This is a genomic window from Microcoleus sp. BR0-C5 (genome assembly GCF_036705045.1).
In the GTDB taxonomy this organism is placed as follows: Bacteria; Cyanobacteriota; Cyanobacteriia; order Cyanobacteriales; family Microcoleaceae; genus Microcoleus.
In genome coordinates this window covers 100,447-147,916 of the sequence record NZ_JAUBTR010000007.1, presented here as the reverse complement: position 1 = coordinate 147,916, position 47,470 = coordinate 100,447, and the positions used below count along the sequence as shown (strand labels likewise).

Annotated in this window: 31 protein-coding genes and 1 tRNA gene; 18 read left to right on the top strand and 14 right to left on the bottom strand. The window is 45.1% G+C overall.

The genetic code is table 11. The features are described 5' to 3' along the window. Nucleotides 1–74: 74 nt before the first annotated feature. Together QUB08_RS05585 and QUB08_RS05580 are read right to left on the bottom strand one after the other, a co-directional pair. Nucleotides 75–3,806, bottom strand: coding sequence for a chemotaxis protein CheB (locus QUB08_RS05585; protein WP_333223831.1), 3,732 nt, complete (start codon nucleotides 3,804–3,806; stop codon nucleotides 75–77). A 183-nt stretch (nucleotides 3,807–3,989) separates the two neighbouring features. Further along, nucleotides 3,990–4,184 carry a hypothetical protein gene (locus QUB08_RS05580; RefSeq protein WP_333223830.1) on the bottom strand — a complete coding sequence of 65 codons (195 nt, stop codon included), beginning with the start codon at nucleotides 4,182–4,184 and terminating at the stop codon, nucleotides 3,990–3,992. Between the two features lie 479 nt (nucleotides 4,185–4,663). Between QUB08_RS05580 and QUB08_RS05575 the strand changes: the two genes are divergently transcribed. The 3 genes from QUB08_RS05575 to QUB08_RS05565 all read left to right on the top strand — a co-directional run bounded on the left by QUB08_RS05575 (nucleotide 4,664) and on the right by QUB08_RS05565 (nucleotide 5,200). Then, nucleotides 4,664–4,804, top strand: coding sequence for a hypothetical protein (locus tag QUB08_RS05575; RefSeq protein ID WP_333223829.1), 141 nt, complete (start codon nucleotides 4,664–4,666; stop codon nucleotides 4,802–4,804). A gap of 63 nt (nucleotides 4,805–4,867) precedes the next feature. After that, nucleotides 4,868–5,047 carry a hypothetical protein gene (locus QUB08_RS05570; protein WP_333223828.1) on the top strand — a complete coding sequence of 60 codons (180 nt, stop codon included), beginning with the start codon at nucleotides 4,868–4,870 and terminating at the stop codon, nucleotides 5,045–5,047. An 81-nt stretch (nucleotides 5,048–5,128) separates the two neighbouring features. Further along, nucleotides 5,129–5,200 (top strand) — tRNA-Gly (locus QUB08_RS05565). Between the two features lie 89 nt (nucleotides 5,201–5,289). Here QUB08_RS05565 and QUB08_RS05560 read toward each other — a convergent pair. Then, on the bottom strand, nucleotides 5,290–6,504 hold the full coding sequence (locus QUB08_RS05560; RefSeq protein WP_333223827.1) for a tyrosine-type recombinase/integrase: 1,215 nt from the start codon (nucleotides 6,502–6,504) through the stop codon (nucleotides 5,290–5,292). Between the two features lie 227 nt (nucleotides 6,505–6,731). Between QUB08_RS05560 and trhO the strand changes: the two genes are divergently transcribed. The 8 genes from trhO (at nucleotide 6,732) to QUB08_RS05520 (ending at nucleotide 19,713) form a co-directional block, all read left to right on the top strand. After that, nucleotides 6,732–7,679, top strand: a complete 948-nt coding sequence (gene trhO, locus QUB08_RS05555) for an oxygen-dependent tRNA uridine(34) hydroxylase TrhO (RefSeq protein WP_333223826.1) — start codon at nucleotides 6,732–6,734, stop codon at nucleotides 7,677–7,679. Nucleotides 7,680–7,730: 51 nt separating this feature from the next. Then, a complete protein-coding gene (locus QUB08_RS05550; protein ID WP_333223825.1) occupies nucleotides 7,731–8,459 on the top strand; it encodes a glutathione S-transferase in 729 nt (242 codons plus the stop codon). A 575-nt stretch (nucleotides 8,460–9,034) separates the two neighbouring features. Continuing rightward, on the top strand, nucleotides 9,035–12,403 hold the full coding sequence (gene dpdE, locus QUB08_RS05545; protein WP_333223824.1) for a protein DpdE: 3,369 nt from the start codon (nucleotides 9,035–9,037) through the stop codon (nucleotides 12,401–12,403). A gap of 303 nt (nucleotides 12,404–12,706) precedes the next feature. Continuing rightward, nucleotides 12,707–14,635, top strand: coding sequence for a response regulator (locus QUB08_RS05540; protein ID WP_333223823.1), 1,929 nt, complete (start codon nucleotides 12,707–12,709; stop codon nucleotides 14,633–14,635). A gap of 148 nt (nucleotides 14,636–14,783) precedes the next feature. Continuing rightward, nucleotides 14,784–18,218 (top strand): PAS domain S-box protein, encoded by a 3,435-nt coding sequence (locus QUB08_RS05535; protein WP_333223822.1) that lies wholly within the window; start codon nucleotides 14,784–14,786, stop codon nucleotides 18,216–18,218. A 57-nt stretch (nucleotides 18,219–18,275) separates the two neighbouring features. Further along, nucleotides 18,276–18,656: a response regulator gene (locus QUB08_RS05530; protein ID WP_333223821.1), complete on the top strand. Its 381-nt coding sequence runs from the start codon at nucleotides 18,276–18,278 to the stop codon at nucleotides 18,654–18,656. A 116-nt stretch (nucleotides 18,657–18,772) separates the two neighbouring features. Continuing rightward, entirely contained in the window at nucleotides 18,773–18,913 is a 141-nt protein-coding gene (locus QUB08_RS05525) for a hypothetical protein (protein ID WP_333223820.1), read from the top strand. Nucleotides 18,914–19,332: 419 nt separating this feature from the next. After that, nucleotides 19,333–19,713: a response regulator gene (locus QUB08_RS05520; RefSeq protein ID WP_333223833.1), complete on the top strand. Its 381-nt coding sequence runs from the start codon at nucleotides 19,333–19,335 to the stop codon at nucleotides 19,711–19,713. A 633-nt stretch (nucleotides 19,714–20,346) separates the two neighbouring features. Here QUB08_RS05520 and QUB08_RS05515 read toward each other — a convergent pair. The 5 genes from QUB08_RS05515 to gatB all read right to left on the bottom strand — a co-directional run bounded on the left by QUB08_RS05515 (nucleotide 20,347) and on the right by gatB (nucleotide 26,252). Continuing rightward, entirely contained in the window at nucleotides 20,347–21,579 is a 1,233-nt protein-coding gene (locus QUB08_RS05515; protein WP_333223819.1) for a pentapeptide repeat-containing protein, read from the bottom strand. A gap of 105 nt (nucleotides 21,580–21,684) precedes the next feature. Further along, the gene (locus QUB08_RS05510) at nucleotides 21,685–22,323 is read right to left on the bottom strand and encodes a Uma2 family endonuclease (protein ID WP_333223818.1); all 639 of its coding nucleotides are present in this window, start codon (nucleotides 22,321–22,323) and stop codon (nucleotides 21,685–21,687) included. Between the two features lie 273 nt (nucleotides 22,324–22,596). After that, nucleotides 22,597–23,184 carry a Uma2 family endonuclease gene (locus QUB08_RS05505; protein ID WP_333223817.1) on the bottom strand — a complete coding sequence of 196 codons (588 nt, stop codon included), beginning with the start codon at nucleotides 23,182–23,184 and terminating at the stop codon, nucleotides 22,597–22,599. A gap of 39 nt (nucleotides 23,185–23,223) precedes the next feature. Then, nucleotides 23,224–24,390: a pentapeptide repeat-containing protein gene (locus tag QUB08_RS05500; RefSeq protein ID WP_445300890.1), complete on the bottom strand. Its 1,167-nt coding sequence runs from the start codon at nucleotides 24,388–24,390 to the stop codon at nucleotides 23,224–23,226. A gap of 359 nt (nucleotides 24,391–24,749) precedes the next feature. After that, nucleotides 24,750–26,252 carry an Asp-tRNA(Asn)/Glu-tRNA(Gln) amidotransferase subunit GatB gene (gene gatB, locus QUB08_RS05495; RefSeq protein ID WP_333223815.1) on the bottom strand — a complete coding sequence of 501 codons (1,503 nt, stop codon included), beginning with the start codon at nucleotides 26,250–26,252 and terminating at the stop codon, nucleotides 24,750–24,752. A 543-nt stretch (nucleotides 26,253–26,795) separates the two neighbouring features. On the opposite strand from gatB, the gene QUB08_RS05490 reads away from it, so the two are divergent. The 3 genes from QUB08_RS05490 (at nucleotide 26,796) to QUB08_RS05480 (ending at nucleotide 35,344) form a co-directional block, all read left to right on the top strand. Continuing rightward, nucleotides 26,796–30,071: a PAS domain S-box protein gene (locus QUB08_RS05490; protein WP_333223814.1), complete on the top strand. Its 3,276-nt coding sequence runs from the start codon at nucleotides 26,796–26,798 to the stop codon at nucleotides 30,069–30,071. Between the two features lie 367 nt (nucleotides 30,072–30,438). Further along, nucleotides 30,439–33,651, top strand: a complete 3,213-nt coding sequence (locus QUB08_RS05485) for an EAL domain-containing protein (protein ID WP_333223813.1) — start codon at nucleotides 30,439–30,441, stop codon at nucleotides 33,649–33,651. Between the two features lie 103 nt (nucleotides 33,652–33,754). Then, a complete protein-coding gene (locus tag QUB08_RS05480; RefSeq protein ID WP_333223832.1) occupies nucleotides 33,755–35,344 on the top strand; it encodes a glycoside hydrolase family 57 protein in 1,590 nt (529 codons plus the stop codon). Between the two features lie 867 nt (nucleotides 35,345–36,211). Here QUB08_RS05480 and QUB08_RS05475 read toward each other — a convergent pair. Then, nucleotides 36,212–37,285 (bottom strand): radical SAM protein, encoded by a 1,074-nt coding sequence (locus tag QUB08_RS05475; protein WP_333223812.1) that lies wholly within the window; start codon nucleotides 37,283–37,285, stop codon nucleotides 36,212–36,214. A 447-nt stretch (nucleotides 37,286–37,732) separates the two neighbouring features. On the opposite strand from QUB08_RS05475, the gene QUB08_RS05470 reads away from it, so the two are divergent. The 3 genes from QUB08_RS05470 (at nucleotide 37,733) to QUB08_RS05460 (ending at nucleotide 40,444) form a co-directional block, all read left to right on the top strand. Further along, a complete protein-coding gene (locus QUB08_RS05470) occupies nucleotides 37,733–38,527 on the top strand; it encodes an ABC transporter permease (protein ID WP_333223811.1) in 795 nt (264 codons plus the stop codon). 225 nt (nucleotides 38,528–38,752) lie between these two features. Further along, nucleotides 38,753–39,616 carry an aldo/keto reductase gene (locus tag QUB08_RS05465; RefSeq protein WP_333223810.1) on the top strand — a complete coding sequence of 288 codons (864 nt, stop codon included), beginning with the start codon at nucleotides 38,753–38,755 and terminating at the stop codon, nucleotides 39,614–39,616. Between the two features lie 150 nt (nucleotides 39,617–39,766). Continuing rightward, on the top strand, nucleotides 39,767–40,444 hold the full coding sequence (locus tag QUB08_RS05460; protein WP_333223809.1) for a GIY-YIG nuclease family protein: 678 nt from the start codon (nucleotides 39,767–39,769) through the stop codon (nucleotides 40,442–40,444). 154 nt (nucleotides 40,445–40,598) lie between these two features. Here the strand turns inward: QUB08_RS05460 and QUB08_RS05455 are convergent, their stop codons facing one another. Continuing rightward, nucleotides 40,599–41,447, bottom strand: coding sequence for a DUF3598 family protein (locus tag QUB08_RS05455; RefSeq protein ID WP_333223808.1), 849 nt, complete (start codon nucleotides 41,445–41,447; stop codon nucleotides 40,599–40,601). Nucleotides 41,448–41,465: 18 nt separating this feature from the next. On the opposite strand from QUB08_RS05455, the gene QUB08_RS05450 reads away from it, so the two are divergent. After that, nucleotides 41,466–42,266: an SAM-dependent chlorinase/fluorinase gene (locus tag QUB08_RS05450; RefSeq protein ID WP_333223807.1), complete on the top strand. Its 801-nt coding sequence runs from the start codon at nucleotides 41,466–41,468 to the stop codon at nucleotides 42,264–42,266. A gap of 16 nt (nucleotides 42,267–42,282) precedes the next feature. On the opposite strand, the gene QUB08_RS05445 is transcribed toward QUB08_RS05450, so the two are convergent. The 4 genes from QUB08_RS05445 to QUB08_RS05430 all read right to left on the bottom strand — a co-directional run. Continuing rightward, complete coding sequence (locus tag QUB08_RS05445; RefSeq protein ID WP_333223806.1) at nucleotides 42,283–43,170, bottom strand: alpha/beta fold hydrolase; 888 nt, start codon at nucleotides 43,168–43,170, stop codon at nucleotides 42,283–42,285. A gap of 71 nt (nucleotides 43,171–43,241) precedes the next feature. Then, a complete protein-coding gene (gene leuS, locus QUB08_RS05440; protein WP_333223805.1) occupies nucleotides 43,242–45,800 on the bottom strand; it encodes a leucine--tRNA ligase in 2,559 nt (852 codons plus the stop codon). A 249-nt stretch (nucleotides 45,801–46,049) separates the two neighbouring features. After that, nucleotides 46,050–46,772, bottom strand: a complete 723-nt coding sequence (locus QUB08_RS05435) for a Uma2 family endonuclease (protein WP_333223804.1) — start codon at nucleotides 46,770–46,772, stop codon at nucleotides 46,050–46,052. A gap of 279 nt (nucleotides 46,773–47,051) precedes the next feature. Continuing rightward, nucleotides 47,052–47,470 (bottom strand): HEAT repeat domain-containing protein (locus QUB08_RS05430; protein WP_333223803.1); only part of this gene is annotated, 419 nt, incomplete at its 5' end.

Genomic DNA, 47,470 nt, shown 5'->3' with positions numbered 1-47,470 from the left:
ACAGTCAACAGTCAACAGTCAACAGTCAACAGTCAACAGTCAACAGTCAACAGTCAACAGTCAACAGTCAACAGTCATGGGATATCGGTTCGTAGCGGCAACCTCACGCTAAACGTTGCCCCTTGTCCCTCACCTGAACTTTCTGCACCAACAGTACCGCCGTGGAGTTCTACTAAATGACGGACGATCGAGAGTCCTAGCCCCAATCCAGCGTCTCTGCGAGAGTAGCTACTATCGGCCTGACGGAAGCGATCGAACACATAGGGGAGAAAATTAGGGAGAATGCCTTTACCAGTATCGCTAACTTGGATTTGAGCCATGCCATCAATGTAGTCTAATGCGATTTCTATTTTTCCTCCGGCTGGGGTGAATTTAATCGCGTTTGAAAGTAAATTCCACACTACCTGTTGTAAACGGTTTGGATCGCCCAATACGTTTAGTGTTAAAGGAGTTAGCCTGGATTCAATTTGAAGATTTTTGGCTTCTGCTGCCAAACGAACCACCTCCATCGCATTTTCAACCAGTGGATTCAGCTCAATTTCCAAAGCATTGAGCCGAAACTGGCCTGTGGTAATTCGCGAAACGTCTAAGATGTCATCGATGAGCTGGTTTTGTGCTTTGGCGGCGCGCTCGATCGTTTTTAGCGCCTCGTCGGTTTTAGCCTGGTCAAATTTTTTCAGGCGCAGCAACTGTGCCCAGCCAATCATCGCATTGAGCGGCGTCCGCAGTTCGTGAGAGAGGACGGACAAAAACTCATCTTTGACGCGGTTTGCCTCCTCAGCAGTCGCACGAGCCGATTGTTCTTGAATCCGAAGGCTGCGTTCTGTCTCAAACTGTTTTTGCTCCGTGATATCCTCGATCGCCAACAGAATCATCTGTGTATCGCCGATGGGAGGCATTTTGCGGGCATTGAGCAGCATTATTTTATGCCCAATATGCTCAAAGTCATGCTCGACCTCAAAATCCTGAAACTCGGCATTTCCTGCCAGAATTTCTTCGAGGAGCGATCGCAACTTGGGAATATTCCACTGTCTGTTACCAAGATCGAAGATCGAGTGTTGCTCAGTGTGGATCGGCATCACCCGAAACGTCTCGTAGAAAGAACGGTTGGCGGTGATCGCCCGCAGGTTGAGATCTAACACTAGCAACGGTTCCCGCACGGTTTCTACGATCGTTTCGGCGTAGTTTTTCGCTTCCATCAAATGCTGGGCACTGGCTTTGAGCTCGTGGATATCCACCAACATCACCACAGCCCCATCAATTTTGTGGTCGATCGTCCGATACGGTCGAATATGCAGATCATACCAATGACCCTCTCGATCTTGAACCTCCTGAACTTTCAAATTGAGGGTGCGGATCACCTCTACAATCATTGGCTCTAACTCCGGCATTATCAACTTGTGAGTGATGTCGCTCAAACAGCGCCCGACATCGCTAGAAATCAAGTTGAAGATGCTTTCGATTGCGGGAGTAAACCGGCGGATTCGCAGGTCGCCTCCCACCATCAGAATCGGAATATTGATGGTGCTGAGCAGATTCTGTAAATCGTTACTCACCTGAGTTGATTCAACATTGCGCCGCTGCAATTCGTCATTAATCGTGTTCAGTTCTTCATTGGTTGCCTGAATCTCTTCTTTTGCGGTTTCGAGTTCCTCATTTGTACTTTGCAACTCTTCGTTGTTCGACAAAATCTCCTCGTTGGCCGCTCTCAAATCTTGGTTAGCTGCTTGATGTTCTTGGACGATCGATTGCAGGTGGTCTTTTGTAATTTTGAGTTCTTCTACTAGCCTCGCAATCTCCAAACTTTCACCTTCTAAAGCATCGGAGTTGACTCTACGATGCTTTACAGCAGGCATTGCAGGGATCGGCGGCTCGTCTTGAAACAACACTAAAAAATAGTTTTTTGCTACAGCGCCTGTTGGGAATGGAATCACATTAATTCTGACGAGGCGGGTGCGATCGCTTTCTTTAATTTGCAAGCCTTCGCGCGTGATCGGCAACTGCAGTTGGGAGGCCTGTTCAATTGCAGTGCGGAGTTCGAGGCGCAATCCTTCTTTTGCCATTCTCAGCAAATTTAAGCTAGCCCTACCGGGAGACGGTTCTAGGTAGGCATTCGTCTGTCCTCGGAATTGCAGAATCTCCCTGGCTGTGTTAATTACGACGCCGACAGGCGCATAGTTATTCAAAACAATGCGATCGGCCTGTTTCTCGATTTCGATTTCGTTTAAGCTTTCCGTCACCAGCGGTGGGTTGAGGAGTGTCGCAGGATAGTTGCTGGCAGTTAAATCCATGCTTAGCCAATGCGACAGCAGTTTTTTAGTATAAATTTTGTTCTTTTTGTCTAATAGCGCAAACAATTCTGAAAAGTCACCAACCGTTTCCGAAGTGCCTAACAGCAAAAAGCCGGCGGGCCGAAGCCCATAGTGGAAAATTGGCAGCAGCTTTTTCTGCAAAGGCGGGCCCAGATAGATCAGCACGTTCCGACAGGAGATCAAATCCATCCGGGAAAAGGGCGGATCGCTGATCAGGTTTTGTTTAGCAAAGACGCAGAGTTCGCGCACCGACTGAGCTATTTGGTATCCGCCCTCGACTTCCACAAAGAACCGATGCAGGCGTTGGGGTGAAATATCGGCGACTTGGGCTTGCTTATAAATGCCTCGGCGCGCCTGGGCGATCGCATTTTCGCTGATGTCTGTCGCATAAATCTGAATCGGCAGATCCGTAGCTCTATCTGCTAAAAACTCTAACAAGCAGATGGCGATCGAGTAAGCTTCTTCACCGGTTGAACAGCCTGTTACCCAAATTCTGATCGGTACTTTCGACGATTTATCTTTAACGATTTCGGGAAAAACTTTGCTGCTTAAAGCCTCAAAGCTTTCGGGATCGCGGAAAAAGCTGGTGACATGAATGAAGACATCGTGATAAAGCGCCGTTACTTCTGTAGGACTGTTTTGGAGATATTCGGCATAATCCTCGATCCGTTCCAGCTTGTACAGCACCATCCGTCGCTGCATCCGCCGCTTCAAGGTGGTTTGTTTGTAGTGAGTAAAGTCAACTCCTGTAGCGGCGCGCAGCAAAGAGTATATTTTGGCGATCGCATCTTTACTTTGGATCGCATCTTCGCTGGTGGTCAATTCTGCCGCAGGCCGATCGGCAATGTAGGGATGACGGCTGATCTCTGCTATTTTCAGGGCAATTTTTTCCGGTGTCAAAATAAAGTCTACCTGACCCGTAGCCGCCGCAGTGTTCGGCATACTGCTGACTTGTGCCGATCCTTCACATTGGGCAAAAGTTATACCGCCTGCAGCCTTAATCGCTTTTAATCCTTGGGCACCATCGCCGTCGCCCCCGGACAAAACGACGCCGATGGCTTGGTTCCCCCTTTCTGCGGCGAGGGAAACCAGAAAAATATCGACGGACATAAATATCCCGTGTGTTTGGCCGCGAGGGGTTAGCTTGAGCACCGCTTGATCGATGGTCATGCTGAAACTCGGGGGGATGACGTATACCTGATTCGGTTCTATGGGCATCTCCTCTTTTACCTCATGCACGGGCATCTGGGTCGATCGAGCCAGAATTTCCCTCAACACGCTTTCCTGAGTCGGCAACATATGCTGAATTATTACAAACGCCATGCCGGTATCGATCGGCAAATGGCTGAGTAATTTGGTAAAAGCTTCCAATCCACCTGCAGAGGCTCCTATTCCGACGACTGGAAATAACTCGTTTTGATTGTTTGGTTGCTTTACTTCAGCATCCATATCAGCTTGAGGTTTAGATTTTTTGGAAAACTTATTCTGACTCATTTTTTATACCCCTATCTTGCTGTTTTAATAAATATTATGATGATAATTTTTTATTTTTATTATATCTATAACATATATAAGAAAATGAAGGAGCAGGCATCTACCTGGGGATATATTGATGATCAGGCTGCTTCGGCGCGAGCGATTTTCAAATTATTATTATTATTATTATTATTATTATTATTATTGAGAGCCATACTGCCTTGATAAATGGGGACAATCGTCAGGGTTGAACTCCGTCATAAATTCTACTAATTGTAATGTTGAAAGTAGAGGCAGAGTAATTTTACCACATTCTGCGATCGTAACACTTCTATGAATGTTTGCCGCCACAGAGTCCATTTCTCCTAAATCCGCCCACTCATCAAGGAAGTTCAAACCCGAATCTTGTCCGCCCTTATCAAGCAGTGGGGCTAGGCAGAAGCTGGGGGGAAAGAAAACAGTACAATTAAGTACATAAACTCAAAAAAACAGCATACTCTACAGAACCGCAATTAATCTCATTTTGAGGAAAATTGTTGCGAGCGCAAATTGGCTACCACCCGCCGATGTAAACTATATCGGGATAATTTTAGAAGTGTTTCATCACTGCTTGTTGGGTCATTTGTACCTTGTTAGTTATTTTCAAGGTATCGTCGATCGACCCTTGCCAATATTACTCAAACTCAGCAATTACTTCCTGAACTTCTTCTGGTGTTGAAGTTTGAGGCTGTTAATTGGCCGACACAATCTCATAACTGAATTTTTTTTAATGTTCCCAAAATCCGGCAATCCTCGCTAAAGTCGTAAAGAAAAGTAACAAAAATATATTTTAATTGGCTTAGGGAAATTAGCGAAATCCAGCAGCGCTGCCAAGTTTGGATTCTCAAGACAGTCGGCGGGGGGTAACGGTTCAGAGAAAGTGCGATTCTGCGGTGGCGCTACCGATGTTGCTGAACAAAGTGAACGATACCGAGTTGATGGTGTGGTGCGATCGTGGCGATGGGATGGCGGCATAGTCAAACTGCGGACTCAATGGCTGCGCTGTTAAAAATGATGAAGTTCGATCGCGCGATCCGAATGTGCGATCCGAAGCCACTAACTCTTTGTCAAGGTTGGGAACCGAGGCGATGGCTCATTTAGTGGCAGCTTTTGGCCGCGATGACAATTGGCTCGTCTGCTACTGTATCATGGCTCGGCTGTGCGATCGGCTGCCGCCCAAAATTGATTATCAAAATGCTCTACTCAAAATCAGAAAATAGTTGTACAATGTTTTTCTAGTCGTTTTTTACCGCTCCGCCTCCACAGCGAAAGAAGGTGAAAACAGGTAAAAAACACTAAGCGCGGGCGTAATTCAGTGGTAGAATGTCAACTTCCCATGTTGAACGTCGTGGGTTCGAGTCCCACCGTCCGCTTTGATAGAAGGCGCACCAAACTATTGATAAATCAAGGGTTTTAGCGCTGATCGGACAGGTAGCTAGGGTGTTTATGAATTTTTTTGCAGCTAACTATCGATCGGTCTTATGTGTTCTAAGATTTTTTCATCAAAGTATCTTTTGCGAATTTCTCCTTCTGAAGTATCGCACCAACCAGCGATTACAGCTAAGCTAATACCTTTAACTGCTTGCTCTGTAATAAAAGTATCGCGACAGGAATAAGGCGTGCTATTGCGTTTGACAATCGGCTTGACCACTTTTTCCCAAGCGCGTTTTCGGAAATTATTCTGATTAACTGCTTTGCCTTCGGGAGACGGAAAAACCAGCGCTTTTGGGTCGGGATTTTCCGGGCGAATTGACAGCAGCAACTGGCGTAATTTTTCACCGCATGGCAAGGTACGGGGTTTGCGGAAATGGTGATTTTTAGAACCCTGTACTGCAATTGTTTTGCCGTAGTTCGTGACAATAGCTTGATTGAAAATAACTTTTCCACAGTCGGGAGTTATCTGTCCCCAAGTTAGTCCAATTCCTTCACTAGGTCGGCAGCCGGTATAAAGCCAAAATTTCACTAAAGGAGCATAGTGAGAATAAGCTATCCCCGAAAATCCTCTGCCGTTCCAGTTGCCTTGATGTTCTTCAAAAGCCTTGATAATCCTTTCTTTTTCGTCAGGCGTGAAAGCATTGGGCTGGGGGTCAATTTCCCAGTTGTGTTTGGGTAACTCTTGTGCCATCCCTTCAAGCGGGGAAGTTTTGAGGCTAATCAGATTGAATTTAATTCCCCACTTGATAGCTGCGTTCAAATGAGTAAGTACCCGCTTGGTCATACTGTTTGTCGTATTTTCCAGCAACCATTGACGTATTTCTAAAGCATTTTCCTCCGAAATAATTGTAGGAGGACAGCGGTCAATATAGACCTGAATGCTTTTAATTAAGTAGTTAAAAGTGGTTTCTTTTAAAGTAGGTTCTTTGAATGTCAAGTACCGATTAAACAATTCAGAAAATGTTAGTTCCGCTTTAGGTTTAATAGACTCTACAACGGTTAAGTAAGTTTGGGGCTTGTATTTTTTGAGAGTGCTGTCAAACTCTTCAAACTTAATGTCTGCCTCAATTGTTTGTGCTTTAGCTCGAGCAAGTTCTCGGTTTTCGACCGTATCAGCCATATTCAGATAAAGAAATTTTTGCTGACCGTCAAACAGATGTGTCGGCAGTTGCAGTCTCAGCCTTCCCTCGTTGGACTGCACCACTACAGTCCCCTTTTGAGCTTTTTTGAGAAAATTTGCCATAAACTTTACCAGTTCAATGCTCCTAGTGTAACCATTTTAAACACCAGATAAATACAATATTTGTGTAAGTGAATGTTACAGATTGTCACAAACTAGACTATTAGCAGGATTCCGTGGTATTATAAATAACCTTCCCATGCTAAACGTCGTAAGCTCGAGTCCCACCGTCCGCTTTGACTGAATTTTCATAGAAGTATGAAAATTAATTAGTGCTATAAATTCGATCTATGGCTTATTTCTTAACCGCTGCTTTATATAAGTTCGTTGAACTACCTGATTTTGCTGAGCTGAAAGCACCGCTACTCGATTGTTGCAACAACAACAACGTCAAAGGCACTATTTTGTTAGCAGCCGAAGGCATCAATGGCACGATCGCAGGCTCATCGGAAGGCGTACACGCAGTGCTGGCATTCTTGCGTAGTGACCCACGTTTTGCGGATCTGGTACACAAGGAATCTTTCTCGGAAAAAGCACCTTTTTACCGCTTGAAAATACGCTTGAAGCGCGAAATAGTCACGATGGGAATACCGGACATTAATCCCCGCCTCATGGCTGGCAAATATGTCAAGGCTGATGAGTGGAATAAGCTGCTTGATGACCCGGATGTTGTCGTGGTTGATGTGCGTAACGACTTTGAGGTATCTATGGGTACTTTTGAAGGCGCTATTAATCCCAAAACAAAAAGCTTTTCTGAGTTACCTGAATGGGCGCTGCAAGAAGCTGCTTTACGCGATAAACCCAAAATAGCAATGTTTTGCACCGGTGGTATTCGGTGCGAAAAATCTACTGCTTTTTTGCGTACTCAAGGTTTTGATGAAGTCTATCATCTTGAAGGCGGAATTTTAAAATATTTGGAAACGGTGCCGGAAGCCGAAAGTCGTTGGGAAGGTGAATGCTTTGTCTTTGATGAACGGGTTTCTGTTGGTCAGGACTTAAAGCCGGGTAACTATGAACTTTGTCGCGGTTGTCGTCACCCAATTAGTCAGGAAGATAAGGCTTCTGAATTATTTGTACTTGGTGTGAGTTGTCCTCATTGTCATGACTCAAAAACTGAAACCAAAAAACAAGCCTTATCTGAACGTCAACGTCAGATTGAGCTTGCTAAGCGTCGCAACCAAGTACATATAGGCGCGCGCTACGATGCGAAGGAAAAAGTAGATGGTGCGATCGACTAATATTATTATTGACTAAACTCAAAGAAACCCGGTTACTACGAAAAATCTTGTTTGGCGACGAGAAATCTACGAATAAACCGGGTTTCTGACCCGAAAAACCCGATCGCGCGATCGACTAATTATATGTCAGCAAGATACCCGATTTTGTATTCCTTTCGCCGCTGTCCCTATGCTATGCGGGCACGCTTGGCCTTGATGGTTAGCAATCGGGTGTGTGAGTTGCGGGAAGTTGTTTTGCGAGACAAACCACCAGAGATGTTGCAGGTATCTGCCAAAGGTACGGTACCAATATTGATTGATGTTGACGGGCGCGTACTCGATCAAAGTATCGATATCATGTTGTGGGCATTGAGACAACACGATCCTGAAAAATGGTTGATGCCACAGCAAGGTTCTGTTACAGAAATGCTGCAACTAATCGCTCTATTTGATGATAGGTTTAAATATCATCTTGACCGTTATAAGTACCCCGATCGTTATCCCGGTGTTGATGCCCAAGTACATCGTTATGAAGGTTCTTTATTCCTGGACAAACTAAATGCACAGTTAAGCGCGACTAAATATTTGTTTGGTAACAATGTAGCATTGGCTGATATGGCGATCGCACCTTTTGTTCGTCAATTTGCTCATACAGATCAAACTTGGTTCAACGAACAGCCTTGGCCGCCGCTACAAGCTTGGTTAGCAGGGTTTACAGACTCGGAAATTTATAGCAGTGTGATGCAGAAATATCCGAAATGGGAATCCGGTAATCTAGGCGTTATTTTTCCTTCCTCGTAATTAGTTATTCAGGACTTAGGCACTAAAGGGTGTTGAATAAAGGGTTTGAGATTGTTTCACTACGTTTTCTTAGGACAGAAAATGGTAGCCTTTTAGGAACAGGCTTTTCGGCCTGTTCCACAAGAAAATTTATCTTTTGTGGAACGGGCCGGAGAGCCCGTTCTTGAGAATGGTGCAAAATGTTAGTTTTAACTTATATGTTGAACAATTCTCAATTAGCCTTTTAGGAACAGGCTTTTCGGCCTGTTCCACAAGAAAATTTATCTTTTGTGGAACGGGCCGGAGAGCCCGTTCTTGAGAATGGTGCAAAATGTTAGTTTTAACTTATATGTTGAACAATTCTCAATTAGCCTTTTAGGAACAGACAAGATGCCTGTTCCACAAGAAAATTTATCTTTAAGAAAATTTATCTTTTGTGGAACGGGCCGGAGAGCCCGTTCTTGAGAATGGTGCAAAATGTTAGTTACCATGCTAAACTTATTTTTTTCAGAATACAAGATTTACTGTCATTTGACTAGAAAAGTGACGGCGGCAAAAATCGCATTTTGCTAAAATTTTTAACGTGAAAGGCGTTAGTGTATTCTAGTAAGTATTGTCAGGCTGAAACTATGATTGATGTTGGTTCGTTAGTTCGATCGCCCAGAAACGATTTGGGAGTCGGAAAAGTTGTCGAGGTATCGCGTACCGAGGCGGTAGTTGAATATTTTTGCTCAGTTAAAAACCGCATCCGCAAAACTGTGCCATTAAGTCTACTGCAAGAAGCTAGACTTCAGCGCCAAACCCGCTGCTACCTCTGGAGCACAACTCAGGAAAGATGGATAATTGGGCGAGTTTATGACTGGGATGAAGATAAATTAGAGTATGAAATTGACCTCCCCGACAGCCAAAGTTTGCAAGCTGTTGAAACCGAACTTTACGTTCGCTGCAATATCCCGATCGCCGATCCGATCGACATTTTAGCAGTCAAAGGCCAAGAAACGCCCTATTTTCACGATCGCCGATTGGCATTCGTTCAATCTGCGATCGAACAGCGGGCCGTCAGCCGCGGCATGACCGGTTTAATTTCTGCTAACATAGACCTCTACCCGCACCAAGTTGAAGTCGTCCGGCGCGTCCTAGAAGACCCAATCGTGCGCTATTTATTGGCAGACGAACCAGGACTCGGAAAAACAGTAGAAGCCGGGACAATTCTCCGCCAATTTCTGCTAGATGAACCCAACGGACGCGCTGTGGTTCTGGTTCCGAAATACTTGCTCGAACAGTGGCGGCAGGAGTTGGAAAATAAATTCTATTTGTCTCATTTTGCTGACCGAGTGCAGCTTGTTGCTGTTAGCGAAATCAATCAAGTTAGCCGCAATGCTAACCTAGATTTTCTGATTGTGGATGAAGCGCATGATGTGGCAGCAATGGCAAATTCGAGCGATCGCGCTCAGCAGCAGTCCTTTGAACTTTGTCAGAAACTAGCTCAGAAAAGCAAAAATGTATTGTTATTATCTGCAACGCCAGTTCTCGGCCACGAGCAAGATTTTCTAACGATGCTGCACTTGCTAGATCCCACAACTTACCGTCTTGATGACCTGGAAAGCTTCAAAGAACAGGTGCAAAACCGTCAAGAAATCGGCCGCGCTTTGCTGGATTTTAGAGAAAATGCTAAGCCTGCATTTTTGCAAACAAAACTCGCTCAACTTCGCACTATTTTTGCCAAAGATGATTATTTAATCGGATTAGCAACCGAGTTAGAAAGTTGTTTGAGAACTAAAGAAACCGCAGAACAGGCTCGCCTTGTCCAAACTATTCGTACTCACGTTAGAGATACTTACCGCCTTCATCGTCGCATCCTTCGCAACCGCCGGGATGCGGTTGAAGATGTGATTTTCGATCGAGATGCTGTCCCCAAAACTGAGTATGATCTGAATGATGAACAGTGGTCGGAAATTCAAACCGTACTCGATAAATGGCGCACAGTCGCTCCCAAGTCGAGCGAATATCAGAGAATTTTTCTGCTGTTTTTCCGCGCTTCTGGTACTTGGCTGAATGTTTTAGAACGGGTTGTCAAAGCTCGTTTGCAGAAAAAATCGACTCCAGAACTCGATCGCGAATTTGGACAAAATGACACGGCAATTTTGACCAAAACTGAGCTGTTTCCCGAAGAAAGGGAAATGCTGGAAACCTTGCTCAATACCCTGGACAAGCCCCAGGAAGGGCTCGATCGACTGAGTTTGTTACGAATCGCCATTCTCCGATTTCTCGCAGTTGCTTTGAAGGTTCCGCGCGAGTATCACAGCAAACCTCGCGATTTACTGTCGAGAATTCAACAGCAAATTAAACGACCGATTCCGGGCGAGCGTTTCCCGAAAATTGTAATTTTTACCAGTTTTACTGCAACTTGTAAAGAGATTGCGGAAAATTTAGCGAAAATCTTTGGTAAAAATGCGATCGCCAGCCATGACACGAGCAAATCGGCTGATGATGTTGAGGCTAGTCTCAAGCGGTTTAAGACTGAACCCCATTGTTTTATCTTAGTGTGCGATCGATCGGCGGAAGCAGGGGTAAATCTGCAATTGACAGATTGGTTAATTCACTTCGATTTGCCGTGGTTTCCCCATCAGTTAGAACAAAGACTCGGCAGAGTTGATCGCATTGGCAGCAAAATGGGAGTGCAATTTTGTTTGTTTGCAGGCCCGGATTTGCCAGAGAGTCCCCACGAAGCTTGGTTTCAAGTTTTAAAAGATGGGTTTGATATCTTCAACAAATCTATTGCCAGCCTTCAGTTTTATGCTGAGGAAAAAATTCTCAAACTGGAAGAAAAGTTGTTTGCTGAGGGAGGCAAGGGCTTATCCAGCGAAATTGAAGCGATTAAAACTGAAATCGAACAAGAGAAAATCAAAATTGACGAACAGTACGTTCTCGATGAAATTGATACTCTTGATGACAGCGCCTCTGTGTATTTTGAATCTCTCGATAACTGCGATGCTAAGCATAAAGAAATGCAGCGGGCTACTGAAGGTTGGTTGTGCCAAGCTCTTCACTTCAAACAAATCGAACATCCGAGTGTATCGGGGTTGCTGCGCTATCAACCTACTCAAAAAACTTTGATTCCCTCGAACGATTTGAGAACCAGATTGATTCCTTATTGCCAGCAATATGGCAGTTACAATCGCCGTATTGCTTATCAGAATGCGGATGTCGCTCTTTACCGCATTGGTGAGGGATTGATCGATGCACTTGGCTCTTATATTCGCTGGGACGATCGCGGTCAAGCTTTTGCCATGTGGCGGCATGATGAAAGTTGGGATGCGGAGCCCGGGAAGGAGTGGTTTGGCTTTCAGTTTAATTATTCAATCCAGACTGATGTGCAGCCTGCTGAGCAAGTTTTGCAAGCACAAAATATCGAAAATTACAACTTGAAAGCTTTGCAGCGCCGCGCTGATGCTCTGTTTCTCCCTATTTTTGAAACTGTGTTTGTAGATGCTCGCAGCGAAGAAATGGCTCTGGTGGAAGATGCGGAAATTCTAGCGATTTTGCAGCGGGCTTATAAGGGAAAAGGCGGGCCGAATCGGGATTATAATTTGTCAAAAAATCGCACGTCGCTGATTGACAGTTTTGTCGATCCGTTAGAATGGGATGATTTTTGTCAAAAGGGACGGGTGGTATCTGAGGAGTTGCTGCGCGGGCGATCGGCTTTTGTGGAAATGTGCAATAGTTTTGCTGTCAGTGCTGCAATCCAACTCGAAAACCGGGTGAATCAATTGCAGTTACGCTTGAATCGACTTTCTAAATCCGAACAAGTTTTAGAATCGGTTTTGGCTGATGAAATCAGTACGGAAAGTTTGTTGAGTCAAGCTGTTTTAGCTGGTATTCGCCGCCCGCACATGACTCTTGAGTCTGTGGGATTTATTGTGATTTCTGGGCGTGCTCCTGTAAAGTCGGAGGATGAAGGATAATTTGTTTGGCAGGGCGATCGCTCTTTTTGAGGGCGATTCCCTACGGGATAGCTTCGCTTCACGCTCTTTTTGACCCGATTCGGAAGCACAGGCGAGACGCCCGTGCCACGATGGACGGATATGGATAAAAGGGCGCTCGGTTTTATGTAAACTGCGGAAGTGACAGCAATTTTTAGGTGATTTGACTGCAAAAATGGTAAGATAAAAGGAGTAGTAATGAGTAGCAGTGATTTAGTTAAAAGCCACGCTTCGGCCTGACATTAAAGCGCGTCGATCGCATGGGAATTGAACCGCACAGCCAAAATGAAGAAGTCTCCGATAAAAATTCTGCTCGTAGAGGACGATGGAGGGCTGAGTGCAACCCTGGCAAAGGTGTTGGAAGCAAATCATTACGGGTTCGATCGGGCAAATGATGCACAAGTGAGCCTAGACTTGGCAGCAGCAATTGAGTATGACCTGATTTTGTTAGATGTGCAGGTTCCTAAACTAGATGGAATTAGTCTATGTCGGCAATTGCGATCGCAAGGCTACTGCAAACCGATCCTGTTAATGACTACAAATGATTCAGATGCGGAGGTGGTGGCTCTTTTCGATGCTGGAGCCGATGATTACATCAGCAAGCCTTGTGCTACGGAAATATTACTGGCAAGGATACGAACTTTATTGCGACGCAGTAAAGCACTTTCCCCAGGAGGTTCTACTCAGAAGTTAGCGGCTAATACATTGACTTGGGGAGATCTTTGTTTAGATTTAGAGTCTGGTAGAGTGAGATTTTGCGAACAAATAATTTCACTGACACCGACAGAATATAATCTGCTGGAATTATTGCTGCGAAATCCCGATCACATCTTTAGTCGCAATGCTATTTTGGATCGTCTGTGGGGATTTGATGACGCACCAACCGATCGCGCCATTATCACTCATATTAAGGATGTCAGAAAGAAACTGAAGGCCGGCGGCTTAACTGAAGAAATCATTGAAACAGTTTATGGCATGGGCTATCGACTGAAACCGTACCCCCAATCTGGGCCCTTTAACTTCAACAAGTTGGTCACAAAGAGTACCGAAAAAAATCAATCTCGCGGGATAGATAAGTCTGAGAGCGACAAAGTGTTAGAGCGGTTTCGGGGAGACCTCAAACAACAAATGGCTGTATTGGAGCAAACAAAAACTGCTCTATTAGCAGGAAAGTTAGAAACAGAATTACAGCAAGCGGCAAAAAATGAAGCTCATAAATTGGCCGGCTCTCTGGGCTCTTTTGGTTATCCAGAAGGCTCGAACTTGGCATGCTCTGCAGAGAATTTGCTAATAAACGATCGCTCTTTGACTGCTGAGGAAATTACCGAATTCTCGGAATTGGTGACAGGATTACAGCAGGAATTAGCCAAAACATCGATTACATCAACGGCTGCATCAGTTTCTACTATTTCAACTTTCAACTATCGGGTTTTGGTAGTTGATGATGATTCTGCATTAACGGAGCGATTGAAAGTAGAATCCGAAGCTTGGGGATTGCGGATGAAAATTGCGCCGAATATTACTGATGCCCGATCGCGTCTTGCTCTGTCAATGCCCGATGTGATGTTACTAGATTTAAGCTTTGCAGAGACAGAGGAAGATGGATTGACGCTACTGCGAGAACTGACCGAGCGATCGCCTAACCTGCCTATAATTGTCTTTACCGGACGAGATAGTCTTGCCGATCGCTTGGCTGTATCGCGCTTAGGTGCTAAGCAATTTCTCCACAAACCTGCAACCACCGAGCAAATTTTTCGAGCGATTACCCGTGTTCTACCCAGTCCCAAAACTTCTGAAGCCAAAGTCTTAATCGTAGATGATGACCCTGTGATCCTGGTTAAATTATCAGCGTTACTGACTCCTTGGGGAATTGAGGTGACAACCCTCAAAGAACCACAGCAATTTTGGGATGTGTTAATTAGCACAGAACCCGATTTAGTAGTGCTTGATCTAGAAATGCCGATCGTCAGCGGCTTAGAATTGTGTCAAGTCGTCCGACAAGATATCCAATGGGAAAATTTACCGATTTTGGTGGTGACAGCCCATACCGAGCCAGAATCTCTGCAACAAGCCTTTGCAGCGGGAGCCGATGATTTTATTACCAAGCCGGTACTAGAGCCTGAATTAGTCACGCGGGTACTCAGCCGAATCAGGCGCGCTCGTCCTTTACTTAAGCCGAGAAATATAGGACTTACGCATAGCCTGAATATATAGTGTTTTGTAGGGGCTCTCCCCACGCCCGGTTGCCCCCATACCTGGGATGATTGCGTAAGTCCTCAAATACTTAAATAGAACTTACGCACGAGGGCTAAAAACCCGGTTTCTGCCTCAATCAAAAAAATGTAATTAATTAAGTAGATCAATGATAGAACATACTGATGAAAATTATGGGAAATGGCAAGAACAGCCACAGCAAATCCTTGCTAAAACAGCACTTTCTCTCTCCGAATCCCTCAAACTAGAAGATATTCTCAACACTACGGTAACGGAACTCAGAAACATTCTGCAATGCGATCGCGTAATTATCTTCCAATTTGCTCCCGACTGGAGCGGAAAGGTGGTGGTAGAGTCCGTTGGTTCAGAATGGAGAGCAATCTTATCCACTCAGATACACGAGCCTTGCTTTGCTGAAAGCTATATCGAACCCTTCAAACAAGGCTTATTCACCTCTAAATCTGATATTTATACTGCCGAAATTGATACTTATCACCGGGAATTCCGGCCAAATTTTCACGTTACAGCTAGCCTGGTTATTCCTATCCTTAAGGGAGAAGAACTTTGGGGATTATTGATTGCCCATCAGTGTACAGAACCTCGCGAATGGCAACCATCAGAAATTGAACTCATGCGACAGCTAGCAACTCAAGCTGGAATTGCCATTCAGCAAGCTGATTTATTTGAGCAAGTACAAACGGAACTGAGGGAGCGGCAACAAGCAGAAATTGCGCTCCAACAACTCAATACTGAACTCGAACAACGAGTCATAGAACGGACGGCAGAACTCACTGAAGTCAACCATAGCTTGCAACAATATATCAATCAAGTTGAAGACCTCTATAATAATGCTCCCTGTGGCTATCATTCCGTAGATGCAGCAGGAACCATAATTATGATTAATGATACGGAACTGAAGTGGTTAGGCTATACCCGTGATGAAATTGTGCATAAAAAGAAATTTGTTGATTTGATGACAGTTGCAACTCAAAATATTTATTATCAAAACTTTCTCTTATTAAAAAAGCAAGGCTACATCAATAATTTAGAGTTTCAGCTCTTGAATAAAAACGGAAAACCCATTTGGATAAACTTAAATTCTACAGCAATTTATGATGAAGCAGGTAACTTCATGATGAGTCGTTCTAGCGTATTTGAGATCACCGATCGCAAACGTACTGAAGAAGCATTCCGCCAATATGAACGCATCGTATTCAATACAACAGATCCGATTGTACTGATGAATAGCAACTATATTTATCAAATAGCCAATCAAGCTTATTTGACTTGGTGCAACAAATCTGAAAGCGAAGTTATAGGAAATTCTGTTAGAAATATCTTGGATGCAGACGTATTCGATCGCTTGATTAAACCTAGGTTAGAGAGATGTTTGGCTGGCGAAAAAATTCAGCATGAAAACTGGTTTGACTCTCCCAATTTAGTCAGGCAATTTTTGAGCGTTACCTATACGCCTTTACGTGATATAGGCGAAAAAATTGTAGGGATAATCGTCATTCTGCGCGATCTGACTAAACTTAAACAAGCCGAACAAATGCTTGAGCTTCAGGCTGTCATTACCCGCAACATGGCGGAAGGCATTTGTTTAGTAAGAGCAGATAATGCAGCCATTGTCTATGCCAATCCTAAATTTGAGCAGATGTTTGGTTATGACTTTGGCGAACTCAACGGTCAGCACGTTTCGATTCTCAACTATGGCAGCGAATCGGCTAATCCTGAAGATGTAAATCAAGCCATTCGGTCTGCTGTCTTCCAAAATAAGGAATTCAGCTATGAAGTTCATAATGTCAAGAAAGATGGGACTCCATTTTGGTGTAGTGCAACTTGCTCTGTATTCAATCATTCCGAGTATGGCGATGTTCTGGTGGCCGTTCATCAAGATATCACAGTAGCGAAGCACCTCGAAGAAGTTCGACAAAAGGCGGAAGCAGCTTTACTACAGAAATCTAGAAAGGAAAATTTGCTTTGGAGGATTACTCAAGGGATTCGCCAATCTTTGGATCTGAATGCCGTTCTAAATACTGCTGTTACTGAAATCAGGCAGACATTACAAACCGATCGCACTGCCATTTACCGCTTTAATCCTGATTGGAGTGGTGATTTTGTTGTGGAGTCAGTTGGTGAGGATTGGGTACAACTGATAGGGAGCGATCTTCAAAAAAATTGTGCAGATACCTATCTGCAAGAAACTCACGGCGGTCGATTCCGCAATCACGAAAAGTTGGTTATTAATAATATTTACAGCGCTGAACTTCAACCCTGTCATATCGAGCTAATGGAAAAATTCCAAGCAAAAAGTTATGCAGTTTTCCCGATATTTTTGAGAGAAAATCTCTGGGGTTTGTTAGCTATCTACCAAAATACGGCACCTCGTCAATGGCAATCGTGGGAAATAGAATTACTTGAACAGATTGCCAGCCAATTGTCGATCGCCATTCAGCAATCCAAGCTCTACCGACAACTTCAGCTAGAACTGCAAGAACGCAAGCAAGCCGAAGCCACGATCCGAGAAGCCGAACGACGCTGGCGATCGCTCTTGGATAACGTGCAGTTGATTGTTGTCGGACTTGATATAGGGGGAAATGTCAATTACGTTAATCCTTTCTTCTTAAAAATTACGGGATATACTCACCTAGAAGTTATCGAAAAAAAATGGTTTGAAAACTTTTTACCTGCTTCTATTCAACAATCGATTAAAGTTATTTTTTCGGAAGTATTAGCCCATAACTATCATCCCTATTATCAAAATTTTATCTTAACCAAATCGGGTGAGGAACGATTGATTGCCTGGAACAATACCATGCTGCAAGATTCAGAGGGAAACATCATTGGAACTATCAGCATTGGGGAAGATGTTACCGAACGACAAAAGCTAGAACACATTAAAAATGAGTTCATTGGCATTGTCAGCCATGAACTTCGCACTCCTTTGACAGGAATTCAAATGTCATTGGGACTAATAAAAAGTGGGGTTTATGATAAAAAGCCCGAAAAATCGAGACGCATGATTGAAATTGCCCACCTCGATACCAATCGATTAGTGAACCTGGTTAATGATATTTTAGATTTGGAGCGCCTAGACTCTGGGCGGGCAATTGTCGAGAAAACCGTTTGCAAAGCTGCCGATTTGATGCAGCAAGCAGTAGATAGTATGCAGGCGATCGCTACTCAACAGCAGATCTCATTAATCGTTAACCCCACAGATGCAGAAGTCTGGGCAACAGGAGATGCGATCGTCCAAACCTTAACAAATTTGCTCAGTAATGCGATTAAATTCTCACCTGCCGATTCCACAATTCATCTGAGTGCCGAAAACCAGACAGACTTTGTGCTGTTCCAAGTTAGCGATCGCGGACGAGGCATTCCTGCCGATAAACTAGAACTGATTTTTGGGCGATTTCAGCAAGTCGATGCCTCCGACTCCCGTGAAAAAGGAGGCACCGGTTTAGGTTTAGCAATCTGTCGCAGTATAGTTGAGCGGCATGGCGGCAAAATCTGGGCGGAAAGTATCTTAGGTGAAGGCAGCACATTTTGCTTCACCCTACCCTTAACAATCATTGAATAACCCTTAAATTAATCTGTAGCATCAATCCAAAATCCCAAATCTCCCATCCAAAATGCCATGACAGACAGACAAATTCTAGTTGTTGATGATGAAGAACACCTTCGGGAACTTGTGCAAGCCTGCTTAGAAGATTTAGGCGGATGGAAAACAGTGGGGGCACGATCGGGAGAGGAATGTTTACAAATAGTGCAAATAGAACAACTCAACGCTATTTTGCTAGATGTATCTATGCCGGGAATGGATGGGTTTGCCGTGTACGAGCTCCTCCAGTCCGATCCGATTACCCGATCGATTCCAGTGATTCTGCTGACAGCGAAAGTGTTGCCGAGCGATCGGGCTAAATTTGCCCAGATGGCGGTAGCTGGGGTAATTGCTAAACCGATCGAACCCATCACCCTGACGGAAGAAATAGCAGAGATTTTGGGATGGGTGGAATAACTTTCACCATTTTTGTGAATTTTTGTAACAATAACGGCATCTTTACCAAATCCTTACCGTTGCTATTTAGTCTCCTGTTATGCAGCTAAAAGTTCTTTGCATTAGGAGGAGACTCGATGAATGCTTTTCAGGCTTTGAATGATGTAAATCAGGATCTCGCAGATTCATTTTCCGGTTTGCCCACTGGTTGTCAGCAATCCACACTTTGGATTGCTCATACAGAGGAAACACCGATCGCAGGTATAAAAATTCAATAAAAGGATGCGACACTTATCGTTAAAGTTCAGATTTCTGACATTCATCTTGTCAAATTGAATCTCCAAATCACTCCAGAAACTGTTTTAATCCAAGGTCAACCTACCGAAGCGACTGTTGTAGAAGGTTATTTCTTTCCTAGTGGATTTCAAAGTCTCATCCCGTTGCCGCACGGCGTACATCCTGAAATCTATGAAACTGAAATACATTCGGATCGTTTAACAATTCAGCTTGCTAAAGAATTGAGTGTTCCGCCATCCCAAGTTTGGATTCCACTCTTAACTGCAAATTTGAGCTATTCCTCAAAGATGTATATTTGAGACTCAATTGGCAACCGAAAAGTTGATTTCTAATCAACCCAAATAAAATGAACGCTTTGCAAGTACCTAATTATGAGGGCAGTCTCCTGCCCGAAAACAAGATGATAGGGAAACAAATTCTTATCGTTGATGACCAAGAACACCTCCGCGAACTGATACAGTTGTGCCTGGAAGACCTCGCGGGATGGAACACCTTGGTGGCCGAATCAGGACAAGAATGTTTACAAATCCTACAAACAGAACGACCTAATGCTATTTTGCTGGATATATCAATGCCGGGAATGGATGGGTTTGCTGTGTACGCTCGTCTCCGATCCGATCCTATAACTCGATCGATTCCAGTGATTCTGCTGACAGCAAGAGTTATGCCAAGCGATATGGCCAACTTCGCCGAAATGGGTGTTGCTGGGGTAATTCGCAAACCATTTGAACCCACCACCCTGCCGGGAAAAGTGGCAGAGATGTTGGGATGGGATGATTGACACTCCCCGGTATGGCAGACACAGGATTCTTAAGACTTGACAATCTTAATATGGGAGCATCTCAGTTTGGCAAAAAGCATTTTTTTTATTATAGTGCGAGCGTCCCCGCTCGCACTATAAATGCAAAACTGAGATGCTCCCCTTAATATCCTCTCTGGGAATCTGGGGATTGTTGAATACAATTTCTCTCAGTTATTGCTATTTTTACGAAAGATTTCGATTTGCATCAATTCCTTAACAAGCTTGTATTCTTTATCAAATCTTTATTTCTTACCTCTACATTCAGAGAGTTGCTGCTTCAAGCCAGCTTACAGCCCTTGGCAACAAGAGACAAATACACTTTCGATAAAAAAGAGGTTTTTATGACAAGCTGTCCTTGCTGCACGAATCAAATGCTGCGTCACCTTCGCCACAGTCAAGTATACTGGTTTTGCCGTCAGTGTTGGCAAGAAATGCCTGTTTACAGTCTTAACAACTACGGTTCATCGCCCTCTATAAATTTAGTTACAGAGTTAAGGATTAAGAAGCAACTTTTTTAAGAGGCGATAGTTTAAAGGTTAAATTCCATCGCACAGGCGTGAGGCCCGTGCCGCAATGGAGGCGGATGAATAAAAGGGATCTCGCACTTACGGACTAAACCTCTTCAAAAATCGCTCCCCGCTGCTGTAGATTCACCTGCATTTCCTCATCGATTCCTGAATTATTCCCGAATCGGGATGACTCGACATTCGCACCGCTGAAATTAGTATTTGTTAAGTTCACTTCCAACAGATTTGCGCCGCTCAAATTGGCACCGCTGAGGTTAGCTAAAGCTAGACTTGCTTTGTGCAAATCTGCACCGCTTAAATCAGCATTTCCTAAGAAAGCACCACTCAAATCTGCACCACCGAATTTGGCATTTTGCAGGTTGGCGTCGCTGAAATCGGCATCGTTTAAGGTTGCACCCCGGAAATTTGCCCGATCGAGATTTGCGCTGCTAAAATCCACTGCACTTAAAGTCGTTCCGCGCAAGCTGCTACCCGCGAAATCTAGTGCGGGATTGAGATTGGCGATTTTTGCCAACTCTGCAAAGTTGTCGGTTTCAGCGGAAATAATGCGATCGACCATTTCCTGCAATTGGGATTCAGCTTCCGGGACAATTTCCTCTTCGCGCGGTTCAACCGGAGGCAAATTGTAGGATAATAGCGCCCAACTGAGGGCTGGTTGGAGTTTATTTGCTTGCAGGTATACAGTCAGGATTCTTTCTAAAACCGAATGTTGATTTGGCGTGATATCGTGCGGCCACAAACCCTCAGCATCAGTGAGATAAATATCTTCTTTAGCCACTTCAAAAGCCGCCGCTAGCCGAAATTCTTTGGCAGTAATTTCTCCCAGCTTAGCACTTTTTAGCAAACCTTTTAATACTGATTTGCCCTGTTCTACTGCAAAAATCCAAGCTGGCGTTGTATCATCGCTGATTGTGGAAACGTGACAAAATATGCTCTCTGTTTCCTTAGTTTTTTCCGCTGTCTCCCCGCCCGGAACTCCCCGCTGACTTTCGGTTACTAAATTTTCTGTACTGCTTTGAATGGGCAGGGTTTCTCCTATTGGCAAAAGCTTGAAAGAACCGACTAACTGACGTGATGCTACGGGTATTTCGCAGTTTTCTAGATATAGTTTGAGCGTCCCGCCTTGCAGACCAAATTTGACGCGACCACCTAGCAGGGGTTCCCAATGCTCGTTAAAATTCAGGCTCAAGTGAATGTCGAGCTGCTGGGTTTGGGGTGCAACCGATGGAACGGGAATTGCTTCTAATTGCATCCACAAGCAATCTGGGTATTTGTTGTGAGACTCTAGCGATCGCATATCGGGTAGAATTGCTGGCACTACCAGCCTGTAATTGATATTTAAATTAGTTTATCATCTCTATTTTATCACAACACCGCTTTTTTTTTTGTAAAATTGTAAATTTTGTTTAACTTCCTCCGCAAGTCATTGATTTTGCTTAATTTGGCTTTTTACCCAATTCCGAAATGCTTTTACTAATTCCAAATAGTCCATTGTTTCTGCTTGTTCCAAAAATCTGACAATCTCTAATATCGGTAAGCTGGGAAATGCTAAACTAATCTCGCCCTCAACGTATTCTCCATTTTCTAATCTGTTGATTCTGAGTCGCGATCCATTATAAATCCAAACTTCCGGCACTCCCAGATCCGCATAAACCTGCAAGCTATTTTCCGAACGGCTGGTAATATCAATTTCCACCACTAAATCCGGCGGTGGATCTTGATTCAGGTCGATTCTTTTTTTGCCTTTAACTGCACTAAGATTTTGGATGTAAAAACATTCATCTGGTTCGACACCGCTAAGTTCAGGACGTTTGAAAGTTGTGGAGCCAAGAGGCTCAATTCTCACCTCTAATTCTTCCGCTAAGGTTTCAACAAATCGACCCATTATTGTTTTGAAGCGTTCGTGTTCTGGAGAAGGTACCATAATTTCGAGATTGCCGCGATTATATGTCAGTCGAATTTGCCGATCGCCGATTTCGGCAAGCAAAGTTTCGTAGGTTTGCCAACTGATACCTGATAGCTGGACAATTTGTTCCGGGGGAGCGAGAGTTTGAGCAGTCATCTGATTTTAGATTTTAGATTTTAGATTTTAGATTTTTCCCGCGAATAAATCCGGGGTCAGAAACCAAATTGTTTTGGATGATAGCGATTAAAAGGGCGGGTTTTTGAGATTGTCAATTATTGGCAGATATTTTTCGTGAACCCGCCCCTACCGTATTAGGGGTAATCGACCGGACATAATATCATTTCTTTGCACTTTTACATTATATCATCGAAAAAAGCTCGATCGCTCTTTAATTACTGAGTTAAAATATCTGCTATCGAGCCAGATTTTTTACTCACCACTCTGCGCGGGAAATACCGAAGACAAATCTAGAGACAACTCGGTCAAACCCGGAATTACCACCGTCTGATTTGGCAAAACAACTCGTTGCAATTGATAACTATAACTCCCGTTTTGTTTCTGATAAGGTTCGCTGTGCATTTCCAGTTGATTATCAACCAAATTAAATATCCAATAATCAGAAATTCCCGATTCAGCATAGAGAGATAACTTGGTTCTCCTGTCGTATTTCAAAGTAGAATCGGAAACCTCAATTACCAGCAAAATATCAGGAGGCTCCGGGTGAGAAGATAAATAATTATCAGAACGATTGCGAGCAATAACAACATCAGGCTCTGGTTCGCTATCAGCCGACAAAATAATCGGCTCTTGACCGCGCACGATCGCTCGTTCTTCCAGCAGTGGGTACATTTTTTTAAGCAATAGCGAATTACAAACAGAGTGAAACGTACCTTTAGCAGCCATGATAATAATTTCTCCGCGAATCAATTCAACTCGGTCATCGGGGGCGAAAAATCCCAGTTCTCCCAAACGGTGATATTCGGCGATCGAGAATCGTTTTACAGTTACGGCAGTCATAGCTTTTCTTACCCTCTACAATTACCAACATTTCCCATTCTACTCAAAAATCCCGCCCCGTGCCCTTAATTCAACCTTCAGGGCTTCCGAAATTCCCACACAACCAAAAAACTTCGCATTTTCCACCACCGTATTTTTCAAATCAGCGCGGCTCAAATCAGCACCGTTTAAATTCGCACCACTCAAATTTACACCGCTTAAATCAGCATTCTTGAAATCAGTATTTGTCAAATTTGCATTTACTAAAATCGCATTCGGTAAATAAGCACTGCTCAAATTAGCGCCGGTTAAATTTGCACCGCTCAAATTCGCACGGGGCAGCTTTGTCCGCAAATCAGCACCGCTCAAATTGGCGCTGCTGAGTTCAGCATCCCGCAAATTAGCATTGCACAAATTAGCATCAATTAAAATAGCAGCGCTCAGCAAAGCACCGCTGAGATCGGCCAAAGTCAAATCGGCGCATTGGAGGTTAGTTTCGCGCAAATCTGCACCGTTAAAATCAGCGTAGTGCAAGTCAAAACCGCTTAAATTAGCCCCAGCAAAATCCTCAATCGGATTCAAACCCACTGTTTCTGCAAGTTGTACAAAACTCTTATTTTTATCAGTTAAAAACAGTTCGCGGACGATCGCCAATTGCTGCTGTCGGTACTCGTCGGCCTTCTCGTAATCTGCTAAATACTTGTAACCGAGCTTCAAATTCTTGAGAGCATTGCGCTCAATGCGATCGTCCTTGCTGGTGCGCGCGATCGACAACTGCTGGTGATAACATTCGATCGCACCAGGCAAATCTCCATTAGCATCGTAAGCTAGCGCCAAATTGCCCAAAGTTTCCAACTCAGAACGCCCGTCGCCAGTGTCCCGCGCGATCGCCAAACGCTGTTGCTGGTAATCAATAGCACCAGAAAAATCCTCAAGAGCACAACAAGCATTGCCCAGATTTCCCAAAGCATTTGCCTCGCCCCGGCGATCCCCAATTTCCTGCGCTAACACCAAATGCTGCTGGTAGCAGTCGATCGCCTGAGCATAATTTCCCAGCGCTTCGTAAGCTACGCCCATATTACCCAGCGCCGCACCCGATCGGCGCTTATCGTCCATTGAGCGATACAGCGTCAGCGCTTCCTGCCAAGAACCCAGCGCCGCCTCAAATTGTCGCGCCTGATATTGCGAAATCCCCTGCTTGATTAGCTCGCTAGCTTGTTCGCTCATACTGTCAAAATTAGTAATAACTAAAGTTGATATTAATCGACTCAAAGCGCTAATTGCTAATCGGTAATCAGTAATCGGGAATCGGTATGGCCAATCCCCCTCTCCCATCCGTATTTTCACGTCCGTGGGAAAAAAAAGACAAAAAAAGAGAGAGCTACCTAAGTAACTCTCTCTGCCATCAGGGTGCATCTACATAACACAATATAACACGGTCGGCGTGAGGGGTGTCACCCCCAAACGTGAAGATGTTGTAAAGAAATGTAGATTAATTATAAAGTTACGATCCCGCGAGAATGGCGAGCTCAGGAAAAACCGATCGCCCGCCACTGTATCCGCTACACGATCCCCTTAACGACTGCTTAACCTGGGCTGTTAAGCTTCGCCGCCAGCAGCTCATTGGTCAGTTTGGGATCAGCCCGGCCGCCCGTTTCCTTCATCACCTTGCCGACAAAAAAGCCCAGCAGCTTAGTTTTACCGGCTCGGTACTGTTCGAGCTCCTTGGGATTGGCGGCTAACACGGCATCGATCGCTCGATCGATCGCCCCAGTATCCGAAATTTGAATCAAACCCTTACTCTCAACGAACTTCTGAGGCGAACCACCGTTTGCCAGCAACTCCGGCAAAATATCCTTAGCGATTTTGCCGCTGATCGTACCGGCCTCAATTAGCCCCAGCAGTTCGGCTAAATCCTGCGGTTGGAAAGGAATTTCTGCGATCGCCAGTTTTTCATTTTTCAGATAAGCAGTAATATCGCCCATCACCCAATTCGCTGCTTGTTTAGCCACAGCGCCGGCGGCGATCGACTTTTCAAAATACTCCGCCACCGCTTTGTCGTCAGTCAGCACCCGCGCGTCGTAGGGAGAAAGACCGAGCTCAGTTTCGTAGCGATGGCGCTTCATTGCCGGCAATTCCGGCAGTTGAGCTTGCCAATCCTGTAATTGCTCTGCCGAAACTTTGATCGGAGGCAAATCCGGTTCCGGGAAATACCGATAATCGCTTGCACCTTCTTTAATCCGCATACTGAAAGTACACTGCTTGTTTTCATCCCAAAGCCGCGTTTCTTGGACGATGGTTTCGCCATTTTCCACCGCTTGAATTTGCCGCTCGATCTCGTAATCGATCGCCCGTTCGATCGCATTAAAAGAGTTCATATTTTTAATTTCCACCTTCGTGCCGAACTCTTTTCTGCCAACGGGGCGCACCGAAATATTCACGTCGCACCGGAGCGAACCTTCTTGCATATTCCCGTCGCCAACACCGATGTAGCGGACGATCCGGCGCAATTCTTGACCGTATTCAGCAGCTTCCGCGCCCGATCGCAAATCCGGTTCCGAAACAATTTCGATTAGAGGCACACCTGCGCGGTTGTAATCCACCATTGAATAAGTAGAACCGCTCAGCCGATCGCTGCCCCCGTGAACCAATTTTCCGGCATCTTCCTCCATGTGCAAGCGAGTGATCCCGATTTTTTTTCTAGTAGAATTTCCCGTCTCATCCACGAGTTCAATTTCTAGCCAACCGTTAGTAGCGATCGGCAAATCGAACTGAGAAATTTGATAATTTTTCGGCAAATCGGGATAGAAATATTGCTTGCGGTCAAACTTACTGTAAGGTGCGATTTCGCAGTTGAGAGCCAGCCCTGCTTTCACCGCATACTCCAGCACTTTTTGATTTAATACTGGCAATACTCCAGGCATTCCCATACAAATTGGGTCAATGTTAGTATTTGGGGCATTGCCAAATTCGGTAGAAGAACTGGAGAAAATTTTAGTATTCGTACTCAATTGACAATGAGTTTCGAGACCGATAATGGCTTCGTACTGAGTTTGGTTTTTTATCGAAGAGGGTACAGCAGCAGTCATAAGCAATTTAAAAGACTGAAATAACTTTAGATTTTATTTTAGCTTTTTATTGACCAAAGTGATTGGAGGGTATTTGTAGGTAGGGGCGGTTTCATTGGTGTCAACAAGCGCCTCAAACCCTTAGTTCGGGAGGTTTAAACCCCTGCCCGACTTTGAGAAAGCGTGTTTAGTTGAGACTAATGGGGATCTGCATACGCAACGCCCTGCTACAGATTGGCGATCGACCCACGCCCGCAGCCACGCCGATCTCCTTTCGATCGCCCCCAAACAACAAGTCTGTGCAAAAATATACTTAGGGTCAGCTCCTGCCCGCACCCTTCCCTTACCCAGGAGAGTTTTAGATCTATCCACCACAATTGCCGATCGATCTGCACCCCAAATCCTTTGATTGGCTGTATTTAATAACGCCCGCCGCCTCCAACGATCTGCTCCACGCACAGACTAAAAATTAAAAATGTATAATTTAACAGGAAATTACATATTTTTAATTTTTAAGCTTTAATTTTGAATTCTAAAAGTAACACTGGCCTAAGTGTCAAAACTATGCGTGAAATTCCAGTAAAAAGTGCCACACTGTTTCAGAACAGCATCACTGAGCTAGAAGAGGCGGAATCAGCCCTCGAACTCGCTTGGAACGAACTCGAAAAACAAACAGCAGAAACCATTGCTCACATTGCCAACGCGGGCTCAGCAAATACACAGGAACTCAGCGACCGCTTGGCCGAGGCAAAGCAACTCCGGCAGCAACTTCAAACTCAAATAAAAAAAGCCAACTCGCGGCGGGAATTTCATCTAGAAAACTCACCAATGGCAGTGGTAGAGTGGGACAGCGAATTTCGGGTAGTGCGGTGGTCGCCAATGGCCGAACAAATATTTGGCTGGAGTGCAGCAGAAGTAATCGGAAAATACTGGCACGAATGGTCAATAGTTTATCAAGAAGACTTCGAGCAAGTGTGCGCCGTCACACATCAACTGTTATACAACAGAGAACCCCGTAACGTTTGCCACAACCGCAACTATACCAAAGATGGCTCGGTAATTTACTGCGAATGGTACAATTCTGCACTAATCGATGAATCGGGAAGAGTAGTTTCAATTCTATCTTTTGCCAGAGACATAACCGATTGCCACCGCGCTCAAGAAGAACTGCATCGGCGCGAACAAGCTTTCAGCGCCATCGCCGAAAATGCAACCGATATTATCGCCCGGTTCGATCGCAAACTACGCATTCTTTACATCAACCACGCAGTAGAATCAGCAACCGGAAAAGCCCCCGCAAAATTGATTGGCAAAACCAACCAAGAATCAGGAATGCCGCCGCACTTGTGCGACCTGTGGGATGAGGCTTTTATGAAAGTTTTGGGTACCGGCAAACAAGAAACCATAGAATTTGAGTTTCTCACTCCCGATGGCATAAAACATTACCACTGTCGAGTCATTCCCGAATTTGCTGAAGACAATTCAGTAGAAACAGTTTTATCCATCTCCCGCGACATTACAGAACTAAAACAAGTCGAAGATCAGTTGCGGCAAAGCGAATCCAAATTTAAAGCCATAGTTGATTCTAACATGATCGGCCTAATTTTTTGGGATCTTAACGGCAGCATTACAGATGCCAACGCCGCTTTTTTAAACACGGTAAATTATACGCGGGACGAGCTGCTTGCCGGAAGAGTTAACTGGCAAGAAATGACACCACCAGAATACGTGCGTTTAGATACAGAAAAAGTTGCCGAACTGAAGGCTAGAAATACGGTTGTTCCCTTTGAAAAAGAATTTATATGCTCCGATGGTAGCCGCGTTCCTGTGCTGCTGGGTAGCACATTTTTAGAAGGAACAAAGCAGTTAGGCGTCAGTTTTGTGCTGGACTTGAGCGAGCGCAAGCAGGCAGAATTGGAACTGCAAAAACATCAGCAACTTTTAGAGAGTATTGTTACAACTATACCTAACTTTCTCTACATTTACGATGCAGTTGAAAACATAAATATTTATGCAAATGAATCTGTCACAGCCATGCTGGGATACACTCCCCAAGAATTGCAAGATTTGGGTAAAGACGCTGTAGCCAACTTAGTTCATCCCGATGATATGTTAAAGCTAATTACAGGTATCGAGCGACTAAAACACAGCAGGAATCCCGATGAAACGGATGACAGAGACTACAGAATCAAACACAAAAATGGGGAATGGCGCTGGGTGCACGATCGCTCTAAAATTTTCAAAAGAACCCCAGACGGACAAATTTTACAATTTATCGGTTCCGTACTCGATATCAGCGATCGCAAACAAGCCGAAGAATCATTAAAACAGCAAAAAGAACTGCTGCAAACTATATTCGACAACGTGCCAGTCATGCTGGCATTCTTAGACAAAAACAGTCAAATAAACTGGGTAAACCGTCACTGGGAAGAAGTGCTAGGCTGGAGTTTGGCAGAAATCAAAAACCGGGATATCTTGGCAAAATTTTATCTGCAGCCAGAATACCGTCAATATGTTTGGGATGAAATTGAAGAAGCAAATCCGAACTGGAGCGACTTCAAGACAAAAGTTAGAGACGGGCGAATTATCGACACTTCTTGGGCAAATGTTCGTCTTTCCGATGGCCGGTGTATCAGCATTGGTCAAGATATTACCGAACGCAAACGAGTAGAAGCTGAACTTAAAGAACTCAACGAAACTTTAGAAGCTCAAGTCGCGCAGCGTACCGCAGAATTAGAAACTTTTTTTGATGCTTTGCCCGATCACATTTTTGTGGTAGATAGCGAGAAGATGCGCCTGTCTTTTGTTAACCAATCGGTGGTCATAACTGCTGGATTAAATAGCAGAAAAGAGATGCAGGGCAAGACGGTAGTTGAATGTTTTTCTCCCGAAATAGCTGCAAAATTTTGTAGAGAAAATCTGCAGGTATTTGAAACAGGTGAAACTATGCACTTGCAGGATAAATTTGTCATTTCTGGCGAGACTATTTACTACGATACTTTTAAAATTCCCCTCAGAAATCTCGACGGCGAGGTTTATGCTTTAATTGGCACTTCTCGCGATATCACTGAGTTGGTAAAGACAAAACAAGCTTTGTCAGAACGCACAGAGCAATTAGAAGCTGCCAATCAAGAATTAGAATCTTTTTCTTACTCAGTTTCCCACGACTTGCGCGCACCTTTGCGACATATTTCAGGTTTTGTAGAAGCGTTGAAACAGCGGCTAGAATTAACTGAGGCTTTGAGCGATCGCAAAATAGTTCACTATATGGAAATAATTGAAGACAGCAGCGAAAAAATGAGCCTGTTGATAGACGGTTTGCTCGCCCTGTCGCGGGTGACTCGCAGCGAGTTGAGGCAAATTCCGATCGATCTGAGCCGTTTGGTACAAAATGCGATTAAATTGACTAAACCACCAACTGTCGCAGATCCCGCCCAAACTCCCGACAGCGTTGAATTTGCCGTCGGAGATTTGCCGACAGTAATGGGAGATCCAACCTTGCTGCAACAGGTGTTCAGCAACTTGATTAGCAACGCCGTCAAGTTCAGCCGCGGACGCACTCCAGCTACAATAGTTATTGAGGGTTTACCTGATGGGACGATTTTTGTCAAGGATAACGGGGTGGGTTTTCCGATGGAATATGCCGATCGCCTGTTTGGAGCCTTTCAGAGGCTGCACTCCCAGAGAGAATTTGAAGGTACGGGCATCGGTTTGGCGATCGTCCAGCGGATTATTCACCGCCACGGCGGCACGGTTTGGGCAGAAAGCCTACCTAGTCAAGGAGCCACGTTTTACTTTAAACTAGGGCAAACAATCTCAAACGGTAATATAGATTCATAAGTTAAGTGTATAAGAGTTTTAAATTCAGAATTTAAAACTCTTATACACTTAAATAAGTCACAATCGGTGAGAGCATCAGAATTTTGGTGTGACAGGAGTGTTCACTGTTAGGGATGGGAGCAAAAGATCTAGGCTTGGCTGTGAAAGATGCTCGTACTCCTAAAAAACTCTCTTGAAAAAATTGGGATTATCCCCAATCGGTTCTGTCAGCCCTCGACGGTGCTAAATAAAGGTTTTGAGAGTAGAGTATATAATTAATTTTGATACAAATAACTAAAAATATCGAAATAAAATTAACAACAAAAATCAGTCTAAAAAATTACTAGCAAAAACACGAATAACCAATTAAAAACCTCCCCAATACCTTATGTTAGATATAAATCAGACCAACTATCTACTAAAAATGGTAGCGGAATCAACATTAAAATTGTTGATTATCGAAGACATGGCAGAAGATATGGAATTAATAGTGCTCGCCTTAGAAGCGGGGGGGGTAAATTTTAAGTGCGACACTGCCGAAACAGCAACAGAGTGCAGAAAACTGCTTGAAAATTGCCAGTACGATGCTGTACTCTCAGATTACCGCCTCCCCGGCTTCAACGGTATAGAAGTATTGAAATTAATGCAGGAATTAGGGCAAGACATACCCTTGATTTTAATAACGGGAAGTTTGGGAGAAGAAGCAGCAGTTGAGTGCATAAAAGCCGGAATGACCGATTACGTATTAAAAGGCCGGCTGTTTAGGTTGCCAACAGTCTTAGAACGATCGCTCCAAGAATACAAAATGCGGCGCCAGCAACAAGAAGCGATCGCCCAAATTCAGCGGCAAGCGACTCGTGAAGCGATCGTCAACCGCATCGTTCAAGCCATGCGCTTCACCCTTGTACTCGACGAAGTTCTGCAAACCACCGCAGATCAACTGCACGAAGCTCTCGAAATCAGCGGCTGCGCGATATTGCAGCCAGATGCTGAGGGCAGGATCGGGATTCGCTACATGAGCTTAAAGGCAGCCGACAGAGAACGGGCGATCGGTCTAAATTGCGACTTTGCCCAACACTATCGCTTCTCCCTCGCCCGCGGAGAAACGATCGCCCTCGCCGAGTTATCGACTCTGGGCCCGGAACTGCAAGCATCAGCGGAATTTTTAGGGTTTCACTCGATCGCGATCGCACCGCTGCTCTACCAGCAATCATTTTTGGGAGGAATTTGCCTCTACCAGTGCGATCGAGCCCGCTCTTGGACTACAGAAGAACTATCGCTAGTCAAAGCCATATCCGATCAGTGCGCGATCGCGATCCACCAAGCCGAACTCTACCAACAAGCCCAAACCGAACTTGCAGAACGCAAGCGCGCCGAAGCAGCAGTCTGCGGCATCCAGCAGCAGCTAGCCACAATGGCAGCCAACATTCCCGGCTCAGTGTACCGCACCGTGCTGCATCCAGATGGGACAATCTCCCTGCCCTACATCAGTCCTGGCGTGCGCGAAGTTACTGGGATCGGGGCCGAAGAAGTGATTTTGCACCCGGAACTCTTGACCGAAATCATCCATCCAGAGGACAAAAGCTCGTGCGACAGCCGCGTAGCAGCATCGAGAGCGAGTCTTTTGCCGTGCGATCGGCAGTACCGCATCGTTCTGAGATCTGGGGAGGTCAAGTGGGTGCAAGACAGCGCTAAATTTTCCAAAAACGAAAACGGCGACATAATTATAGACGGAGTAGCCCTCGACATCAGCGATCGCAAACAAGCAGAATCAGCCCTGCGCCAAAGCGAACAGCGATTTCGCTCGCTGATTGAAAACGCCACAGACATCACGATCATACTCGACGCCGAAGGAATCTTCCGCTACATCAGCCCTTCCGTCAAGCGAATTTTAGGGTACGCGCCCCACCAGGCGATCGGCCGCAGCGCCTTAGAAATAGTTCACCCCGACGACAGCGCCACGATCGCCGAAACCCTCCACAAAGCCATTGAAAACCCCAAAAGAAGCCAGTGCCCAGTTGAGTACCGAGTCCGCCACCGCAACGGTTCCTGGTGTTATGTAGAAGCTGTAGCCACCAACTTGCTGTATGATCCGGCAGTCAATGGAATCGTGATTAACTGTCACGACATCACTCAGCGCAAACTCGCCGAAGAACAACTGCTGCACGATGCTTTTCACGACGCCCTCACCGGATTGCCCAACCGATCGCTATTTACCGATCGGCTCGAACACGCTCTGAGGCTGGCAAAACGGCGCAAAGACTACTTGTTTGCCGTACTGTTTCTCGATTTAGATAGATTTAAAGTAGTCAACGATTCCCTCGGCCACTCGATCGGGGATCAACTGCTAGTATCGATCGCGCGGCGTCTGGAAGCTTGTCTGAGGCCCGGAGATACAGTAGGCCGCCTCGGAGGAGACGAGTTTGTGCTGTTGCTAGAAGACATCGAGGGCATCAATGAAGCTACCACCATTGTCAACCGCCTGCAAAAGAAAATCACCTCCCCTCTCCTTCTAGACGGACACGAAGTATTTATCACCGCCAGCATCGGCATAGCTTTGAGTTCTGGCGAATACCTGGAACCGACAACCCTGCTGCGCGACGCCGACACAGCAATGTACCGCGCCAAAGAACTCGGCAGAGCCCGACACGAAGTTTTCAACAGTTCCATGCACGCCCACGCTTTGCGGCTGTTGCAGCTAGAAAACGATCTGCGGCGGGCGATCGAATCAATTAGAGAGCCTGTCATAGAAGAAGACTTTCCCCCATTCCCCGAATCAGCCTTACCTCCCTTATCCGCAGCGCCCCAGTTTATTATTCACTACCAGCCGATCGTGTCGATCGCCAATAACACAATTACCGGTTTTGAGGCCCTAGTGCGCTGGCAGCATCCAGAACGTGGCTTAGTTTCCCCCGGCGAATTCATCACCATCGCCGAAGAAACCGGCTTGATCGTACCCCTGGGCCGCTGGGTACTCCGCACAGCTTGCCACCAAATCCGCCAGTGGCAGCAGCTATTTCCCAGCAACCCCCCCTTGAGCGTTAGCGTCAACATTTCTGTCAAACAGTTTTCTCAGCCAGATTTAATCGAATACATCGACCAAGTTCTTCAAGAAACTAACCTCGACGGCAGCAGTTTAAAACTAGAAATTACCGAAAGCGTACTCATAGAAAATTCCGAATCAGTAACAGCAATGCTGGTGCAGCTCAGAACCCGAAACATACACTTGTGTATTGACGACTTCGGCACCGGCTATTCATCGCTCTCCTACCTGCACCGCTTCCCCACCAATACCTTAAAAATAGACCGCTCTTTTGTTAGCAGGATGGGAGGTGAGTTCGATTTCAGTAAAGGAGGGATTGACCCGACAGAAATTGTGCGATCAATAGTTACTTTGTCCCACAATTTAGGCATGGATGTAGTAGCCGAAGGAGTCGAAGAAGCTTCGCAACTATCTATACTAAAAGGGTTAAAATGTGAGTACGCCCAGGGATTCTTTTTCTCAAAGGCAGTAGACTCTCAAACAGCAGCAGCCCTAATCCGACAGCAAGCAGAAAATCAGAATTTGCTGACATTTAGTTTGTTAGAGAAAGGCCATTAAAAAAACACGGCATTTTGTGAGTCCCGTTTCAGCATAAAATCTTAAAATATTTTAAAGCTGTCCCTAAATGGCGTCAGTTAATAACTACGGCATCCAAATCACTATGACTATTGGCTACCTCGCCCTCGTTCTCCACGCCCACTTGCCTTTTGTCCGCCACCCCGAAAGCGACTACGTTTTAGAAGAAGAATGGCTGTTTGAGGCGATCGCGGAAACCTATATTCCCCTGCTGCAAGTCTTTGAAGGGCTCAAGCGCGACGGCATCGACTTTAAAATTACCATGAGCATGACGCCGCCCTTGGTGGCAATGCTGCGCGACCCCTTGCTGCAAGACCGCTTCGACGACCACTTGGCCAAACTCGAAGAATTAGCCGATCTCGAAATCGAACACAACAGCGGCAACGGTCACCTCCGCTATTTGGCAGAACATTACGCCGCCCATTTCTCTCAAGTCCGCAACTTTTGGGAAAAGTACGATCGAGATTTAGTAAAAGCCTTCAAAGAACACCAAGATACCAACAACCTCGAAATCATCACCTGCGGTGCCACCCACGGCTACCTACCGCTGATGAAAATGTACCCCGAAGCAGTTTGGGCACAAATTCAAGTAGCCTGCGACAACTACGAAGAAAACTTCGGTCGCCGACCAAAAGGCATTTGGCTGCCCGAATGCGCCTACTACGAGGGCTTAGAGCGGATGTTAGCCGACGCAGGCCTCCGCTACTTTCTCACAGACGGTCACGGCATCCTCTACGCCCGCCCGCGTCCCCGCTACGGCAGCTACGCCCCGATTTTCACCGAATGCGGAGTAGCAGCCTTCGGCCGGGATCACGAATCCTCGCAGCAGGTTTGGTCTTCGGAAGTCGGCTATCCCGGCGCCGCCGAATACCGCGAATTCTACAAAGATTTGGGCTGGGAAGCTGACTACGATTACATTAAGCCCTACATCATGCCCAACGGCCAGCGGAAAAATACCGGGATTAAATATCACAAAATCACCGGTCGCGGATTGGGTTTAGGCGATAAACAGTTGTACGATCCTTACTGGGCAAGGGAAAAAGCAGCGGAACACGCCAGCAACTTTGCTTTCAACCGGGAACGCCAAGTCGAACACCTCAACGGCATTATGCAGCGTCCGCCGATTATTGTTTCGCCTTACGACGCCGAACTTTTCGGTCACTGGTGGTACGAAGGGCCTTGGTTCTTAGATTATCTGTTCCGCAAGAGTTGGTACGACCAAAATACCTACGAGATGACGCACTTAGCCGATTATTTGCGGGGAAATCCGACTCAGCAAGTGTGCCGCCCGTCTCAGTCTAGCTGGGGTTTCCGGGGTTTCCACGAATATTGGCTCAACGATACCAATGCTTGGATTTACCCGCACTTGCACAAAGCTGCGGAACGGATGATTGAGTTGGGAAGCATGGAACCTGCGGATGAATTGCAGTGGCGGGCTTTGAACCAAGCGGCGCGGGAAGTGCTGCTAGCTCAATCTTCTGACTGGGCGTTTATCATGCGTACAGGGACGATGGTTCCCTATGCGGTGCGCCGGACTCGATCGCACTTAATGCGCTTTCACAAGCTTTACGATGAAGTGAAAGAAGGGAAAGTTGATTCGGGTTGGTTGGAGAAGGTTGAGGAGATTGATAATATTTTCCCTGAAATTAACTATCGCGTTTATCGATCGCTTTAAGCAAACTGCGAGCAAATCCAGACAGTTTAAAACCACTTGCGACACAAAAAAAAACCCGCGTAGGCGGGTTTTTTTTCATACCGTTGTTCAAGACTTGTGGAGAACATCTATATTGCAGGTTTGCAGTGCGAACCTTACCCCGATAAGTAGCGCGTCAAACCAATTCAGGACTTACGCAACTGTCCCAAGTGATCCTCGCACCATGCACCAAGCAATTAGACAATAAACATATGAACATTGGGAGGTTTTAGTTAATAAATTAAATAAATTGACAGCACTAGAGTGTTTAATTTGATAAATTGTTTAACCAGCTCGATCGGCTAAACTTTTTAGCGCCCAACCTACACCAGTAAAGCGCAAGAAGCAACATGATTTCTTTTAATCCCAGCTTTACGACACTGCCAAGACTATATCCCTGTTAATTGCTTTATATCTCTGAAATTAGTCGTTACTCCAACGAATGGCACACACTTTGTGTACATCACTTATTGTAGATTTAGTCTTGTCCGTAGTTGCGACATATCCCATTTTTTTATAAACAATTACGCGAAATAATTTAATTTAGTGAACTTGGGTAAAATTTTAATTTTAATAAGTCTCTATGATTTGAGTTCGTTTGAGAACCCACTTAAAGCTCCAACAGATTTATAATATTCTTGACATAAGGTATCGTCAACCAATCGGTTATTGTTTAAGGGCAATAATATATTTAGCCAAGACTGATACAAAACATTGTATTCGTAAAGCAACGGCATTGCCCTGTCCTTTAGCCCAACCGAACGGGAAGACAATTCATCAAACAAAAAACCGGGTTTCTGATCAAACCCGGCTACTAGGAGTACAAGCGATATTAACACTGCTCAAACCTCAATTCTTTAATAACTTCATCCCCATTTTCACTTTGTCCAAAATCGTCTTTTGGGAGACACAAGTAATCAGACAAAGCTTGCCGCAATTCAAAGTATCGCGGCGGACTTCTTGAGCTTTTTCGCCGTACCAAATCTCGCGGGCGCTGGCGTTTTTCACATTACCAATCACCGGATACTCATCGCACAATTTCACATCGCCGCGCGTATCAATCCAGTAATTTCGCAGTCCAACGCGACAAGGACGAGTTGAATCAGGAGCTTTTTCTTCGGCAAAGTGAGGAATCATCAATCGCAACACTTCATCGCTGTTCATAATCGGAGCGCCGTTCTTCTTCATTTCAATTAGCCGCTCGATTACTTGTGCAAATTCCTCCATGTCTTCTTTTTCAATCCACAATTCCTCGTAGGTTTCTGGCGTCCAGCGGTTGACCGGTTGGAAGTTCACCGTCGTCGCCCCAATTCCCTGAGCCCAGGTGACTATTTCCGGGAGGTGGCGGAAATTCAGTCGGTTCATTGTCGGTTTGACGTTGATCGGAAACAGGACGTTCTGTTTTTCTTGTTCTTCGCGCAGATAACCGATTCCTTTAGAAAGTCTGTCGAACAATCCCGGTTGACCCCGCAAATAATCGTGCAGTTCTGCATTCGGCCCGTCAACGGACATATTCACATTAAAAGGACGAGCAGCGACAGTTTTGGCTGCGTTTTCCCTGGTCATGCAATAGCCGTTGGTGGTGACGCCGGCGTGAATGCCATTTTTATTCGCAAAGGCCAGCAAGTCTAGAAAACCTTTTTTAATATAAGGTTCGCCGCCGCTAAAGTTGATTGAAAATTCACCCACAAATTCTTTGACGCTCAAGAGGGCATTTTGCCATTCTTCGATCGTCATTTCGTCTTTATATTCTTTGAGCCGCCAATACTCGCACTGCCGGCATTTTACATTGCAGCGCTCGTTGACAATCCCGTAAAAAGTGACTGGGCTTGTCACGTCGTATCCTGTATTGATCCGCAGCGATTCGGCCACTGCACTCTTGGTGTGCTTGACGCCCAGTCTCGATAATGTTAAAGCATCCATGTCTTTTTTTCCTTACGTGTTGTTACTTAAGTCAATTTCTCGATCCCTTTTTGGTACGTATCATTACGTATTTCTGATTACCTATTCCTTTTGAGTACGTATGCCCCATCCTAAGTGTTCCGTTTGGGTATGGCTAGATGTTTTTGAAATATTTATAATATTAAAAATTGCAACATATTAGTATTTCCTATTAATCAAACTAATTTTTGTCTCAAAACATGAAGCCGCCTTAATAATTGCCAAAATATAGGGGTTTAAGATTGACTTAAATTCATAATTGTAGTTTTTGTTTAAATTCTGTTAAATAACTTAATACGATGCCTCAGAAAAACTACTTAAGTAAGCGGTATTTATAATTTATTTTTATAGTGAAATGAGCAGCCAGTAGAGCAGCTAACTTCACACAAGCTTTACAATATGGGAATTTAAGTATTTACACGGCAAAAAATGGCGACAAACATGGGACGATATTTGCACGTACTGAAATTGTTCTGGGGTGCGTCGATCGCAGCGGAACTAGAATACCGAATCAACTTTGTCCTCGCGGCCATCAGCAGCCTCGGAAATCTTACGGGCAGCTTGTTTGGGCTGTTTTTGTTCTACCGTACCGGTTACACGTTTTCGGGCTGGAAATGGGAAGAAGCCTTAGTTGTACTCGGTATTTTCACGATTTTGCAGGGTTTTTCGTCAACGTTTCTAGCACCTAATCTCAGCCGTATTGTCGATCGAGTCCAGCAAGGTACTCTCGATTTCGTACTCCTCAAACCCATCAGTTCCCAATTCTGGCTATCTGCAAACACAGTTTCGCCTTGGGGAATCCCAGATTTAATCTTGGGCACAGTATTGCTGCTGTATGCTGCTAACAAATTGGGAGTAGCAATCGGCAACTATTTTTTAACAGCAATACCGCTGTTATTCGGAACTATTACTCTTTACAGTATATGGTTTATGTTAGGGGCAACCAGCATTTGGTTTGTCAAAATTTACAATGTTACCGAAGTCCTCGAAGGATTGTTAGAAGCGGGTAGATTTCCAATGGCAGCTTATCCGGCAGCTTATCGATTTTTCTTCACTTTCGTAGTTCCCGTTGCCTTCTTGACGACTGTGCCTGCAGAAGCCATGCTGGGGAGAGGTGAAATCGTTTGGATCGCAGGGGCGGGAATATTGGCGATCGGGCTGTTATTGTTCTCCCGCTACTTCTGGCAATTTGCACTCCGCTTTTACACCAGCGCTTCCAGCTAGTTAAGTAGGTAGGTAAGCTGCTGCACATCTAGATTGTCTATTATGTTTGAGAGGGAGAGGATTTGACACGTGGGGAATAGGTAAGTGAAATATACATTTTCAAGGAAAAACAGCTTATCTAAAAAATATTTTGGTCTATTTACTTAGATAGTTAAAAAAATGTAAGATTTCAACTTATCCTTGAAATGTAAACTGGAAATCAACCACGCAAAGGAAGGCAAACTAATGAAAAGAAAAAAACTGGGTAACAGTAATTTTACTATCAGCGCGATCGGTCTGGGATGTATGCCAATGTCCTTAAGCGGCCGGCCGCCCGAAGATCAATCAATTGCGGTAATTCACCGCGCCCTCGATTTGGGTGTCACCCTAATTGACACCGCAGATTCCTACTGCCAAGATGAATCCGACAAACACCACAATGAGCAACTGATTGCCAAAGCTTTGGAACAGTACACCGGAGATACTCGTGCCGTTACTGTTGCCACTAAAGGCGGCTTAATGCGGCCTCAAGGTGCATGGACGCGCAACGGCAATCCCCACCATTTGCGCCAGACAATTCGCGAAAGTTTTGAAGCGTTGGGCGGCAAGGAACCGATCGACCTTTGGCAATATCACTCGCCCGATCCCGCTTATACCATCGAAGCAGCCCTAGCACCTGCAAAAGAAGCAGTAGAAGCAGGAATGATTCGATTTATTGGAGTTTCCAACTTTTCTGTAGAGCAGATCAAACGTGCCCGCGATACAGTAGAAGTTGTCTCCGTGCAGAATCAGTACAATCCGTGGCACAGACAGCCGGAATCAGACGGCGTTCTGGAATATTGCGAAACCGAAAAACTGACATTTTTTCCTTGGAGTCCTTTGGGAGGAAGCCGCCGCGTCACCAGCTTGCAAGATATGCCCGCGATCGCCAAATTAGCAGCAGAAAAAAACGTTTCAGTTTACTGTATAGTATTAGCTTGGTTGATGGCCCAATCGCCCTGCGTCGTTCCGATTCCCGGTGCGACCAAAGTATCGAGTATTGAGGACTCTGTGCAGGCGCTCGAAGTTAAATTGACTGACGAGGAATTGCAACAAATTGCCGTAAGTTAAGTATATAAGGGCCACAAAAACAGTAGAACAGGCAAGATGCCTGTTCCACAAAGAGAACTTTATTGTGGGGAGTAGGGGTTGGGCATCTTGCCCGCCCCTGAAAGTGGGATTTAATGAGTAAAGTTGACATTTTTTGAGGAATTGGGTTTTATGGAAGCTAATCAAGTGAATGCCGATCGAGACGTAGCAATTGAACATCAAAACGTACCTGTCGCCCATGAAGGACTGCACAACTTTTTATACAGTTCCGACTCAGAACACAGCGCAGCCGCTGCTATTTCTGAATTAGAAAATGACGGCACGCAAGTAATGTCGATCGATACATGGCGCGATTTGGCAACTAACGCGAAAGTCGCCGGCGTTTACGCTGTAATGGACACTTCCCGCAACACTCAGTTTATCGGTTATTCGCGAAATATCCTGCTTTCCATCAACGGTCACATCGCCCAAAACGGCGTCGAAAATTGCGCTTTCCTGCGCGTGCAAACTTTCAAATTCCCTAAGCGGGAAGAAATGGAAAGTTTGCGGGATGCTTGGATAGCAGAAATTGGCAGCATTCCGCCTGGAAACGGTGCGGAAAGCGAAATGTGGGCGGCTACGGTAGGCCAAGCAGCCCGCGCTGCTATGTCTGCTGAAGAACAAAAAGCTTATGAGGAAAAGAAGCTGAAATTGCGGAAAGCAATGGCAGATTCCACTCTTACCAAAGAGTTAGAAACAGCCGCCAAAAGTGATGGCGAACGACACCAGCATCTGGAAGCTGCTGTTAACAATGATGACTGGAGTGCGGTGATTCAATCGCAAACCCAGGAAACCAAGTCCGATTCCTAAATCGGAAAAATGTTTGTCATCCTGATATCTTGTACTATTTTTAGAACGGGCAAGATGCCCGTTCCACAATACAGCAAGTTTATGCTGGGGAGTAGGGGTTGGGCTTATGGCTCGCCCAAAATCCTCAATCTTAATCATCAACAACTGATCGGGATTAATGACTAACTTTGCGTTCCGTAACTAAAGTCAAACTTACCCATTCACCCCGATCGTTGTAACTGCGAATCATCCGAAATCGCAAGTCAGGTTCTACCAACCAACCAGCCTCGAAAAATATAGGTTTTCTGGATTCAATCTTGACAGGTAAAGTGCAAGAACCGCCGTCAGGAAGGAGCAAAACTTGCACGGGCGAAGCACCTTCGTTAAAGTGCAGAACTGAACCGTCTATGGTGGCGCTAGAAGTGATAACACTAGCATTACTGCCAAAAGTGATTTTGTGCACTAGGCGATCGGCTCCATCCAAATGCAATTGCATTTTGGTAGAATAGGTATCAGGAGAACGCCAATCTGGATACATTGTCACGGCCGCGCCCTGCCACTCTCCCAGCAAATCGTCAACAGTTAAAGGCGGACGTTCGGGGACATTTTTATCAAGCTGCTTTTCCCGAATTAAGGTAAGGTTTGATAAATTGCCGTCGGTATTGTATGTCAGAGGGAAGCGCAACCGACGATAATTGTAGATAAAACCAAACTCGGCACCGCACTCAGAATAAGGCGCTAGTTGAATAGTACCCTGACAAAAAGCTCCATTCTCAAAAAATAGGATATCTCGTCCCAAACTTTGATATTCTCGAACAAGTTCGCTCACTTCCGGTTCGCCCACACCGCTAGGATTTGGAGAAAACCGACGGAGTTTTAATCGCACATTTTTGTTGTCATTGAAACCTTCGAGAGAAATAATGCTAGGAGTATCTTGAAGTACCTCTCCTCGCGGGGATAACTGGGTAAAGGAACCGTGCCATTCTCCCAAGTTTTGCAGAAAGTTTTCCCATTGTGATACCATATTTTCACCTTTGGATATATGTTTAAAAATAGAATTATAACTCTGCTGACGGATTTTGGATTAAGCGATGTTTATGTGGGAGTGATGAAAGGTGCGATCGCCCAAATTAACCCGCAGTTAAAAGTCATTGACATTACGCACCAAATACCATCTCAAAATATTGCGGCTGCGAGGTTTTGTTTGATGACTGCTTTTGCTTATTTTCCGCCGGAAACCGTACACGTTGCTGTCGTCGATCCGGGTGTGGGAAGCAAGAGACGTGGAGTTGCAATTAAATGTGCTAATTGCTTTCTTGTCGGGCCGGATAACGGGTTGTTTAGCGGGGTGTTGAGTCGGGAAAGTGCCAGATCCTGTGTCGAACTCACGAATTCTCAATACTGGCGCACACCTCAACCCAGCAGCACTTTTCACGGTCGCGATATTTTCGCAGCAGCGGGCGCTCATTTGGCGAATGGGGTGGCATTGGAAGAGTTGGGGGAGTGCATCGACCCTGCAAGTTTACTACAGTTAGAGATACCAAATTGTTCCGTTACAGCTACAGGTGCAGCAGGCTGCATTCAATATGTCGATCGCTTCGGCAATCTAATTACTAATATCCCCAATAATTCCATTATAGGTAACAATTGGTCATTGACAATTAGCAATTGTTCTGATGCAATTCGCATTCCCAGCGGTAAAACCTACAGCGACAGCGAGCCTGGGGATTTAATTGCCATAACTGGTTCTGACGGTTGGGTAGAAATTGCCGTTAATGGCGGCAGCGCTCAATCAGTATTGCAGCTAGAATTTGGAGATCAAGTACAAGTAATTTACAGATAGAGAGGGTAATCTGCATTCATCTCATTCTATATTTATCTGCAAAATCAACAATTGTTTGGCGGTATTCGCTCATGTTAAAAAAAAGATCTCCATTATTGTGCTTAGCATTAGGAACAAGTAAAATTTTCTTAGGTTCAGGAGAAGCAGCATACAACTTTTTACTCATCCCACTGGGAATCAAAGGGTCAGCAGTCCCGTGGGCGAACAAAACCGGAATTCGCAGCAATTTAACCTTCGCCAAAGAATCAAATTTTTGCGTCAGCAGCAGCCGCAGTGGAAACAGCCGCATTATACTGTAGCGTTCTACCATATCAAGCATTGAAGTGAACGAACTTTGAACAATTAATCCCGCAGCTTCCGGATGTGCGATCGCTAATTCCACAGCAACAGCACCTCCCATCGAATGACCGTACAAAAAGATTTCTCTGGATGATAATGGCCGCTGTTTCACTAAATAATTATAAGCTGTTTCCGCATCTTCATATACCTGATATTCGCTGGGAAAGCTGCCTTGACTGCGGCCGTAACCCCGGTAATCAATCAGCAATACAGAAAAACCCAATTGCCGAAAGCGGTAAGATTGAGTGATATTCGCACCGATGTTAAAACCCCTGCCATGCAGATACAATAGAGTTCCTAATGATTGTCGATTTGCGGCGGGCAGCCACCAACCGTGAAGTTTTTCAATTTTGCGCGATCGACCCTTAATTGGCAACCAAACTTCTTGGTAAGGGATGTTAAAAGCATCCGGTGTTTTGGCGATTGTAGGTGTTGGCTGAAAGATCAAACGAGTTTGCAGAAAAAACAAGAGTATACAGGAAGCAATGTAGGCGATCGCCCAAAGTTTCCCTAAACACAACAGCCCTCTCAAAAAAGTTTTTTTGGTCTTGTTTAGCTTGCTCATTTTTGGACTGCCTACTTCTTAACTGCAAGTATTAAAAACCCGGTTTCTCTAATAAACCGGGTTTCTCATCTTTATCCAGCTACCACGAAATTAACCAATTTTCCAGGCACCACAATTACCTTTTTAATCTCCTTACCTTCCAGGTGACGCTTGGCCAATTCTGACTCGCGAGCGTACTTTTCCAAAGCAGCTTTGTCAGCAGCAGAAGGCACTTTAATTGTGCCGCGAGTCTTGCCCATAACTTGAATAACCAGCGTAATTTCATCGGTAATTAAGGCAGAAGCATCCACACTCGGCCAAGTTTGCGTATGCACCGATTCACTGTTACCAGTATTGTGCCACAACTCATCAGCAATATGCGGTGCAAAAGGCGCTAACAAGCGAATCAAAGTGTTAATTCCTTCTGCATAAGTTGGCGAATCTTTACATTTAGCATCATTCAAAGCATTGCTAAGTTTCATCATTTCAGAAACAGCAGTATTGAACTGATAATCGCCCTCCAAATCTTCGCTCACTTCCTTAATTGCCGTGTGAATTGCCCGCCGCAAATCCTTCTCAGGTTTACTTAAAACCTCTTTCTCCCCCCCTTGGCAAGGGGGGGCTGGGGGGGGTGAACCAAACTCTGTTACCAAGCGCCAAACGCGATTTAAAAAGCGAAATTGCCCTTCCACATCCGCGTCATCCCACTCCAAATCCTTCTCAGGCGGTGCTTTGAATAAAATAAACATTCGCGCCGTATCTACCCCATATTTGCCCATAACTTCCAAGGGGTCAACGCCATTGTATTTTGATTTGGACATCTTCTCATAGAAGACTTCCAAAGCTTCCCCAGTTTCAGGATCTTTGGGATTTGCGGGGTCTACATTTGCTGGGGGAACGTATTTGCCAGTAACGGGGTTTTTGTATGCCATTGCTTGCACCATGCCTTGAGTTAACAGGCGTTTAAATGGTTCGTCACAATTGATCAAACCCCGATCGCGCAAAACCTTGGTAAAGAACCGCGAATACAGTAAGTGCAAGATTGCGTGTTCGATGCCGCCCACATATTGGTCTACGGGCATCCAATCATTTGTCTTCGCGGTATCGAAGACTTGCTCTTGATTTTGAGCATCGGGATAGCGCAAGAAATACCACGAAGAATCGATAAAAGTATCCATCGTGTCTGTTTCCCGCTTCGCCGGAGTGCCGCAACTCGGACAAGGAACGTTTACCCATTCTTCCATCTTTGCCAAGGGCGAACCTTTGCCAGTAAATTGTACATTTTCCGGCAACAAGACGGGCAAATCTGATGGGGGGACGGGGACTGTTCCGCAGGTGGGACAGTGAATTACGGGAATGGGAGCGCCCCAATAACGCTGTCTAGAAATTAACCAATCTCTCAAGCGGTATTGGATTCGGGCTTTGCCATAACCTGCATTTTCGGCATGGTGAATAATCGCTGCTTTGCCTTTAATTGAATCCATGCCGTTGAAGCTTTCGGAATTAATCATAATTCCTGGTTCTGTGTAAGCTTCCGTCAAGGGCAGTTCATCATCATCCACAATTACTACTTTAATTGGCAGTTGATATTGATTGGCAAATTTGAAATCTCGCGTGTCGTGGGCTGGTACTCCCATGACTGCGCCGGTGCCGTATTCGTACAGCACATAATCGGCAATCCAAATGGGGATTTCTTCGCCGTTGAAAGGATTGATTGCTTTGCCGCCTGTGGGGATGCCGCGCTTTGGTTTGTCTTCGGCTGTGCGATCGATCTCGCTTTGGGCAGAGACTTCTTTAACAAAGGTTTCGACGGCGGCTTTTCTGTCTGGTGTAGTAACGCGATTAGTTAGTGGATGTTCCGGCGCTAAAACAAGGTAACTAACGCCATAAACTGTGTCGGGGCGAGTGGTGAAAACAGCGATTTTTTCATCCATCTCGACAATGGGAAATTCTAAGTAAGCGCCGACTGATTTGCCGATCCAGTTGGCTTGCATTAATTTGACTCTTTCTGGCCAATCGGGCAATTTGTCTAAGTCGTTTAATAACTGTTCGGCGTAATCGGTAATTTTGAGGAACCACTGCCGCAATAATTTGCGCTCGACTTTGGCACCGGAACGCCAGGAACGACCTTCGTTATCTACTTGTTCGTTTGCTAAGACGGTTTGATCTATGGGGTCCCAATTAACTGCGGCTTCTTTTTGATAAGCTAATCCTGCTTCTAAAAATTGCAAGAAAATCCATTGAGTCCACCGATAATAATCGGGAGAACAAGTTGTAACTTCTTTTGTCCAGTCGAAAGAAATACCCAGACGGCGAAATAAGCCTTTCATTTGGGCAATGTTTTGATAAGTCCATTGTGCAGGGGGAATTCCTCGCTCGATGGCGGCATTTTCTGCGGGCAAACCAAAAGCGTCCCACCCCATCGGATTGAGTACGCGATAGCCTTGCATCCGCTTGAGTCTGGCAATTACATCGATGATTGTGTAGTTGCGGACGTGTCCCATGTGCAGGTTTCCCGACGGGTAGGGGAACATGGATAAGGCATAAAATTTAGGCTTTTGGGTATCTTCTGGCATCTGGTCTAAGTTTTGCTCAGCCCATGTCTGCTGCCATTTTTCTTCTATGGATTGGGGGTTATATCTGGAATCCACAACAATTACTCCGTGTAGGATTTACTAATGTTTGCTTGAACATTTTGGCACATTCAAGGGGCTTCGATTCGGATTTTTCTGAGCTCCAAGGATTTTGGCTCGAATATGTGTATTATATATTGTAGTATAGGGAATTTGAGCTGGGGGCGATCGACCAAATATCCCGGTTCGCCCTGAAAAAAGTAAATAACTGCAATCCCCAGAAACCCGATTTCTTTGACAAACCGGGTTTATTCTCCTAGTTCGAGCTTAGATGCTATCAGGATCGATGTTCAATTCGCGCAGTTTGGCGGCTAAACGTTCCGCTTTTTGAGCTTCTTGTTCGGCACGCTGCGAGGCTTCTTCAGCGCGGTGCGAGGCTTCTTCGGCACGCTGAAATTCTTGTTCGGCGCGCCGTCGCTCTAATAACCGCTCTGCATTTATTTCGGAATAGGAAAGAAACTTTTCTCCATCAGGGCGATAGATTTCTAACCTTTCTTCTGGTAACTCAAACCGCACTCCCAGTCTGGGACTTATCCATCCCTCCATCGGTTCAATTGGTTCTAAGATTCCTTCAATTCTTTGCCAACCTTCTAACTGATTTCTTTCTGGATCGTAAAGGTAATACTCCTCGACTCCATAACGATAGTAAAATGAAAGTTTCTTGTTCATTTTTGTGTTACTATCGTTGTGGGAGCGAATTTCAAAGACGACTTGGGGAGCAATATTATCTTCGCGATATTGTATGTAGGAACGTCGCTCGCCTTTTGGTCTACCAAATATCACCATCGTATCCGGCGCTTGAGAAATATCTGGTCTACCTTCAACGGGATACCAAAGTAAATCGGCTGCTACAAACACGTTGGGGTCATCTTCAAACAGCGATTCGCAACCTTCTTTGATTGTGACAATTAATTTGTATTGTATTGTGCTGTCCGCCATTGGTTGACCGTCGCTGGATGGATAAATAATTTCTTCTGTTGTGACTTGCATAGTGGTTGTCTCCGAGAAGTATCTCAGCTTAATTATACTATTTATGATAGTTATCGGGTCGGGGCGGGTTTACGATATTATGGGTTTCAGGCAATTATTGTGGGTGAAACCAGCACCTAAATAAATATTTTTTTTTGCCATTTATCATTGGTAATGGATGATTTTGTATGGCGGGTTTTACCAACCACCTATGTTTAAAACCAATAATCTCCTAAACCCGCCCCCACCCAACGACTCGTAAAATTAGAAAAAATGGCGATCGGCGATCGAATATATCGCTCATTGGCGTTCTAATTTTGTCAATTTTTTCTGGGCAAATTTGCGGAGTCTTTCGTCAGAATCGTTCTGAGCGCGATCGCGCACAAGTTCTAAAGTTTGAGGGCGATCGGGATATAACTCAATCATAGCTGCAAGAGCTGCTTGCCGGGGATTGCCTAGCCAATAATACTCGCGCTCAAAGGGGTCATTGAGCGCAACATCGCACAATAATTCAAATATTCCATGCTCATCTTTCCACCCCCATGCTAATTCGTGGACTGCTGCTTCTCGCACATCCGAATTATCGTCTGATTGAGCGCTTTGTTTGAGCAAAGGTAAGGTTTCCGGGTCATCTTTCCACCGCCGTGCTAATTCTTCTACTGCTGCACGTCGCACATACCCATTATCGTCTGATTGAGCCAGTTGTTTGAGAATGGGTA

Excerpts from the sequence above, each read along its gene's own strand:
- QUB08_RS05560 (WP_333223827.1), bottom strand. The coding sequence starts at position 6,504 with ATGGCAAATTTTCTCAAAAAAGCTCAAAAGGGGACTGTAGTGGTGCAG.
- QUB08_RS05530 (WP_333223821.1), top strand. The coding sequence starts at position 18,276 with ATGACAGACAGACAAATTCTAGTTGTTGATGATGAAGAACACCTTCGG.
- QUB08_RS05470 (WP_333223811.1), top strand. The coding sequence starts at position 37,733 with ATGGCGACAAACATGGGACGATATTTGCACGTACTGAAATTGTTCTGG.
- gatB (WP_333223815.1), bottom strand. The coding sequence starts at position 26,252 with ATGACTGCTGCTGTACCCTCTTCGATAAAAAACCAAACTCAGTACGAA.
- QUB08_RS05490 (WP_333223814.1), top strand. The coding sequence starts at position 26,796 with ATGCGTGAAATTCCAGTAAAAAGTGCCACACTGTTTCAGAACAGCATC.
- QUB08_RS05505 (WP_333223817.1), bottom strand. The coding sequence starts at position 23,184 with ATGACTGCCGTAACTGTAAAACGATTCTCGATCGCCGAATATCACCGT.
- QUB08_RS05510 (WP_333223818.1), bottom strand. The coding sequence starts at position 22,323 with ATGACTGCTCAAACTCTCGCTCCCCCGGAACAAATTGTCCAGCTATCA.
- QUB08_RS05445 (WP_333223806.1), bottom strand. The coding sequence starts at position 43,170 with ATGAGCAAGCTAAACAAGACCAAAAAAACTTTTTTGAGAGGGCTGTTG.
- trhO (WP_333223826.1), top strand. The coding sequence starts at position 6,732 with ATGGCTTATTTCTTAACCGCTGCTTTATATAAGTTCGTTGAACTACCT.
- QUB08_RS05475 (WP_333223812.1), bottom strand. The coding sequence starts at position 37,285 with ATGGATGCTTTAACATTATCGAGACTGGGCGTCAAGCACACCAAGAGT.
- QUB08_RS05535 (WP_333223822.1), top strand. The coding sequence starts at position 14,784 with ATGATAGAACATACTGATGAAAATTATGGGAAATGGCAAGAACAGCCA.
- QUB08_RS05525 (WP_333223820.1), top strand. The coding sequence starts at position 18,773 with ATGAATGCTTTTCAGGCTTTGAATGATGTAAATCAGGATCTCGCAGAT.
- QUB08_RS05500 (WP_445300890.1), bottom strand. The coding sequence starts at position 24,390 with ATGAGCGAACAAGCTAGCGAGCTAATCAAGCAGGGGATTTCGCAATAT.
- QUB08_RS05435 (WP_333223804.1), bottom strand. The coding sequence starts at position 46,772 with ATGCAAGTCACAACAGAAGAAATTATTTATCCATCCAGCGACGGTCAA.
- QUB08_RS05465 (WP_333223810.1), top strand. The coding sequence starts at position 38,753 with ATGAAAAGAAAAAAACTGGGTAACAGTAATTTTACTATCAGCGCGATC.
- QUB08_RS05585 (WP_333223831.1), bottom strand. The coding sequence starts at position 3,806 with ATGAGTCAGAATAAGTTTTCCAAAAAATCTAAACCTCAAGCTGATATG.
- QUB08_RS05455 (WP_333223808.1), bottom strand. The coding sequence starts at position 41,447 with ATGGTATCACAATGGGAAAACTTTCTGCAAAACTTGGGAGAATGGCAC.
- QUB08_RS05450 (WP_333223807.1), top strand. The coding sequence starts at position 41,466 with ATGTTTAAAAATAGAATTATAACTCTGCTGACGGATTTTGGATTAAGC.
- QUB08_RS05485 (WP_333223813.1), top strand. The coding sequence starts at position 30,439 with ATGTTAGATATAAATCAGACCAACTATCTACTAAAAATGGTAGCGGAA.
- QUB08_RS05480 (WP_333223832.1), top strand. The coding sequence starts at position 33,755 with ATGACTATTGGCTACCTCGCCCTCGTTCTCCACGCCCACTTGCCTTTT.
- QUB08_RS05520 (WP_333223833.1), top strand. The coding sequence starts at position 19,333 with ATGATAGGGAAACAAATTCTTATCGTTGATGACCAAGAACACCTCCGC.
- QUB08_RS05540 (WP_333223823.1), top strand. The coding sequence starts at position 12,707 with ATGAAGAAGTCTCCGATAAAAATTCTGCTCGTAGAGGACGATGGAGGG.
- QUB08_RS05460 (WP_333223809.1), top strand. The coding sequence starts at position 39,767 with ATGGAAGCTAATCAAGTGAATGCCGATCGAGACGTAGCAATTGAACAT.